Here is a 54,903-nt window from a genome sequence, read left to right as displayed (position 1 = left end):
CTACAAGGTCAGCCGCGACCTGATCGAATTGCGCAACCTGGCCCAGGTCGCCGAACTGATGATCCGCTCGGCGATGGAGCGCAAGGAGAGCCGCGGCCTGCATTACACCCTCGACTACCCCCAGATGTTGCCCGAGGCCCGCGACACTATCCTGGTGCCAACCACCTACGGCGGCTGAACTTCAGGCGAACCCGCAGGCGCCGGTGTACATCGGCCGCCTGCGCATCCCTGGGCACACACATCGAACGCGCCCACCACCCACCCTGTACCCTGTAGCGCAGCACTACGACCAGCGGCAACGCCAGGCTGTCGGGAAGGAGCTGCACGCTGTGCCAGCCCCGCTCTTCACTGAACAGGCACCAGCCATCGTCATCGCGACGCAGGCCACGAATCGACGAACGGTGAGTCAGCAGGATATGGCGCGGCAGCACCCAGGCGGCATGAGCCAGGCATAACAGCATGGCGAGGCTTGAATACGTCAGATCGAGCGACGAAAGCGCACCCAACGCAAACAGCTGGGCGAGTAGATATGCCGCCAGCAACAGCCGTGAGGCCTGCCAGCGGCATTCGAAGCGATTACTTGGGCTGGACACGGTCCAGGATCATCCGGACCATGCGCTGCAGCTCCGGATCTTCAGATTCGGCGCGCTCCATGAACCAGCCGAACATGTCCTGATCCTCGCAAGTCAGCAGCCTGACGTAGAGGTCGCGGTCCACCTGGTTGAGCGTCGCGTACACTTCCTTGGTGAAAGGCACCAACAACACATCCAACTCCAGCATGCCACGACGGCTGTGCCAGTAGAGGCGATTGATTTCAACTTCTTCGACCATGGAGCGCTCCTCAAATAGGCGGCAAGTATACAGCCCCGACGGCACCGGAACAGTCGGCTTTGGTCGCCCCCTACGGAAACTATCCATTTGCCGGGCGCCCCTCTATGATGCACCCATGACTTTTTGACCTGCGATGACCCATGGCTGACTCTGCTTTCTTCTGCCCCCTGTCCCACGAAGGCGTTCTCGCCGTCCGCGGCGCTGACGCTGCCAAATTCCTTCAGGGCCAACTGACCTGCAACCTCAATTACCTGAGCGACACCCAGGCGAGCCTCGGTGCGCGGTGCACGCAAAAAGGGCGCATGCAGTCGAGCTTCCGCATCCTGCTGCAAGGTGACGGCGTGTTGCTGGCCATGGCCACCGAGCTGCTGGAACCGCAACTGGCAGACCTGAAGAAATACGCCGTATTCTCCAAATCCAAACTCACCGACGAAAGTGCCGACTGGGTGCGTTTTGGCCTGGCGAATGCCGACCAGGCCTTGTCCGGCCTTGGTCTGGAACTGCCGGCCGAGACCGACAGCGTTGCCCGCACCGATGCCTTGATCGCTGTTCGTGTGTCCCCCGGCCGCGCCGAACTGTGGGCGCCCGCCGAGCACGCCGATACGCTGCGCAGCCAGCTGACAGAACAACTGCAACAAGCGGACTTGAATGAATGGCTGCTGGGGCAAATCCGCGCCGGCATCGGCCAGGTCATGCCGCAAACACGCGAACTGTTCATCCCACAGATGCTCAACCTGCAAGCCGTGGGCGGCGTCAGCTTCAAGAAAGGCTGCTACACCGGCCAGGAAATCGTCGCGCGCATGCAGTACCTGGGCAAACTCAAACGTCGCCTGTACCGCTTGAGCCTCAATGCGACTGAAATGCCCGCGCCAGGCACACCGCTGTTTTCACCCAGCCATAACAGCGCGATCGGCGAAGTGGTCATCGCCGCAAAAGCTGACCAGAGCGTTGAACTTCTGGCCGTATTGCAAGCCGAAGCTGCCGATAGTGGCGATGTGCATTTAGGCAATCTGGAAGGTCCCGGCTTGCAACTGCTTGACCTGCCTTACACGCTCGACCGTGATCGAGAGATCCAGCGTTAGTCGCCGCACCCTTTTGCAACACCCTAGAGATCATGAATGAACAAGCTGGCGGAAAAAGTCCAACAGGCTTTAGTGACGGCCATCGATAACGATGACCTGGTTCTGCCGACATTGCCGGAAGTGGCCCTGAACATTCGTCAGGCCGCCGAAGACCCGGAAATCAGCATCAGCCACTTGAGCAAAGTGATCGGTCGCGATACCGCGCTGTCGGCGCGCCTGATCAAAGTGGTCAACAGCCCGTTGTTGCGCGCGACCCAGGAAGTCACCGACCTGCACACCGCCATCACCCGACTGGGCACCAACTACAGCAGTAACCTGGCGATCGGCCTGGTGATGGAGCAGATCTTCCACGCCCGCTCCGACGTGGTCGAACAAAAGATGCGTGATGTGTGGCGCCGCAGCCTCGAAGTCGCGGGCGTGAGCTACGCCTTGTGCCGCAGCCATAGCCAGCTCAAGCCGGACCAGGCCGCCCTCGGCGGCCTGGTGCACCAGATCGGCGTGCTGCCGATCCTGACGTATGCCGAAGACCACTACGAGCTGCTCGCGGACCCGGTCAGCCTCAACCACGTCATCGAGAGCATCCACCCGTTACTGGGTGACAAACTGCTGGGTGGCTGGGACTTCCCGGAAATGCTGGCGAAACTGCCCGGCCAATACCTCGACCTGGAGCGCGATTCGCCCAGCCTCGACTACATCGACCTGGTGCAGGTCGCCGTGCTGTATTGCCATCGCGGCACCGATCACCCGCTGGCCAACATAGCGGTTTCCACGCTGCCGGCGATCAAAAAGCTGCGGTTCGACCCCTACAGCGACGCCTTGCGGGCCGAGTTGGATGAAGCCCGCTCGATGTTCTACTGATCAACCCGCGATAAAACTCACCCGCACCTTCAACCCGGCCTGCTCCCCATCGTGCAGGCTGATCTGCGCCAGGTGCGCCCGGCAGATTTCGCCGACAATCGCCAACCCCAGCCCCGAGCCCATGCCCTGCTGACTGCGTCGGTAAAAACGCTCGAACACCCGGTCCCGCTCGTCCAGCGGAATGCCTGGACCATCATCTTCCACTTCCAGCACCGCCGGCGCCGTCACCCGCAGGATCACATTGCCACCCGGTGGTGTGTGGGCCAGGGCGTTGTCCACCAGGTTGCTCAACAGCTCATTCAACAGGGTGGGCTCACCGCGCAGCCACACCGGCTCATCGGCCTCCAGCGCCAATGCCACGCCACGTGCGTGAGCCAACGGTGCCATGGCCATGCCCAGTTCACGGGCCAATTGGCTGAGGTCGAGTAACTGTGCGCCACCCTCGGCAATCGCGCGGGCACCATTTTCGATGCGGGCCAGGGACAACAATTGATTGGCCAGATGAGTCAGGCGGTCAGTGCCCTGGGCGGCGGTTTCCAGGGTGCTGCGCCACGTGGCGGGCTCTTCGGCACGCAACCCCAGTTCGAGCCGGGCCTTGAGCGCGGCCAGTGGTGTACGCAACTCATGGGCAGCGTCGGCAATAAACTGCGCCTGGCGCTCGAACTGGCCGCGCAAGCGCTCGGTGAAGTGGTTGAGGGACCGCACCAGCGGGCCAAACTCGTGCTGCACTTCCACCAAGGGCAACGGCCGCAGATCGTCGGGTTGGCGCTCTTCCACTGCCGTGCGCAATCGCTCCAGCGGGCGCAATGCCGCGCTCACCGCAAACCACACCAACAACAAGGCGCCAATCGCAAGCATGCCCAGGCGCAGCAACGTGTCTGCTGCCAGGCTGCGGGCCATGCTGACGCGTGCTTCGTCGGTTTCAGCCACGCGTATCTCCGCCATGCCGTTCATGTTCGGCTCGGAAACGGCCTTGAGCAGGCTGACCACCCGCACTTCCTGGCCTTGGTAGATGGCGTTGTAGAACCGTGCCAAGGCCGGGTAATCATCGGTTCGTGGGGTACCCGGCGGCGGGCCTGGAAGGTTTTCGTAGCCAGAGATCAACTGCTGGTTGATGTCATTGACCTGATAGTAAATACGCCCGGCGCTGTCGTACGCGAACGTGTCGAGCGCGACGTACGGCACATTGGCGCTGAGCGTACCGTCCACCTGGGTCAACCCGGCGGCAATGGTGCGCGCCGAGGCCAGCAGCGTACGGTCGTAGGCCGTATCGGCGGCCTCGCGACCATTCCAATAGGCACTCAGGCCACTGGCGATCATCAACAACACCAGCAACAGCGCCAGGTTCCACAACAGGCGCCAGCGCAGGCTGCTGGGCTTATGCATCGCGGGCTTCCAACAGGTAGCCAAGGCCGCGGAAGGTCACGATGGCGATGGGCTGGCCGTCGAGCTTCTTACGCAGGCGATGCACATAGATTTCGATGGCGTCGGGGCTGGCCTCTTCGTCCAGGCCGAACACCTGGGAAGCCAACTGCTCCTTGCTCATCACCCGGCCCGGACGGGCGATCAGCGCCTCAAGCACCGCTTGCTCACGGGAAGTGAGCGTCATCAACTCGCCGCCCACGGAAAAACGCCGGGTATCGAGGTCATACACCAGCACACCACAGGCCTGCTGACGCTCGCCGCCCAACACGCTGCGCCGTAACAATGCCTTGACCCGCGCCTCCAACTCCGTCAGCTCGAAAGGTTTGGCAAGGTAGTCGTCCGCCCCCAGGTTCAGGCCGTGCACGCGGTCTTTCACGTCACTGCGCGCCGTCAGCATCAGCACCGGCAGATTTTTCCCACGGGCCCGCAGGCGCGCGAGCACCTCGAAACCGTCCATGCGCGGCAGCCCCACATCGAGGATCGCCGCGGCGTATTCCTCACTGCTCAGGGCCAGGTCCGCGGCCACGCCATCGTGCAGCACGTCAACGGTCAACCCCGTGCTCTTGAGCGCTTGCGCGACACTTTCAGCGAGTTGCAGATGGTCTTCAACCAGCAAGACACGCATGGATCTCTACCTCAGTCAGGGGTGGTTGGCACCACGCTTTGCCGGGCAGTTTACAGGCGCCGACTGCCCTGTGAAGCCCGAAAACATTGAAAGGCAGCTGAAAGGTTAGTGAAAGGTTCGCCCTTTAGCATCCAGTCACGGTGGTCTATGCCCACCGAGTTGCCTGAACCGCAGCGCCCGAAAAACGCCTCGAAGCGTTTTCGCCAAAATAAGAACAATAACGGAGTACACAACGATGCTGTCGACACAGCCCCAGGCCCCCTCGCCTGTTCGTTCTTCTCGCCTGACCCAGACCGCCCTTGCCAGTGCTGCTACCCTTGCCGGCTTTTCGCCGCTTAGCCAGGCTGCCTTCTTCGAAGACAGTAGCGCGACCCTGGAAACCCGCAACATGTACTTCAACCGCGACTTCCGCGACGGCACTAGCGCGCAGCAATCCAAGCGCGATGAATGGGCCCAGGGCTTCATGCTCAACCTGCAATCGGGCTACACCGACGGCACCGTCGGTTTCGGCGTGGATGCGCTGGGCATGCTCGGCGTCAAGCTCGACTCAAGCCCCGACCGCACCGGCACCGGTCTGCTGCCCACGCATGACGACGGTCGCGCCGCCGATGAGTACTCCAAGCTGGGCCTGACCGGCAAAGTGAAGATCTCGGCCACCGAGCTGAAAATCGGCTCGCTGATCCCCGAACTGCCGATCCTCAAGCCCAACGACGGTCGCATCCTGCCGCAGACCTTCAATGGCGGCCTGATCACGTCCAAGGAATTCAAGAACCTGGTGTTCACCGGTGGTCGCCTGGACAAAGCCAAGGACCGCGACGACAGCAACTACGAAGACATTGCCCTCAACAACAAGAACAGCCGCTTCCTCAGCGGGGCCACCGGCAAGCACTTCAATTTCGGCGGGGCCGACTATAAGTTCGCCGACAAAATCACCGGCAGCTACCACTTCGCCCAACTCGACGACGTGTACCGCCAGCACTTCCTCGGCCTGGTGGCCGCGCGCCCGATGGGCCCCGGTACGTTCGGCACCGACCTGCGCCTGGCGATCAGCGATGACACCGGCAGTGCGCGTGGCGGCAAGATCGACAACACCTCCCTCAACGGCCTGTTCAGCTATGCCCTCAATGGTCATAAGCTCAGCGCCGGTTACCAGCACATGTCCGGTGACAGTGCGTTCCCGTATGTGGATGGCAGCGACCCATACCTGGTCAACTTCGTGCAGATCAACGACTTTGCCGGCGCCGAAGAGCGCTCCTGGCAAGCGCGCTACGACTACGACTTCGCCAAGCTGGGGATCCCCGGCCTGAGTTTCATGAGCCGTTACCTCTCAGGTGACAACATCAAGCTCAAGAACGGCGAGACGGGCAAAGAGTGGGAACGCAACAGCGAGATCAAGTACGTGGTACAGACCGGCACGTTCAAAGACGTGGCCGTGCGCCTGCGCAACGCCACCTACCGTTCCAACTACTCAGCCCGTGATGCGGATGAAATGCGCTTGCTGGTGAGCTATAGCGTTGCGCTTTGGTAGTAACAACTCATAACAACAAAGACGGAGATAACCATGACCCCTTCACTGCGTAAATTGGCCCTCGCCGCCGGCTGCATGCTGTTCGCCGGCCAACTGCTGGCCGCCGACGAACCCAAGCGCCCGGAATGCATCGCCCCAGCCTCGCCTGGCGGTGGTTTTGACCTGACCTGCAAACTGGCGCAAAGCGCGCTGGTCAACGAGAAACTGCTGAGCAAGCCGATGCGCGTGACCTACATGCCTGGCGGCGTAGGCGCGGTGGCCTACAACGCCGTAGTAGCCCAGCGTCCGGCAGACGCCGGCACCTTGGTGGCCTGGTCCAGCGGTTCGCTGTTGAACCTGGCCCAGGGCAAGTTCGGTCGTTTCGATGAAAGCGCCGTGCGTTGGTTGGCCGCCGTCGGCACCAGCTACGGGGCTATCGCGGTGAAAGCCGATTCGCCCTACAAGAGCCTCGACGATCTCGTCAAAGCACTGAAGAAAGATCCGGGCAGCGTGGTGATCGGTTCCGGCGGCACCGTCGGCAGCCAGGACTGGATGCAAACCGCGCTGATCGCCAAGGCCGCCGGGATCAACCCGCGCGAACTGCGTTACGTGGCACTCGAAGGCGGCGGTGAAATTGCCACCGCCCTGCTCGGTGGCCATATCCAGGTGGGCAGTACCGACATCTCCGACTCCATGCCGCACATCTTGAGCGGCGACATGCGCCTGCTGGCGGTGTTCTCCGAGCAACGCTTGGACGAGCCGGAAATGAAGAATATTCCGACCGCCAAGGAGCAAGGCTACGACATCGTCTGGCCAGTGGTACGTGGCTTCTACCTAGGGCCAAAAGTCAGCGATGCGGACTACGCCTGGTGGAAAGACGCCTTCGACAAACTGCTGGCCTCCGAGGAGTTCGCCAAGCTGCGTGACCAGCGCGAGCTGTTCCCGTTCGCCATGACCGGCCCGGAGCTGGACACCTACGTGAAGAAACAGGTGGCTGACTACAAAGTGCTGGCCAAAGAGTTCGGCCTGATCCAGTAATCGCCCCTCTGTGGGAGCGGGCTTGCTCGCGAAAAACGTCAACGATGACACGTGTGGCCTGATACACGCGACGTCCTTGCGTCCTTCGTGAACAAGCGCGCGCCTACAAGAGTCTCCAAGGAGTTTCCTATGCTCTTACAACGCATTTTCGCCGCCGTGCTGTTGCTCGTCTGCGCCGGCCTGGCGCTGATGGCCTGGCCGTATCAAGCGTCGTTTTCCTACGAGCCGGTAGGGCCACGTGCCTACCCGCTGCTGATGCTCGGGCTGATGAGCCTGGCACTGATCTACATGCTGTTTCGTCCACAGCCGACCCAGCACACCGAAGAAGAGCCCGCGCTGGACCGCGACACCCTGATCAAGATCGGCGTGTGCGTCGCGCTGTTGATCGTGTTCGCCGCCACCTTCGAACCCCTGGGTTTCATCCTCAGCAGCATGCTGATCGGCATCCCGATGGCGCGCCTGTATGGCGGCCGCTGGGTGCCCAGCGTGGTGATCGTCAGCCTGATGGCGATTGGTCTTTATCTGCTATTCGATAAAGCCATGGATGTGCCGTTGCCCCTCGGCCTGCTCGACGTTCTGGAGAACTGATATGGATACTTTCGGCTACTTGGGCCAGGGCTTCGGCGTTGCACTGTCCCCTTACAACCTGGTCACCGCACTGTGCGGCACCCTGATCGGTACTGTCGTCGGCCTGTTGCCGGGCCTGGGCCCGATCAACGGCGTGGCGCTGCTGATCCCCATCGCCTTCGCCCTGGGCCTGCCGCCGGAATCGGCGTTGATCCTGCTGGCAGCCGTGTACCTGGGCTGCGAATACGGCGGCCGTATCAGCTCTATTCTGCTGAACATCCCAGGCGAAGCCTCCACCGTAATGACCACCCTCGACGGCTACCCGATGGCCCGTAAAGGCCTGGCCGGCGTGGCACTGTCGTTGTCGGCGTGGAGTTCGTTCATCGGTGCGTTTATCGCCACCTGCGGCATGGTGCTGTTTGCGCCGCTGCTGGCTAAATGGGCGATTGCCTTCGGCCCGGCGGAATATTTCGTACTGATGGTGTTCGCGATTGTCTGCCTGGGAGGCATGGCCGGTGACAAACCGTTGAAGACCTTTGTGGCGGCGCTGATCGGCTTGTTCCTCTCTGCGGTGGGCATCGACGCCAATAGCGGCGTGTACCGCTTTACCGGCGATAACATCCACCTGACTGACGGCATACAGTTTGTGGTGCTGGTGCTGGGTTTGTTCTCCATCAGCGAAATCCTGTTGCTGCTGGAAAAAACCCACCGTGGCCAGGAAGCGGTAAAAGCCACCGGGCGCATGATGTTTAACCTGAAGGAAGCCGGCGCCGTCTTCGTCGTCAACATCCGCTGCGGTCTGCTTGGATTCATCATGGGCGTGTTGCCGGGTGCCGGTGCTACCTTGGCCTCGGCCGTTGCCTACATGACCGAGAAACGCCTGGCCGGTGCCAGCGGTAAATTCGGCCAGGGCGACATGCGCGGCCTGGCGGCTCCGGAAACGGCTATCGGCGCCTCTGCCTGCGGCGCCCTGGTGCCGATGCTGACCCTCGGCGTACCCGGTTCGGGCACTACGGCGGTGATGATCGGCGCACTGTCGCTGTACAACATCACCCCGGGCCCGCTGCTGTTCCAACAGCAGCCGGACATCGTCTGGGGCTTGATCGCCTCATTGTTCATCGCCAACATCATGCTGGTGATCCTCAACATCCCGATGATCCGCATCTTCACCCGTATCCTCGCCGTGCCGAACTGGGCGCTGGTGCCGGTGATCGCCATCATCACCGCGATTGGTGTGTACGCGGTGCACGCCACCACCTTCGACCTGTTCCTGATGGTCGGTATCGGCATCTTCGGTTACATCCTGCGCAAGCTGGACTTCCCGCTGTCGCCGGTGCTGCTGGGCTTTATCCTCGGCGGCTTGATGGAGCAGAACCTGCGCCGTGCGCTGTCGATCTCCAACGGTGACCTGCAGATCCTCTGGTCGAGCCCGATCACCTTTGGTGTGTGGGTGCTGACCGCGCTGATGCTGGCCTTCCCGCTGATCCGCATCTACCGCAAACGTGCCCTGCAGCGTCGTGCCGTGGCCGATGTCTGAGGTCACCTTTAAACAATGGTGGGGAACACCGCTGGTCGGCCTGGCCGGCGGTTACCTGGCCAGCCTGGTGGGCTGGCCTTTGCCGTACATGGTCGGCTCGTTGCTGGCGATCATTCTGGTGCGCTGCCTAACCCCCTGGCAGTTGGCGGAGATCCCCGGCGGGCGCAAATGCGGCCAATGGGTAGTGGGCATTGGCATCGGCCTGCACTTCACGCCGGTGGTGATCGAGCAGGTGATGAGCCACTTCGGGCTGATCTTTTTCGGCGCGCTGGTCACCAGCCTGTCGAGCGTGGTCGGCGTATGGTTAATGCGCCGCAGCGGTGAAGACCGCGCTACCGCGTTCTTCTCCAGCATGCCGGGCGGTTCCGGCGAGATGGTCAACCTCGGCGCCCGCAATGGCGCCGTGCTCAGCCGTGTCGCGGCAGGGCAGAGTCTGCGCGTGCTGGTGGTGGTGCTGTGTGTGCCGGCGATCTTCAAGTACCTGCTGGAAGGCGGTACACCGCAGTTTCATCCGGCGCCCGTGAGCTGGCCTTGGCTGTTAGCGCTGTTTCCGATGGGCGCACTGGTCGCCTGGGGCTGGCAGCGTTTGCGTCAGCCGAACCCTTGGTTGTTCGGGCCGTTGTTGGTGAGTGCGACGGCCAGCGTCGTCTGGGACCTGCATATCGGCCTGCCCGACGGCGGCAGCCAGATCGGCCAGTGGTTGATCGGCAGCGGTTTGGGGTGTCACTTCAATCGGCAGTTCTTCCGACGTGCGCCTTCTTTCATGGGCCGTACCTTGATTGGCACGGCCTTGACCATGGCGCTGGCGACATTGGCGGCGGTAGGGTTGAGCGCCCTGACCCATCTGGACCTGCGCTCGCTGACCCTGGGCATGATGCCCGGCGGTATCGCCGAAATGAGCCTCACGGCCGAGACCCTGCAACTGTCGGTGCCATTGGTGACGGCGATGCAGGTGATGCGTTTACTGTTTGTGTTGTTTCTGGCGGAGCCGCTGTTCAGGCACTGGAACCGCCAACCCGAGAAGATCTAAAGGCTGTCACCGTTCAACAGGTGGGTGGGAGCAAGCCCCCTCCCTCCCAGACTTGATCAGCGACAGCCGTTAGAGCGGCGGCAAGCGCCACTCAATCGGCGTCTCGCCATTCTGCTCGAGAAACTTGTTGGTGCGGCTGAAATGCCCGCAACCCAGAAACCCGCGATACGCCGACAACGGCGACGGGTGCACCGACGTCAGTACCAGATGTTTGGTCGCATCGATCAGCTTCTGCTTGCCCTGGGCATGTGCGCCCCACAGCAAAAACACCAGATGCGGCTGATGCTCGCTGACCACTTCGATAATCCGATCGGTAAAAAACTGCCAGCCCTTGCCCGCATGGGCATTGGCATTGGCGCGCTCGACGGTCATGGTGGTATTGAGCATCAGCACGCCCTGGTCGGCCCAGCTTTGCAGGTAGCCGTGATTGGGGATGTCGATGTTCAGGTCGCGCTTGAGCTCTTTATAGATATTGACCAGTGACGGCGGCGCCGGCACGCCCGGTTGCACTGAGAAGCATAGGCCGTGGGCCTGGCCAGGGCCGTGGTACGGGTCCTGGCCGAGGATCACCACTTTCACTTTGTCCAGCGGCGTGGAATTGAGCGCGTTGAAAATCAACGGGCCGGGCGGGTAGATCTCTTTGCCGGCGGCATGTTCCTGGCGCAGGAACTCGCGCAACTGCGCCATGTACGGCTGCTCGAACTGATCCCGCAGGGCGTGTTTCCAGCTGGGTTCGAGTTTGATACGGTCGTCTTCGGTCATGGTTGAATAGTCTTGTCAAAAAGAATGAGGCGAACCCTAGGAAAGCCGACCCCGCTTGTCAATTGATCTGACACACCACCGACACTTTCCTACGAAGCGATCATACTCATCCTTCAACGTATCGATTGAGGTCACGATGAACCTGCACTTCGAAGAACTGACCGGCAGTGACGGTGCCCGTATCGGCATCGCCAGCCTCGACGCTGAAAAATCCCTCAATGCCCTTTCCTTGCCGATGATCCTCGCCCTGGGCGAACGCCTGGATACCTGGGCCAAGGACCCGAACATCGTCTGTGTACTGCTGCGCGGCAACGGCCCCAAAGCGTTTTGCGCCGGTGGCGAAGTGCGCAGCCTGGCGCAGGCGTGCCGGGAACAGCCAGGGGTTGTGCCGGACCTGGCCGCGCAGTTTTTTGCCGCGGAATATCGCCTTGATTACCGCCTGCACACCTACCCCAAACCGCTGATCTGCTGGGGCCACGGCTACGTGCTGGGTGGCGGCATGGGCCTGCTGCAAAGTGCGGCGGTGCGCATCGTCACCCCCAGCAGCCGGCTGGCCATGCCGGAGATCAGCATCGGCCTGTACCCGGACGTGGGCGCCAGTTGGTTCCTGTCACGCCTGCCAGGCAAGCTCGGCCTCTTCCTGGGCCTCACGGGTGCCCATATCAACGGCCGCGACGCTTTGGACCTGGGCCTGGCCGACCGCTTCCTGCGCGACGACCAGCAAGACGAACTGCTCGATGGCCTGCTGCAGCTGAACTGGCAGGAACAGACCTCGATGCAACTCAACAGCCTGCTCAAGGCGTTGGCCCAGGAAGCCGTCGAGCAACAACCGGAGGCTCAATGGCTGCCACGCCGGGCACAGATCGACGAATGGCTGGACGTGGGTGATGTGCGGTGTGCCTGGCGCGCCTTGAGTCAATTGCGCGAACACGCCGACCCACTGTTCAGCCGGGCCGGCAAGACGCTCAGCGAAGGCTGCCCGTTGACCGCGCACCTGGTGTGGGAACAGATCCAACGCGGCCGGCATCTGTCCCTGGCGCAGGTGTTCCAGATGGAATACACCCTGAGCCTCAATTGTTGCCGTCACCCCGAATTCAGCGAAGGCGTGCGTGCGCGGCTGATCGACAAGGACCAGGCGCCGCATTGGCATTGGCCGGATATCAACGCGATTCCGGAGGCGGTGGTGCAGGCGCATTTCACTAAGGCGTGGGAAGGCCGCCATCCGCTGGCAGACCTGTCCGATTATTGATTAATTGTGGCCAATAAAAAGCGGCGCTTCCTGCGCCGCTTGCACTACAGACCCGTCAGCGATGACCGCCGCGACCGCCTCCATAGTCACCGCGGCCGTGCCCGCCATTACCCCAACGATCGCCGCCCCAGCCTTGGTTCGGATAAGGCCGGTAACCGGCACGCGGTCCGTAGTAACGCGGGGCCGGCTGGTAGTAACGCGGGGCCGAGTAATAACGCGGTTGGGGCGCGTAATAGCGCGGCGCAGGGTAGTAATCACGGCGGTACGGGTACGCCGTGCCACCCCCGTAGTAATACACCGGCGCCGGTGAGGTGTAGACCTCGGATCGATAGTAGCTCTGGCCTCCATCGTAATAAGGCACACAAGCAGAAAGGGTCAGACCGAGTAAAGCGCTGAGCAGCAGTCGTCGATACATGGCGGCCTCCTGGACCGCGGAAGAGCACCTCCAGCGACGCGGGAGGGCGGCATTCAGCTTTCACTGAATGACGAAATATCTGACATCAAAAACGGAATCTGGTGCGTTCTTGCAACAGCTTGATACATCTGCGCGAGCTTTATCGATTCAGTTAATTTGTCTGGATCGAAACTTTGTCGATTGCGATGATGTCACTATGACACTGCACCAGGCCAGGGAGGCTCTACCGTGCGTCCTCCGTTACTACCGTCGGATTCAAGCCATGAAAATCTCAACCAAGCTGCTGCTTTCATTTCTACTGTGTGCGCTGGTCACCCTCGGGGTTGGCTTGCTGGGCATCAAAGGGGTGGTGCGCCTCGCCACGGCATTGGAGCTGACGTTCTCCAACAACCTGGTTTCTGTAAGCAACACAAACGCCACTCTCAATGGCCTGGTGGCCCATAACCGAGGCCTGTACCGCTTGATGGACGCCAGTAAAGGCGACGTTTCCGCCCAGGACCGCGACCGCGTACGCCAGGATATCGCCCAGGAACTCAAGCGCAGCCAAGCTGCGTACGCCACCTACCGCGCAACGCCGCTGGAAGATGATGAACGCGCAGCGGGAGACAAACTCGACCAGATCCTGCCCACCTACATCAGCAGCTCCGAGCGCATCATGTCGCTGCTCGACGGCAACCAGGTCGATGAGGCCCGCACCCAGCTCAATACCACCAACAATGAAGTCTTCCGTCAGGCGCGCGAGCTGATCCGCGTGATGATCGAATCCAATAACCGCCAGATCAAAGAGGGGGCGGTCGCCGCCGACGAGCTGCGCAACAGCGCGTTGACGTGGATGATCAGCGGCATTGTGCTGGCCTTCATCATCGCCCTGACTATCGGCGTGTTGATCACCCGCCTGATCACGCGCCCCATCGCTCAGGCCGTGCAGAGTGCACAACGCATTGCCAAGGGCGACCTGACCCAAGCCATCACCACCGAGCGTACCGACGAAGCCGGGCAACTGTTGGTGGCGCTGTCGGATATGCAGGGCGGCTTGAAAAGCACCCTGATGGAAATCGCCAACGCGTCCGACCAGCTTGCATCGGCCGCCGAAGAACTGAGTGCGGTCACCGATGAAAGCAGCCGTGGCCTGACCCGCCAGAATGATGAGATCCAGCAAGCGGCCACCGCCGTCAACCAGATGACCGCAGCCGTGGACGAAGTGGCCAGCAACGCCGTCTCGACCTCTGAAGCCTCGCGCCAGGCCACCACCGAAGCCGAAGATGGCCGTCAGCAAGTGGAACAGGCCGTGTCCGGCATGAGTTCGATGGTGGTCGAGATTAACGACTCCACGCAGTCGGTCGCAGACCTCGCCGGCCAGGTGCGGGAAATCGGCAAGGTGATCGATGTGATCCGCGGCATCGCCGACCAGACCAACCTGCTGGCCCTCAACGCCGCCATTGAAGCGGCGCGGGCGGGTGAGCAAGGTCGTGGCTTTGCGGTGGTCGCCGATGAAGTGCGAGCGCTGGCCCATCGCACCCAGACGTCCACGGTCGATATTGAAAAGATGATTGGTGAAGTGCAGACCGGCGCCGACGGTGCAGTTGCGGCAATGAATAAGAGCCTGACCTGGGCCAACAACACCCAGACCCTGGCGCAGAACGCCGGCGAAGCGCTGCAACGGATCACCGCCAGTGTGGCGAAGATCAATGAACGCAACCTGGTGATCGCCTCCGCCTCGGAAGAACAGGCCCAGGTGGCCCGCGAAGTCGACCGTAACCTGCTGAACATTCAGGACCTGTCCACCCAGACGGCGGCCGGTGCCCATCAGACCAGCGCTTCCAGCCAGGACCTGTCGCGCCTGGCCACCTCGTTTAACGTACTGGTCAGCAAGTTCCAGCTCTAAGTAGCCCGGGCAGGGTCGGCCCTGTATCGTACAAGGCACAGCGCGATTCTCCGCAACCTTGCCCGATCCAGCCCGAACCTGCCCATGACCACGCCAACCCTTTGCCCCGCCTGCGGGGCCCGCAACGACTGCAGCCTGGCTGACCCACGTACGGTCGACCAGGCCTGCTGGTGTTACAGCGTCACCATCGACCCCGCCGTGCTCCAAGCCCTGCCCGATGAGTTGCGCAACAAAGCCTGCCTGTGCCCGCGTTGCGCCCAGGTCGATGCGCAGTTGCGTGGCGCTGAGCCGACGTAATGCGGGTTGATCGTTTCCTCAGCAACCTGCCGCGGTTCAATCGCAAGCAAGTGCGCCTGTTGCTGGTTGAGCGGCGCGTGTCGATCGACGGCGTGGCCGTCAGCGATCCTCATCATGAGGTGCGGACATTCAGCCGCGTATGCGTGGACGATGAAGTGCTGCAAGCGGGCAAACCGGCGCGCTACTTCATGCTGCACAAGCCCCAGGGTTGCGTGAGCGCTACGGCGGATCCGCAGCACCCGACCGTCCTGGATTTACTCGACGAGCCGGACAAAGATGAACTGCACATCGCCGGTCGCCTGGATTTCAACACCACTGGCCTGATGCTGATCACCAACGACGGCCAATGGTCGCGGCGCCTGACGCAGCCGCAGACCAAACTGCCCAAGGTCTACCACGTGGAGACCGAACAGGACATCGGCCCTGAGTATGCGACGACCTTTGCCGGCGGCCTGTACTTCGCCTTCGAGGACCTCACGACTCAACCCGCCGAGCTGGAATTGCTTGGGCCAACAACGGCGCGGCTGAGCATCATCGAAGGTCGTTACCATCAAGTGAAGCGCATGTTCGGCCACTTTGATAACAAGGTGATCGGCCTGCATCGCGAGCGCATGGGCCCCTTGGTGCTGGATGCGACCCTCGCGCCGGGCCACTATCGTGCGCTGACTGACGACGAAATCCGCCAGGTCTGACGACCGTTCAGCCGGTGATGGGCAAAAAACGGCTCCATCGCCTTGCGAGGCACCCGCTCTGCTGCTTGAATCAGAATCACCAGTTTAAATATGACTGGCGAGTCGCCTATAACCTCCAAGAAACACCTTGCCCCGCCCGCGCTTGATCTACGGGCCTTCTCGGCAAACAGCCCGCCATAACAACACCCGTCGGCCAGCCGTCATCGGATCGACATGGGCCCTCACTTTCCAGGCGTATGCCTACCTGTCACATAGCTCGTGCAGAGTGATCTGCGCGCCCTACCCGCTTGCCAGGAGTCTTACGACATGAGGCCAGAAATCGCTGTGTTGGATATACAGGGTCAATACCGGGTTTACACGGAGTTCTATCGCGCGGACGCTGCTGCAAAGACCATCATCCTGGTCAACGGCTCAATGGCCACCACGGCATCCTTCGCCCAAACCGTGAAAAGCCTGTACCCGCAGTTCAATGTGGTTTTGTACGATCAGCCCTACGCGGGTCGTTCCAAAATCCATAACCGCCATGAGCAAATGCTGACGAAGGAAGTCGAAGGCCAGCTCCTGCTGGAACTGATCGACCACTTTGCCGCCGAACACGTGCTGTCATTTTCCTGGGGCGGCGCCGCCACCCTGGTCGCCCTCGCGCACCGCCCTCGTCGCGTGGAAAAAGCCGTGATCAGCTCGTTCTCCCCGGTGATCAACGCACCGATGCGCGACTACCTGGAACGAGGCGTCGACTACCTCGGCAACCTCGACCGCGACCGCGTCGGCCACCTGGTCAACAGCACCATCGGCAAACACCTGCCGTCACTGTTCAAGCGGTTCAACTACAAACACGTGAGCAGCCTGGCCGAGCATGAGTACGGGCAGATGCACTTTCACATCAGCCATGTGCTGAACAGCGATCGCCTGTGCTACCTCAAGGCGGCCAAGCAGATCGATATTCCGGTGTTGTTCCTGAACGGCGAATGGGACGAGTACACCAGCGCCCAGGATGCCAAGTTGTTTGGGCAGCATGTTTCTAACAGCAGCTTCAGTACCATCCAGGCCACCGGGCATTTTCTGGACATGGAGCACAAAGCAGCATGCCGCGACAGTCGGGATGCGGTGGTGGGCTTCTTGAAACCGGAGCGGCAGGTCAGCCGATTGCGTTATCAACATGGCCAGACGCAGCATGCATTTGCAATCTGAGGTGCAAGCTTGTGTCGGAGCTGGCTTGTCTGCGACAGCCTTACTGAAGTGTGACTGACACACCGAGGTGTCGATATTGCAGGCAAGCCATCTCCCTCACACATTTTTGAAGAAAAACTTCAAATCCCGGTGAACATCTGGTACAAAGTCAGCCGCTCTGAGCGGGTATAGTTTAATGGTAGAACAGTAGCTTCCCAAGCTTCCGACGAGGGTTCGATTCCCTCTACCCGCTCCACTCAAATTCATGTTCCACGTCTGGTTGTTTTTGACGGTGGATGCATAAAGAACCGGTCCTTTGAGACCGGTTTTTTTATGGCCACGATTTGACGTATCAGCGACTTGCGTCGAGCATACCTGTACAAATCAATATTTTTGTACAACTATCACTCCGAGCACTGACACACCATCACGGAGCCGAGCAATGACACGTCTATTGGTTTCATTGTTGCTGGCCTTGAGCTTGGGCAGTTGCGCCAACGTAGGCGTCGAGCACTACGCTGGCCAACAGCCGCAACTGGACCTGGAGCGATTCTTCAGCAAGCCCGTCAAGGCTTGGGGGATTTTCCAGAAACGCTCGGGCGAAGTGGCCAAGCGCTTTGAAGTGAATATCGCCAGCCGACGCGAGGGGAACGCCCTGATTCTCGACGAGCGCTTCCTGTACAGCGACGGCACGCGTCAACAGCGGGTGTGGACACTGACACCGGACGGCCCGGGGCGCTGGCGCGGTCGAGCGGGTGATGTGGTCGGCGAGGCGATCGGCGAAGTGGCGGGTAACGCACTGCGTTGGCGCTACCGACTCAACCTGCCGGTGGACGGCTCAGTCTACGAGGTGAGCTTTGATGACTGGATGTACCTGATGGACGAAGACACCCTGATCAACCGCTCCAGCATGACCAAGTTCGGCGTCGAATGGGGCCAGGTCACGTTGTTCTTTCGTCGTCAGTGAATGACCCACCACGGGAGAGAATCATGAATCTGCACAAGCTGACTGAATTGGCAGTAAAAGGCGAAATTCGCGAGCTGCAGCTGCTGTCGCTGGAGGGTGGTTTCTACCTCGCGCGCGTTACGTTGGATCATGCCGAAATGACGTTGCTGGGTGATGATGCCAAGCCGCTGCGCATCCGCTCCACCACGCATTTGCGCGATTTGTTGCAACGGGTTCCGCCGTTTCCCTGTGTGCTGGTGCAGCACTGCGTGCACGATGAAATGTGCGGTGTTCGGGAAGGGCCTATTGGTGCGTTGCGGATTCCGTTTACGCTGGATTCGTCCGTTTAAGGCTGTGCATGTGTGTAGGACAGAACTGAGTTGCCGGTACGAAAATAGGCAATCAATCCTCCCTCTCCATCCCCCGCTGCACCACCCACGCCAACGGCAACGTCACCCACAACACCCCCGCCAGCACCATCACCGCGACCGGCACGCCCAATGCGTCCCCCACCCCGCCAAACACCACCGGCGCCAGCGCCCCGCCACCAATCGTGCCGGTGTAGAACACCGCGAACGCCTGCTCCCGCTTACCTGCACCCGCCAGGTCTGGCACCGCGCCGTACAGCACTGACGACGTGCCATTGAGCACCAGGCCCAGCAACGGCAACATCACCATCAGCCCGCTCAGCGGCAAATACACGGCGGCGACGATCAGCAACGCCGTGCTGCTTTCCGTCAACCACACCGTCCTCATCATGCCGATGCGCGCGCCCAGGTAGCCGCAGAATAATTTGCCGAACGCGCCACCAATAAACAGCAGGGTCAGGGCCAGGCCGATACCGGCGGTGCCCGCGCCTTTGGCTTGCAGCAGAAACGGCAGGAACGTGAGAAAACCCATGCGCACGGCGCTGTCGAGGGTGCCGGTGAGGATCAGTGCACGCAGGCCGGTGACAGAGCCGGCTCCGATAGGCGACTTGTTTTTTTGGGTCGCCGCCGAGGCGTCCGGCTGGCGGGGAATCAGCCACCACAACAAGCCCGCCGCAGCCAACCCCAGCAATCCCAGGAACGTGGCACTGGCGCGCCAACTGATGACCGTGAGCAACAAGCCGACCAGACCGGGAACCAGGGTTTTGCCAATGTCACCGGAGAAGTTGTACTGGGCCAAGGCCTGCTTGATTCCGCCACCGTCCTCATAGGCATCGCTGATCATCGAGGACGCCAGTGGGTGTTGGGTACTGGCGCCCAATCCGCCCAACAGCAACGCCAGCAGTAGCATCACCAGTCCAGTGGCTTGCCCCACCATTAGATAAGCCGCCCCCGCGAGGGCGGTTCCGCCCACTAGCATCGGCACACGGCCCCAGCGTTTCGCGGCGCGGCTGGCCATAAGCTGGAACACCGCCATCATTCCTGAATAGGCCCCGCGTAAAAGTCCGACCTGAGCGTAGGACAGCGCGAACTGCGTTTGCCAGATCGGCAGCAACACGTAGATGACGTCGGTAAGGCCATCATGCACGGCATGGGCGCTGCAGCCGGCGATCAGCGTGCGTCGACGGGTTGATGAGGCGGGAGCGGGCACAGCGACAGTGTCGTTCATGGCGTCGGGATCAGTTCAGGTTCAGAGGGCTTCCAGCCGTTCAGGGCGATCAGCAAGGTCAGTATCTGGAAGGTGATAATCAGCGCCACACACCCGGTCCAGCCCCAGCGCTCCCAGATCAACGCCGGGACAATTGCACCGCAACTGCCCCCCAGGTAATAGCACGTGAGGTACACGCCCACGGCACTTGCTTTGTTATCGCGGGCGGTAGCGGCAGTAAAGGCGTTGGCCGCCGCCTGAGCGAGAAACACGCCGGTGGAACTGAGGGCCAGGCCCACCACGATGCACCACAACGAAGGCACCAGCGTCAGCGCTGAGCCGCTGATGCCGAGCAGCGCAGCAACGCTTAGAAGTTCGGCGTGAGGCCGCGACTTGCTGAGGCGACCGGCGATGGGGATCACGATTAGCGCCAGCAGGAACACCATGTAAAGCGTGCCCAACGCCGCAGGTCCGAGATTGAATGGCGATAATCCCAGGTACAAACCTGCGTAGGTAAACGCTGCAACTTGGGAGAACAGCACACAAAATCCTACTGCGTAGGCCGCCAGCAAAGGCTTGCGAAAAACAGCCGAAAATGGGGACTGAACCTTCGCCGAGCGCGCACGACTCACAGGCAACAAGAACTGAATAAACCCGCCCACCATCAGGCTCAACACCGCCAAGCATTCAAAGGCTTCGCGCCAGCCCACGTATTCGGTCATCACCCCCGTGACAAAGCGCCCGGCAAAGCCACCCAACACAGTGCCCGCCACATACAGGCTAGTGACTTCCGTCACCGTGCCGCCACTCCAGCGGTCGCCGATGTACGCCACGCTGGTGGCAAACACCACAGGGATCAACATACCTTCGACAAACCGCCACACCAGCACTTCGGCAAAGCTGTCGGCATAGGCAGTCATCAGCGCCGGCACCGCCAGCAGCAAGGCCGCCATGCTGATCACCGTGCGTTGCTCAAAGCGCCCGGTCAGCCGGCTGACAAACGGCGCAGTCATTGCCACGGCCAACGTTGTCACGGTGATACTCCACCCTGCTGCCTTGGCGCTGATCTGAAACTGCGTGGCAAAGGTCTGGAGAATGCTCTGGGTGGCGTACAGGTTGAGGAACGCCGCGCAGCCACACAGGAACAGGGCAAGGCGGGCACAATGCAGGCGCGGTTTCATGAAACCTCTCGTTTTATTTTGTGAGGTCTTTATAGAATGGCCGGTGGGTCCTGAACCAATACCGATTTCGGACCGATCAATACCCAAGGACCAGGATGCTCGACCTACGCAAGCTGCGTTACTTTCTGACCGTCGCCGAAGAACTGCACTTCGGTCGCGCGGCCATTCGGCTGCACCTGGCGCAGCCGCCGCTGACGCGGCAGATTTCGGCGCTGGAGACCGAGCTGGGCTTCAAGCTGTTTGATCGCACCAGCCGCACCGTCACCCTCACCGCTCAAGGTCGTTCATTCCTGCCCTACGCACGCGGCGTGCTGGAGCAGGTGGAATTGGCGCAAGTGATCGCCGGCAAGCTGGCGGCGGGCACTGCCGGGCAGTTGGCGCTGGGGTATGTCAGCTCGATCGCCCTGTCGGATCTGTTCAGCCAGGCGATCCAGGCGTTTGCCCTGCGGTTTCCCGATGTGCAGTTGACCCTGGTGGAGTGTGCCTCGGGCAACCTGGGCGCGCAGGTCGCGGACGGTCGGCTGGATATCGGGCTGAGTCGCCTGTTACCACAGAGCGAAGAGGTGCAAGCGCTGTCCTTGGGCGAAGAACGCTTGGTGGCCGCCGTGTCCAGTGGCAGTCCGCTGGCCAGTCAGCCGAGCGTCAACCTGGCGCAGCTCAGTGCCTACCCGTTGATTCTGTTTCCAGCGGATTATGGATCGGGGCTCAACCGGTCCATCGAAGAGCTTTACCGACACCACGGCCAACCCATGCGCCCTGGCCCGACCGGGCGGCAGATCACATCGATCATTGCACTGGTGGCGGCCGGTCAAGGTGTGGCATTGGTACCGGCGTGCACGCAGAGTCTGATGAATAAAGGCGTGACGTACAGGCCGCTGGTGGAGGGGGATGCGTGTGCAAAGTTGCTGGCACTGACCCGAACTGAAACAAAAAGTGTGCTGGTGGATGCGTTTCTCGCCGTCATTGCACAGACGCTACATACTCGGTAACGCCTTAGCAAAACCCCGCAATACCTATCTCCGGCGCCATTCTGAGGCGCTCATACACTCCCTTTACCGCCTACCAGAATGCCGGTCATCGACCGCTGGTAGGTAGAGTATTGATAATTCCAAATCAGTGGTTATAGTCACCACCAACACACACCACAAGGAGGTGTTGTGGATAGCCGATATTTGATAGGCCACATCGTTGCGGACGGTTGGTACCTGGCGCGCATAAGAGGCAGTCACCACCACTTCAAGCACCCGACAAAGCCGGGGCTGGTGACGATTCCCCATCCGAAGAAGGACCTGTTGGACAAAACAGCCAAGAGCATTTTGAAACAGGCGCTGCTGAGTTAATCGTCCGTGGAGGACAACAAACATGCTTTACCCGATTGCGATTTCAACCGGCGACAACGATCACGCCTGGGGCGTAGAGGTACCGGATATTCCCGGCTGTTACTCCGCCGGCGACGACCTGGACGACGCCATGGCCATGGCCCGCGAAGCCATTGAAGGCCACTTCGAGATCCTCGCCGAAGACGGTGCACCGATTCCCAGTGCGCAAAAGGTCACTTTACATGCCGCCAACCCTCAATACGCAGGCTGCACCTGGGCCGTAGTGGACATTGATGTCACCAAATACCTGGGCAAGGCGCAGAAGCTCAACATCACGTTACCCTGCTATCTGCTGAACCGCATCGACGACTATGTGCTGCACCACCCGGAAGAAAAAAGCCGTTCGGGGTTTCTGGCGTCAGCGGCGCTGAAAGTGCTTCAGCAGGAACATTGATTAAGCCAATCCCTACAGAGGCTTCATCGCTCGCCTATCAGCATCGCAAGCACCTTACCCAGCCACAGGACACAGCAGAATGCTCCCGTGTGGACAAAAAACGTCGAGGCAGGTTCTTAAAAAAGTCGTGGGGTTAGTGCTGATAATCCCGCTACTGCTTCCACTGACGCCGATCCCTTTTGGCCTGGGACGCGTTGCATCGATAGCGGCCGTTGCCGGGTCCTTCTACGGTGCATGGTACGCAAGGCAACATGCCAGCCGAGGCCTGACAATCGGCGCGGCCATCATTGCTCTACTCAACCTAGGCTCAGCGGTCGCACTGTCAACGCCCTCAGTAATCTGGTTTGTCTTCCTGGTTTCCTGGGTCTATGGGTCAGGCAACTGGATTCACTGGCGTTTTTAGCCCGCGTAGAATTACATCGCAAGAAACGAGTTTTCCCCAAGGCACGCAAGACGGATACTGGCGCCATACAGAGTCACGGATTACGCCCATGCCATACGAATACACGCTCATGCCCTCCCCCGTTGGCCAACTCACCCTGGTGGCGCGCAACGGCAGACTCGGCGCCATCCTGTGGGAAAACGAGCGCGCCAACCGTGTGCGCCTGGGTGAATTGCGCGAGGCCAATGACAGCCCGGTGCTGCTGGAAACCGAGCGCCAGCTGAAGGAATATTTCGCCGGTACCCGCCACCAATTCGAGCTGGAGTTGGATTTCTCGGGCACCGACTTTCAGAAGCAGGTCTGGCAGGCGCTGCTAACGATTCCGTTCGGCGAAACCCGCAGCTACAGCCAGATCGCGCAGCAGATCGGCAAGCCGAAAGCCGTACGTGCGGTAGGTGCCGCCAATGGACGTAACCCGATTTCGATCATCGCGCCGTGCCATCGGGTGATCGGTGCATCAGGCGGGCTGACCGGGTTCGCCGGAGGGTTACAAGCCAAGCAGTATTTGCTGGCACTGGAAGGCACCGGCCAGGCGCAATTGGCTTTTTAAGGTCGCCGACGACAAAAACATTCCACGTTGCTCATCACGCAAAATGTAAAAAGAAATTTCAAAGACGCGCTGCGGTCCACTCTTTCATCACCCCCCTTCCAAAGGAAAAGCGGTCATGAAATTCTCTGCAGTCTCCCAGTCCCTGTCCCGTTGGGCAGGCAGCCCGCGTACGTTCTACGCGGCGATGGCGTTGATACTGGCGTGGAGCCTGAGCGGGCCATATTTCCACTACAACGACACCTGGCAGCTGATCATCAACACCTCAACCACCATCATCACTTTCCTGATGGTGTTCCTGATCCAGAACACGCAGAACCGCGACAACGACATTCTGCATATCAAGATCGATGAACTGCTGCGCGTTTCCAAGGATGCGCAGAATGCGGTGTTGAGCCTGGATGGGCTGGACCGTAAAGAACTGGAGAAACTGCGCAAGGAATACCGCAGCATCGGCGCGACGGGCAACGTCAGTCTCAACAGCAGTTGCGGCGAGCACGTCGACGATGCGGCGCCGATCAAAACCGATTTGAACCAGGCATGAAAAAACGGCGGTTGGAGAAGCTCCAACCGCCGTTTTTCAGTTCAGGTGACAGACTCAACCGTCGCCTTGATGACCCTTGCCGTAAGTCGAGGCCAATGCGCGGGCTTTCTGCAGACGCTCCTCCAACTTAGGCAACGTCTCATCCACCAGGGCCTTTATTTCCGGCACATCCGACGCTGCACCTTCCTTTTTGAACAGGGCGATAGCGTCTTCGTTTTCCTTCACCTGTTGCGCTGTGTAGGCGGCGTCAAAGGAGTCGCCGTCCTTGAGTTCGGGCATCAGGGTTTCGGCTTTATCGACGATCTTCTCGCGCGGCGCCACCGGCAGGTCGAGCTTCTTGGCAATGGCTGCCAAATGCTGGTTGGCCAGGGTGCGCTCGTTGATCACCTCGATGGTGTAGTCCTTGATTTCCTGGGACGAGGTTTTGGCGTGGGCCATGCGACTGGTTTCGATATCAGCCATCCCTTTGGCCGAAGCCTGCTCGATGAATTCAGCAGGTGACTGGGCGAAAGCATTGCTGGCGCCGAGGCCCAGCAGCATCGCGAAACTGGCGGTGCGTAACCGGATAGCCATGCGGCTCATGATGGGTTCCTCCAGGGTAAAAATAAGTGCGGGGGAACACACCCCGCCCTGGATTCGAATTTTATGCGCGGCAAAGGTTTAGAAAAAACTCGCCAGTGCGACGAACGGTCGTCCTCAGTTCAGGTGGGTTTGCTGCCGAACAGGCCTGGCAACGCGTGCGCCAAGGCATTGACGGCGAAACCGATGAACATCACACCGCAGAGCCGGGTGATGAGGATTTCGTGCCGCTGATACACCGTGCGCACCCGCTGGGCGCCGACCACGCCGATCAGGATCGCGTAGGCCAGCACGCCGCCGATGAAGCTCAGGAAGATCAGCGAAGGCAGCATCGACCAGGTCAGCAACTCGGCACGGCTGGACAGCAACGCCGTAAACGTCGCCACAGCCACCGGGTATGCCTTGGGGTTGGTCAGGCCGAACAAAATGCCATGCCAGAACGGATGCCGTGCCGCGCCCTGAGGTGTATCGCCGCTGCGACGCTGAGTGCGAATCGCACGCCAGCCGAGCCAGAACAGGTACAAGCCGCTGAGCACGCCGAGCACATCAAACGCACTGCTGCCCACTTCCCGCGCGCCAACGATGGCGATCAATGCCGTCGAGCACCACACCACATCCCCCAGCAAATGCCCGCACAGGAACCCTGCACCCGCACGCCGGCCACGGGCGGCGCCGATGCCGAACACAGCCAACAAGCCGGGGCCAGGCGTAATACCGTAGATAAAACCTGAAGCAAGGACGGCGAGCAGCAAGGATGGGGTCATGGGCGCGACTCAGACAGAGCGTTATAGAGGTGCTGGGATTCTGCACGTTCCAAGGCTTCGGGTAAAACTTCATTCCGGCATAGGGCTTGGTGCGACACGCTTGCAGCCGCGAGGCCAGGTCACCGACATGAGCTTCGAGTTTGTGGCCATCAGGATCGAGAAAATAGAACGACGCCCCTTCGCTGCGGTTGTCACGCCACTCCTGCACATCACCTGCTCGCAGGCGTGCGACCAACGCGGTGAAATCAGCCGCCGCGACGGTAAACGCATAATGGGTGTAATCGGCCGCTGGCTTGGCGTCGCGCAGTGGATCGAGTGACAGACACAGCCATAGACCCGGCAGCGAGAGGTACGCGCCGGTGTCCCATGTGGCATCCAGCTGAAGTTGCAGCAACTCATGATAGAAGCGGACGCTGCGGTCCAAGTCGGTGACAGCCAGGGTCAGGTGGTTGAAGCCGCAAAGCATGGAAATATCCTTTTCACGTTCAGAACGCGCGCGCCCTCACGAACGGGGCAAATCATGGTGGCGGTGACGATGTAGTATGTTGCACTTGGAACACGCAAGAGGGTTATGCCTCGATGGCCCTACATCGTTCCGTAACGTATCCGAGAGAGACGATTACAAGTCATGCGGATTTTCCATACGCGGCGCCAGCCACCCGCATCCTCGTAGCGGATGTTCAATCACATAAGCCCCCCTGCACCCGCCCAATCAACCACTGCAAACCCGCATCCCCGCCCCGCCTTGCGTGCCATGCCAGCTCAAACGCAAAAGACGGAATATGAAACGGCGGCGGTACGGCCAGCAAGTGCGCGTGATCAATATTCAGCAAGCCACGCGACGACACGGTAAGAATCAGGTCGGTGCCTTGAATCAGCTGCGGCGCCACACCCCAGTGCGGCAGGCTGATCGCCACGTGCCGACGCTGACGAATCGCCGTCAGCGCCCGTTCGATTTCCGGCGTGCCACTGCCGCGCATTTCCAGCAATACATGGGGACGTGACAGGTAGGTGGGTAGATCCAGTGTGCCGCTCGCCGGAAGGCTGTTGCGGTCTACCAGGCAGGTGTAGTGCTCTTCGAACAACGGCGTAGTACGCAATTCGGCAGGCATGTCGGGGAAAACACCGGCAGCCAGGTCGAGGTCGCCATTGAGCACGCCCTCCACCATGCCTTCACGGCTGGCCTGGATAATCTGCAGGTCGATACCCGGCGCTTCACGGCGCAACGTACGCACCAGGTCAGGTAGGAAAATCGCCGCACTGTAGTCAGACATCGCCAGACGAAACCGGCGTTTGGCCGACGCCGGGTCGAAGCGATTGGGCGCCAGCAAGGCCTGTACCTGGGCCAGGGCTTCAGCCAGTGGCGTGGCCAGCTCCAGCGCGCGAGCGGTTGGCACCAGCCTGCCGCCCTGACGCACCAGCAGCGGATCACCGAGCAGATCACGCAAGCGCGCCAGCGCATGACTGACCGCCGGTTGACTGAGGTGCAAACGCTCGGCGGCGCGGGTGACCTGTTGCTCGCTGAGCAAGGCGTCAAGAATCACCAGCAAGTTGAGGTCGATGCGGCGCAGATCATTCATCAGCTGCATGCTCGGCATAAGAACTTGGAATTTAAATTTGCGTGACGAATAGCCTAGAGTCCAGCAAAACCTTTGGGAGATTCAAAAATGACCACGTTGCATTGGTTGGGATTATTGGCACTGGCGGTCGTCGCCGGAGCGGTGGTGCCGTTCCAGAGTGCGATCAACGCCAACCTCGGGCGCGGGCTGGGTCACCCGCTGTGGGCCACGCTGGCGTCATTGCTGGTGAGCATCCTCGTGTTGCTGCCGGTGATGATGGCGCTGCGCTTGCCGTTGCCAAGCCTGGCGTTTATCAGCAAGGCGCCGCTGTGGATGTGGGCGGGCGGCGCGTTTGGCGTGTGCTTTATTTCCCTGGCGTTGATACTGCTGCCCAAACTCGGCGCGTCGGGCTTTATCGCCTTGGCCATGGCCGGGCAGATTCTGGCCTCGCTGGCACTTGATCATTTTGGCCTGTTCGGCCTGGTGGAGCGTCAACTGACAACGCCCCGGATTCTTGGCGCGTTGTTGTTGATCGGGGGCGTAGCGTTGATTCAGTTCAGCGCCACGCCCGCCCGCGCCTTGGCGACCGCTGGCTGATCAGCCCTTATCGAGGGTGCGCAGCTTTTGTGGCAGGCCCCACAACAACAGCGCCGCGGCCAACAGCGCACATACGCCGATCACATAGAGCGCCGGGGTGGTGCTGCCGGTCAGGTCCTTGATCCGCCCTACCATCACCGGGCTGACGATGCCACCGAACTGCCCGAGGGTGTTGATCACCGCAATACCGCCCGCCGCGCCTGCCCCGGCACCGGCCAGCAACTTGGGAGGCAGGGTCCAGAAGGTCGGGATCGAGGCGATGATGCCCGCGCCCAACATGCCCAGGGCAATGATCAGGAAGGTGGTGTGGTCAGCAAAAATGCCCGCACAGAAGAAGCCCACCGCCCCCAGCACGACCAGGCCGCAGACGAACTTGCGCCGCTCGCCGGTGGCATCCGACAGTCGCCCGATCACCACCATACTGATGGCACCGCACACATAAGGAATCGCCGTGAGCAGTCCGATCATCACCGGGCTCTGGGTGCCGGCGCTGCGGATCAGTTGCGGGGCCCAGAAGTTGAGGCCGTAGGACGCCACCTGAATCAGGAAGTAGATAAACCCAAGCATCAGGAACCCAGGGATGCGGATCGCCGACAGCAGCGAGCCTCCATGCGGGTTCGGCTCATGCTTGGCGATACGGCTGGCCAGCAAGGCCTTCTCCGCCGGCGTCAGCCAATGGGCGTCTTCGATACGGTCCTTCAGCAATGTCAGCACCAGAAACCCGAGGCCGATGCACGGCAAGCCACCGAGCAGGAACAGCCAATGCCAGCCGCGCATCTGGAAGACGCCGTCGAGGTGCTCCAGCACCAGGCCGGAGAACGGCGCGCCCACCAGGCCCGCAAATGCCGACGCCAGGAACAGCATCGAGGTGATACGCCCCCGGAAGTGCTGCGGGAACCACAACGTCAGGTAGTACAGCACGCCGGGCGCAAAACCCGCCTCCATCGCACCGATGATGAAGCGCAGGCCATAGAACTGCCATTCGGCGGTGACAAACACCATCGCCGCCGTCGCCAGGCCCCACGACATCATGATGCGCGCAATCCAGCGCCGGGCACCGACCTTGTACAGCATCATGTTGCTCGGCACTTCGAAGATCACATAACCCACCACGAACAACCCCGCGCCCAAGCCATAGGCGGTGTCGCTCAGGCTCAGGTCCGCCTGCAGCTGGAACTTGGCGAAGCTGATATTGATACGGTCAAAAAACGCGAACAGGTAGCACACCATGATCAGCGGCATCAGGCGCCAGGCGACCTTGCTGACCAGGGCTTTTTCGGCATCGATTTCAGCGGCCGGGCGCACGCCGGCCTCCAACGTATTAGTGCTCATGCTTTCTCTCCAGCGGGCTGCTCATTGGCGCCCGATTGTTTTTGTTGTCTGGTGCTGTGTTACAGCGCGGCGATGTAGGCCGGGGGGGCATGCAGGTCGCAATTACGTCCGGCCTTGGCCACCTGGCCGGGCAGTTCGTGGCCCAACAGGGCCGGCAAGCGACGGGACATGTGCAGCAGGTGCGGCAGGTCGATACCGGTGTAAATCCCGACCTCCTCGCACAGGTTGACCAAATCTTCAGTGCAGATGTTGCCCGACGCCCCCGGCGCAAACGGGCAACCGCCCAACCCACCGAGCGCTGCGTCAAAACGACGGGCGCCGGCCTCATAAGCCGCCAGCACGTTGCACAGACCCAGGCCACGAGTGTTGTGGAAATGCAGGGTCAGATCGCGGGCGGACACGCGCTGCAACACGCGCTTGACCAGGCGCTCGACCTGTCGCGGGTTGGCCATGCCGGTGGTGTCGGCCAGGCTGATGCCGGTGATTCCAAGCGCTTGGTACGCCTCGACAATCTGCAGCACGCGGTCTTCATCGATCTTGCCCTCGAACGGGCAACCGAAGGTGGTGGCGATACTGCCGTTGAGCCTTACCGGGTGGTCGGCGGCAAAGCGTGTGATATCGCCAAACGCCGCCAACGACGCCTCGCAGCGCATGCGCATATTGGCCAGGTTGTGGGTCTGGCTGGCGGACATCACCAGGTTCAACTCATCGGCGCGGGACTCGATGGCACGCTGGGCGCCCTTGAGGTTGGGGATCAGCGCCACATAGATCACACCCGGCTTGCGCTCGATGCCCTGGAACACTTGCTCGCCATCGCGCAATGCCGGGATGGCCTTGGGCGAGACGAACGAGCCTGCTTCGATCCGCGAGAAACCGGCCAGGGAAAGCTGGTCGATCAACGCGATCTTGTCCTGCGTTTCGACCCAGGTCGGCTCGATTTGCAGGCCATCGCGCGGGGACACTTCCTGCACGATCAACGGGTCTGAATAGTCTGTGATCATTGCACCACTCCCGAGGTTTTCAGGCGTTGGATATCCGCGCCGGCCAGGCCCAGGCTGCCGAGAATTTCGTCGGTGTGTTGCCCCAGGGACGGACCCTGCCAGTTCACGCCGCCGGGGGTTTCCGAGAGTTTGGGCACGATGCCGGGCATCTTCACCGACACACCGCCCGGCAGCTCGGCATTGAGCAACATGTCACGCGCCTGGTAGTGCGGGTCGCTGACGATATCGGCCACGGAGTAGATACGCCCGGCGGGCACTTCAGCCGCTTCCAGGGCGCTAAGCACCTGCTCGATGGGCAGGCTGCTGGTCCAGTGCGTAATCGCAGCGTCGAGCAACCCGCTCTTGGCGGCGCGGCCATCGTTATGGGCAAACTCGGGGGCTTCGGCCAGGTCGGCGCGACCAATGGTGGTCATCAGGCGCTTGTAGATCGGGTCGCTGTTGCCGGCGATCACCACATAGGCGCCGTCGGCCGTCAGGTAGGTATTGGAGGGCGCAATGCCAGGCAAGGCGCCGCCGCTGCGTTCACGCACATGGCCGAGCATGTCGTATTCCGGCACCAGGCTTTCCATCAGGTTGAACACGCTTTCGGCCAACGACACATCGACAATCTGCCCGTCGCCCTGCCCCGTCTTGACCCGCAGCAGCGACATCAGTGCGCCGATCACGCCGTGCAGCGACGCCAGGGAATCCCCCAGGCTCACGCCGACCCGCGCCGGCGGCGAGTCCGGGTTGCCGGTGGTGTAGCGGATGCCGCCCATCGCCTCGCCGATGGCACCGAAGCCGGGGCGGTCGCGATACGGGCCGGTCTGACCGTAGCCCGAGATGCGCACCAGCGTCAGCTTGGGGTTGAGGGCGTGCAACACGTCCCAGCCGAGGCCGAGTTTTTCCAGGCCGCCGGGGCGCAGGTTTTCGATCAGTACGTCGGCGTCACCGAGCAATTGCTTGATCAGGTCCAGGCCTTCCGGCGACTTGAGGTCCAGCGCCAAGGACTTCTTGTTACGCGATTGCAGGTACCACCACAGTGACGTGCCTTCGTGCAGCTTTCGCCATTTGCGAAGTGGGTCGCCCTGCCCCATGGCTTCGATCTTGATCACCTCGGCGCCAAACTCGGCCATCAGCCGGGCGGCGAACGGCGCGGCAATCAGGGTGCCGATCTCGATCACCTTGATACCGCTCAGGGGAGCCGTCATGGGGTGTACCTCTTGTTTTTGGAATGTGCTGCCAAGACTAGAGGGGCGGCGCAGGAGAAATCCAACCGTCAGTTGGCAAGGAGCGTTCGCTAAACGCGAACACTCAAATAATCGAACAGTAACCGGCTCACGGGTGACAACTGCGCCTCGTCGCGCACCACCAGAATCAGGCTGCGATCCGACCAGTCATCCGTCAGCGGCACGGCATGCAAACCCAGTGCGCGGCCGAACAACTCATAGGCCTTCTGCGGCAGGACACCGATGCCCATATTCGCCTGGACCATCCGGCACATCGCATCAAACCCGGGCACATGAATGCGCAGGCGCAGCATCTTGCCCGCTTCGCGCGCAGCGGCGTGGGTGCGCATATTGATGGAACTGGCGGCGTGCAGGCCGACGTAATCGCTGTCGAGGGTTTCGGCGAAGGCCAGGCTTTCGCGGGCGGCCAACGAATGATCCTTCGGCATCAACACCACCAGTTTGTCGTGGCGATAAGTCACGCTGGGCAGGCCTTTGGTGTCGGTGTCGCTGGAGCAGATCCCCAGGTCCGCCACGCCATCCAGCACGCCTTGCACAACACCATTGCTGGGACGCTCTTCGAGGTCGGTTTTCACTTCGGGGTGCGATTCAGAAAAGCCCCGTAGGTCTTCCGGAAGGAACTGAATGATCGCCGACAGATTGGCCAGCATCCGCACATAACCGCGCACGCCGTGACTATGCTCGCCCAGTTCCAGGCCCATCTTCTCGACGTTGAACAGCATCTGTCGCGCATGGTGCAACAGGGTTTCGCCAGCCGCCGTCAAGTCCATGCCATTGGCACGCCGCACGAACAGACTGACGCCCAGCACCTGCTCCAACTCCATTAAGCGCTTGCTGGCAGCCGACACGGCAATGGCTTCACGGTTGGCGGCACGGGTCAGCGTGCCTTCCTCAAACACCGCAACGAACAGCTGCAATGTGATCAGGTCCAGCCGACGTACCAGGCTCTTGTGCAGCATCAGCGACGCTCGCTGGCCAGCCGATTGATCTCGGCCTGTTCCACCACCGGCTGCGGCGCGCCATGACTGGCCGCCTGCAACATGGCCCGCCCCACCGTCTCGGTACTCACCACCCAACCCGGTTTCAGCCGACGCGCCAACGACAGCAACGGCCCGAGCACGGAATAGAACGACTGGTACAACGGCGTCTTCGACCGCACGCCATGCAACGGCTGGATCACCCCCGGCCGAAACAGATACACCGCCTTGAACGGCAGGCGCAGCAAGGCGTTCTCGGTCTTGCCCTTGACCCGCGCCCACATCGACTTGCCCGCCTCGGAACTGTCGGTCCCGGCGCCGGACACGTAGATAAAGGTCATCTGCGGATTGAGCCGCGCCAGCGTGCTGGCGGCGACCAGTGTCAGGTCATAGGTGAGGTGGATGTATTTGGTTTCATTCATCCCCGCCGATGAGACACCGAGGCAGAAGAAGCACGCATCAAACCCTTGCAACAGGTTCTCCAGGGGCTGGAAATCCAGCATGTCACCGTGCAACACCTGGTGCAGCTTGCCGTGCTCCTGGGTCAAGGCCGTGCGGCCGACGGCGACGACTTCCTGAACGTCAGCGGCCAACAGGCACTCGCGCAGGACACCCTGGCCGACCATGCCGGTGGCGCCGAATAACAGAACTCTCATGGGTTGGTTCCTTGGTTACAAACGATTAGCCGCACGTTAGAGACAAACACACTATCAGCTTGTAGTTTACCGCTGAAAAAGGAAAAGCCTGCCCTTGAACAATACCACCACCCTCGCCCTGGCCTGCTGCGCCGCCTTCCTCGCCCAAGTCGGCATCAGCAGCTACCTGCCCGCCGTCCCCGCCATCGCCCGCGCCCTCTCGGCGGCTGAAGACCACGTCGCGCTAGCCCTGGCGATCTACCTGGTCGGCATGGCGTTGCCGATGTTGCTGTGGGGCAGCCTGGGCGAGCGTTTTGGGCGTAAGCCTGTGCTGTTGGCGGCGCTTGCCGTGTACGCGTTGGCGAGTGCGGCGATCCCCTCGGCATTCAACGTTGAAGCCTTCCTGTCATTGCGGCTGATTCAAGGGTTGGGCGCGGGCGGTGTTTCGGTGATGGCGCGGGTGTTGGTGCGTGACAGCTTCAGCGGTGCATTGCTGGCAAAAGGGTTGTCGTGGCTGGGCATGACGTTCGTGATCGCTTTGGGCATCGGTCAATTCGTTGGGTCGTTGTTGCAGGTGATCTTCGGCTGGGAGGCGATCTTCTACGGGTTGGCGATTGGCGCGGTCATGTTGATGCTGGTGTTGCAGCGAGTGATGTTCCCGGCACGGGTGAAAGCCGACGCTTGTGCATCCGCCTGGCGCATTTACGCCACGATCGTGCGGCATCCGCCGTTTCTGCATGCAGCCTTGGCCGGTGGCCTGGGTTATGGGGTGATCATCGCCTTCAACACCTGCGCACCGTTGATTCTGCAAGGGCGTTTCGAGTGGAGCGCGGCGCAATATGGCTGGCTGGGTTGGCCAATCAGCGCGGCGTATCTGGCGGGGGCATTGATGGTCAACCGCTTCGTGGCTCGCACGGGGCGGCTGAAGATGATGGGCTGGGGCGTGGCCCTGGTGCTGACGGGGACGGCCGTGATGCTGCTGGGCAGTGTGTTTGCTGGCGGGCTCGCCATCCTGCTGTGGCTACCGTATTGCGTGGCCGTGCTGGGGCAGTCGATGAGTTACCCGATCAGTTTATCCGTGGCCAACGATGAATCGCCGGTGAACGGCTCCTATGCCATGGCCTTGAGCGGCTTTATGCATCAGTTGATGGCCGCATTGATCGGCGGCATGGCGAGCCTGCTGGTGAGTCCGCAGGCGTGGCCGTTAGCAGCTTTATGTGTGGCGTTGGCAGGCGCCGCATCAATGTGCGTCGCCCGCTGCCGGTCGGATCAAAACGCGCTGCGAAAGATCTCCTCGATCTGACGCTGATCCGCCCGCCGTGGGTTGGTCAGGCCACACGCATCTTTGAGCGCATTGGTCGCCAGCAAGGGAATGTCCTGCAACTTGGCGCCCAGCTCCCGCAATCCGGCGGGAATTTCAACGTCATGGGCCAGGCTGCGAATGGCGGCGATGGCGGCTTGGGCGCCCTCTTCGTCGGTGACGCCCTTGATGTCGGCACCCAACGCAAGGCCCACGTCGCTCAGGCGTTTGGCGCTGACGCTGGCGTTGAAGCTTTGCACATGGGGCAGCAACACCGCGTTGCACACGCCGTGCGGCAGGTCGTAGAAACCGCCCAACTGGTGGGCCATGGCGTGCACGAAACCCAGCGACGCATTGTTGAAGGCCATGCCGGCAAGGAACTGCGCATACGCCATGTTTTCCCGCGCGACCTTGTCGCTGCCGTCGCGTACCGCGAGGCGCAGGTTGGCGCTGATCAGTTCAATGGCCTTGATGGCGCAGGCGTCGGTGATCGGTGTGGCGGCGGTGGACACGTAGGCTTCGATGGCATGGGTCAGTGCATCCATGCCGGTGGCGGCGGTGAGGCCCTTGGGCATGCCGACCATCAAGCTTGGGTCGTTGACCGACAGCAACGGCGTGACGTTGCGGTCGACGATGGCCATTTTCACGTGGCGGGTTTCGTCGGTGATGATGCAGAAGCGGGTCATCTCACTGGCGGTGCCGGCGGTGGTGTTGATGGCCACCAGTGGCAGCTGTGGCTTGCTGGACAGGTCGACGCCTTCGTAGTCGCCGATATGCCCGCCGTTGGTAGCGCACAGGGCGATGCCCTTGGCGCAGTCATGGGGCGAGCCGCCGCCCAGGGAGACCACAAAATCGCACTCGCTCTGTTGCAACAACGCCAGGCCTTTTTCGACGTTGTCCACATTGGGGTTGGGCTTGGCGCCGTCATAGATCACCGAGTCGATGTCCTGCATCGCCAGTTTCTCGGCGATCATGCTGGCCACACCGGCCTTGGCCAGGCCCGCGTCGGTGACGATCAACGCTTTGCGAAAGCCATAGTTGCGGATGGCGATCATGGCTTCGTCGAGGCAGTCGGTGCCCATGATGTTAACGGCGGGGATGAAGAAGGTGCTGCTCATGGCGAATCCTCGGATGACGTTTATGCCTACAGCATCCACCTCACTTGCCTGCGGCATCTTGATCAGGATCAACGCCAACCCGTGATAAAGTCACCGTCCAGCCGATTTCGAGTAGACCCGCCGCAATGAAGGATTTCCAGGATATTGACGCCCACCTTGAAGACTGGAGCGCACTGCGCGCGACCCTCGACTTCAGCGGGATTCTGATCGGCAACGGCGCAAGCCGCACGATTTGGGAAGACTTCGCCTACGACTCGCTGTTCGAAAACGCCCGCACCGTCGAAGAGAAACCCCTGAGCCAATCCGAACTCAGCGTGTTCGACGCCCTGCAGACCCGCAGTTTCGAGCAGGCCCTGGGCGCGTTGAAGACCACCAGCCGGGTCAACAAGGCTTTAGCAGTCAGCTCGGCAGCACCGCGCAATCGCTACTACGCGATCAAGGAAGCGTTGATCAACACTATCCACACCGTGCATATCCCATGGCGCCTGGTGCAACCGTCGACGCTGGCGACGATCAACAGCGAGCTGGCGAACTACCCCACGGTGTTTACCACCAATTACGACCTGCTGAACTACTGGGCGATCCTGCATGCCCCCGGCATCGACGACTTATTCCGCAGCGCCGACGCCAGCTTCGATCTGCGCAATACCCGTACCGACACCACGCGCATTTTGTACTTGCACGGGGGCCTGCACCTGGTGCGCAACCTGGATGGCACCGCGCGCAAATTGCCGACCACCGACAGTACCTTGCTCAGTAGTTTTGCGATCAATAACACCCTCAAGACCCTGGATGACGTGCCGCTGTTTGTCAGCGAGGGCAAGGTGGAAGAGAAGCTCAAGACCATCCGCAGTTCGGATTACCTGTCGTTCTGTTATGAGCAGTTGCTGAGTCATGAAGGTGCGCTGTGCGTCTTCGGCCATGATTTGGGGGCGCAGGACAAGCATCTGGTGGACGCGATTCGCCAGGCCAACGTGACGACGCTGGCGATCTCGGTGTCGGGGCGCAGTGACGGGTTTATTCGACAGCAGAAGCGGCGGTATTCGGAGTTGTTTGATGGCTCTGGGGTGGAGCTGAAATTTTTTGCGGGGCGGACGCATCCATTGGGCAATCCAGCACTGTCAGTCCCCGTCGAACGCTGATCAACAGTGTGGGAGCGGGCTTGCTCGCTCCCACATTGGACTGCATTTCAACCCGGCATCGTGGTCAGTCTTCGGTACTGTGCACCACGACCAGCAACTGCGCCTGCACCGGCCCCACCGAGCGCAACCGATGAGGCTTCTGCGCATTGAAGTGCAGCGCGTCGCCACGCTCGAGGATCACCCGTTCGCTCATGAAATCCACCTCCACCTGGCCTTCATGCACGAACAGAAACTCTTCCCCCACGTGCTCCTTGAAGGTCTTGTCGGTGAACTCCGCCGGCGGGTAGATGATAAACGGCAGCAGGCTGCGCTCGCTGACCTGATGGGCCAGCACGGCGTAACCCGGTGAGGTGTCCGGACGCTCATGGCTGCGCACCAGGCTGTAGCTGTCGAGGCTCACGCTGTCTTCGCTGAACAGCTCTTCGACCTTCACGTTCAACGCCTTGGCCAGTTTCAACGCGGCGGCAATCGACGGCGTGTTGAGCCCGCGCTCTACCTTGGACAGGTAGCTCTTGGTCATGCCGGACTTTTCAGCCAGCGTTTCCAAGGTCACGCCAAGTTTTTTTCTCAATAATTTCAAACGGATAGACATGCGCTGCGATTAATCCATGCAGTAAGCGATGAGCTGTGCTTGCCAATGACACAATGTGTCATATAGCATCTTTAGTGTCATCTGCGTTCACCCAACGACCTTGCGAGCAGCGGGAGACAGCAAACCAAGACGTCCATTGAACCCCCCAAAGGACACCGATATGGCCAAGACATTAGCACTCCCGAAAGACCAGCTGGTCAAGCAAGCGCTGATCCAGATGCAAAACACCCTCGCGGATAATACGTGGACCGACCGGCAAAAGCTGGCGCTGACGTGTCGCATCCTGTTCGAGAACGGCCACGACTCCGGCTTGGCCGGGCAGATCACCGCGCGCGGGCCGCAACCGGGCACCTATTACACTCAGCCACTGGGTTTGGGGTTTGATGAGATCACCGCCAGCAACCTGCTGTTGGTGAATGAAGACCTTGAAGTCCTGGAGGGCCATGGCATCCCCAACCCGGCCAACCGTTTCCACAGTTGGGTGTACCGTGGCCGGCCGGATGTGAAGTGCATCATCCACACGCACCCCACACACATCGCCGCGCTGTCGATGCTGGAAGTACCGCTGCAGGTGTCGCACATGGACCTCTGCCCGCTCTATGAAGACTGCGCATTTCTGGAGGCCTGGCCGGGTGTACCGGTGGGCAATGAAGAAGGCGAAATCATCACCACGGCACTGGGTGACAAGCGCGCGATCCTGCTCTCGCACCACGGCCAGTTGTCCACCGGGACGAGCATCGAGGAAGCCTGCGTGATCGCGCAATTGATCGAGCGCGCAGCCAAGTTGCAGTTGCTGGCGATGGCGGCCGGCACCATCAAGCCGATCCTGCCGGAGCTGGGGCGCGAGGCCCATGACTGGATCTCCCGGCCCAAGCGCCATGGCGCCGCATTCAATTACTACGCCCGGCAGAACCTGCGCCAACACGCCGATTGCCTGAACTGATTGCCTTTTTTTACCCGGAGACCGTCCATGTCCAGCCCCACCCTTCACGGCATCATCGGCTACACCATCACGCCGTTCAGCGCCGACGGCCAGCACATTGACCTCAACGCCCTGGGCCGTTCCATCGATCGCCTGATCGCCAGCGGCGTACACGCTATCGCCCCCTTGGGCAGCACCGGCGAGGGTGCCTATTTGAGCGACGCCGAGTGGGATGAAGTCAGCGCCTACAGCCTGGCGAAAATCGCTCGGCGCGTACCGACCATCGTCAGCGTCTCGGACCTGACCACCGCCAAAGCCGTGCGTCGCGCCCGCTACGCCGAAGCCAATGGCGCCGATGTGGTGATGGTGCTGCCGGCGTCGTACTGGAAACTCAGCGAAGCGGAAATCCTCGCCCACTACGCCGCGATTGGCGACAGCATTGGCGTGCCGATCATGCTCTACAACAACCCGGCCACCAGTGGCACCGACATGTCGGTGGACTTGATCCTGCGCATCGTCAAGCAGGTCGCCAACGTGAGCATGGTCAAGGAAAGCACCGGGGATATTCAGCGCATGCACCAATTGCATCGCCAGAGCGATGTACCGTTCTACAACGGTTGCAACCCGCTGGCGCTGGAGGCCTTCGCAGCAGGTGCCAAGGGCTGGTGCACGGCCGCGCCGAACCTGATCCCGCAGATGAATCTGGATTTGTATGCGGCAGTGTTGGCCAATGACCTGGGCAAGGCGCGCGAACTGTTTTATGCGCAGTTGCCCTTGCTGGAGTTCATCCTCAAGGGCGGGTTGCCAGCGACGATCAAGGCCGGGCTGCGCTTGACCGGGTTGGAGGTGGGTGACCCACGTTTGCCGGTGTTCCCATTGGGCGAGGCCGGAGTCGAACAGCTGAAAACCTTGCTGCGCTAAAGCCGCGAGCCAATGTGGGAGGGAGCAAGCCCCCCCTTCCACATTTTAAATCGAGCACATCCTATAAATAGAGACAAATGATAATGATTCTCGATAGAATCCGCGACTTTTCCACGTCGTGCTTCGTCAAGAAGGATATCCATGTCTCGTCCCAAGCCCGACCCGTTGTCGGCCGATGCCTTTCGAGGGTTTTATACAGACATCCTGTATTTCCTGCGCAAACGCACGGACAACGCCAGCGACGCGGCGGACATGACCCAGGATGTCTTTACTCAGTGGCTGGACTACCGCGACCGGGCCAAGGTCGAGCAGCCACGGGCGTTCCTGTTCCAGATGGCGCGCAACCTGCTGCGTGATCACTGGCGCAAACAGAAGGTACGGCAGACCGCCCATCACGATCAGGCCGACAGGGACGTGGAGCCTGCCACCGACGAGCAAAACGAGCCCATGGTCGCCGCGCAACGCTTGCAACGCCTGGAACAGTTGAAAGAAGTCCTCGCCGAACTCTCGCCCCGCAGGCGAGAAGCCCTTATGCTGCACCGCTTCGAAGGCCTGAGCCAAACGCAGATCGCCGAGCGCATGGGCATTTCGACCAGCATGGTGGAAAAGCACATCGCGTTTGCCCTGCTGCACTGCAAGCGACGCCTTCAACCCGAACCCGGCACGGAGCAGCCAGAATGAACCGCCTGAGCGACACCGACGCCCTGGACATCGAAGCGAGCGACTCCATCGATGCCCAAGCCGCCAGCTGGTTTGCCCGCAACCGCAATGACACGGGGCGTGCCGACCGCAAAGCCTTCGCCGCCTGGCAAGCCGAGCCCGCCCATGCCCGCGCCTATGCCGAATTCGAGCAGCTGTGGGCAGACCTGGCCCAGTTGCAGCAACTGAACAAACCGGTGGCGCTGGGCAAGCGCAAACCGTCGGTCTGGCGCCCCGCCGTGGCCGTGGCCGCCGCCTTGCTGTGCGCGGTGTTGGCCACCCCTATCGGCGCGCCCCGCGAGCTGTATCACACTCACGTCGCGGGCCACGCCAAAGGCATGCGCACGCTGGAACTGCCCGATGGCAGCACCTTGTATGTGAATGCCAATACCCGCGTGCGGGTGGATTTCACGGCGTACCAGCGCATCGTGCACCTGGAAAAGGGCCAGGTGTACATCGACGTGGCCGCCGATAAGGAACGGCCACTCTTCGTGCAGGCGGGCGAAGCCAATGTGCGCGTGGTGGGCACCGGCTTCGATGTGCGGCGCAGCCAGCAGCAACTGGTGGTCAGCGTCGCCCATGGCCAGGTCGCCTTCGCGCCTGACGCGAAAAGCCCCGTCAGCCTGCTGGGTGCACAGCAACGCGCCCTCTACAGCTACGCCAAAGGCACGTTGCAACAGCAAACCCTCCCCGCAGAGGAAGTCGCTGACTGGCGCAGCGGGCACTTGTCGTTTCGCAACCGCGAACTGGCTAGCCTGATCGATGAGTTGAGCCTGTATCGCCCCCAGGCACCGCTGCAGGTGAGTAACGCCGTGGCGCACCTGAAGGTGTCGGGCAATCTGGATGTAAACGACCCCGACGCCCTGCTCAATGCCCTGCCCGCGCTGCTACCGGTAAAAACCGTGGCGTCGGCCGATGGCATCGTACGCATCGAACCGAGCAAATAATCCCTAAAGACACGTACTTGAGAATATTTTGCATTCGCAGGTGTGGATTTTTTCACCTGCCCCGTCTTCCTCCGGTCTGCACCTGATACGCACATCTTTTTGGCCATTTGGCCGCACCGGGGGATTTCATGTTTCGCGCGCCTTGCCACGCTTCGCTTCTGCTTCTTCGACCGACCCTCATCGCCACCTGCCTGGCGTTCAGCCTCAGTGCCCAGGCCGAGACATTCCAACTACCCGCCCAGGCGCTGGCCACGTCCCTGAGCCAAGTGGCGCAGCAGGCACAGATCCAGCTGCTGTTCGATGAAGCGCTGCTCAAGAACGTGCAAGCGCCGGCGCTCAACGGTGATTTCACGCCGGAAGTGGCGATTCGTACCCTGCTGAAAAACGGCGAGTTCACCCTGATCAAGATCGGCAGCACCTACGTGGTACGGCCCGAAGAGGCGAAAACCACCCAGAGCGGCGCGATCCAGCTGGATGCCCTGAGCGTGATCGGCACCGGTAACGAGGTCGACTCCAGCACCGTCGGCCGCTCCACCCTGAGCCAGGCGGATATCGACCGCTACCAGCCCGATAACATTCCTTCGCTGTTGCAGACCCTGCCCGGCGTGTTCATGGGCGGCTCGCCCAAGCCCGGCGGACAGACCATCAACATTCGCGGCATGGCCGAGGCCGAAGACGTGCCGATGACCGTGGACGGTGCGGCCAAGAGCGGCTTCGAGCGCTACCAGCAAGGCACGGTGTTCATCGAGCCCGAATTGATCAAAAGCATTGAGGTGGAGAAAGGCCCCTACTCACCGTTCACCGGTAATGGCGGTTTCGGCGGCACGGTGAACATGACCACCAAAGATGCCGCAGACCTGCTCAAGGATGGGCGTAATGTCGGTGCGATGACCAAATACACCTACTCCAGCAACACCCACGAGCAGGTCTACAGCGGCGCCGTCTATGGCCGCACCGAGGACGGGCGCATGGATGGCCTGGTGTACCTGACCAAGCGCGATGGCGACGACCTCAAACTCGCCGCCACACCGCCCGACCCTCGCAATAGTTACCCGATCAACCCCAAGCGCCTGCCCAACAGCTCGCAGGATGTGGAGGGTAAATTGTTCAAATTCAACGCGCACTTCACCGATGAGCACAGCATGGGGTTGTCTTACTCGCGCGCCCTGAGCGAACGGATGACACCGTTTTCGGCCAAATCCTACCCCTCACCGCCGACGCAAGCGGCCATCAATCTGTATGGCTATGAAAACGCCGTGAAACGCTTTCTGGCGAACCGCGAGACCGTGGACACCACCTGGTCAGGCAAATACCAATACCAGCCGCTGGATAACCCGCTCGTCGACTTGAAGCTAAGCTACTCGGAATCCAATACGGACCAGACCGACGAGCGCGCCGCGAACGCGGTCATCAGCCTGACCAGCGGTGGACGCAAGATGGATACGTCCTACACCGACCGCATCCTTGAGCTGCGCAACATCAGCCTGTTCACCACCGGCCCGCTGGAACACGCGGTGACGACCGGCGTGCAATTGCACAAGCACAAGCGCGAAACCGACAGCTGGATGCCCGTCGCGCCGTACAACACCGCCCAGTACAACTACGGGCATTTCCAGCCGTACTTCATGCCACGCGGCAAAGTCGACACCAACGCGTTTTATCTCCAGGACGCCGTGACAATCGGCGACGTGACCATCACGCCCTCGCTGCGCTATGACCATGTGCGCAACCGGGGTGAAGCCAACGACGCGCCGTACTACAGCAACCCGAACCCGATTTACGGGCACGACTACAGCGACCGCACCTACACCGGCTGGTCGCCGCGCCTGGCGGCGTTCTGGAATGTCACCCCGGATGTGGCGCTGTTCGCCAGTTGGAACCGCACATGGCGCGCGCCGGTGATCGACGAACTGTATGAGCTCCAGGGCGCCAACAGCACACGCACCGCTACCAGCCAGAACCTCGACCCGGAGCGCATCACCGCGATGACTGCCGGTAACGTCACTCACTTTTCCGACGTATTCACTCGCGGCGACAACTTGCAGTTGCGCACCACGCTGTTCCACAACCGCATCGAGGACGAGATTTTCAAGAACACCGGTATCGGCTGTGAGCGGCAAATGACCGTGGTCGGCTCAGTCGGCGCCGTGTGCACCGACATGGCGTCCAAGACCAACTATCGCAACATTGGCGGCATGACCATCAAAGGGGTGGAGCTGGAAAGCTACTACGACTCGACATATGTATTCGGCTCCCTGACTTACTCCTGGGCTACAGGCAAACGCGACAATCCCTACACCAATCCGTGGGCCACCAACCTTCACGTGTGGGCCCGGGATATTCCGCCGGCCAAATGGGTCGTGGTGCTGGGCACCAAGATTCCGAGCTGGGACGCACAGGTTGGCTGGCAGGGTCAGTTCGTGCGCAAGACCGATCGCGTGCCCAGCGATATCTACGCGCGCGGCATCAACTCGACAGTGGGCGACGACGTTTACGACCATTACGAGAACGCCAGCTATGACACCCAAGGCCTGTTCGCCAACTGGAAACCGCAGCAGGCAGGACTTAAAGGTACCGAGATCAACTTCACCGTCGACAACCTGTTCAACCGCAACTACCGGCCGGCACTCAGCGGCGCCGGTGTGTACAGCCAAGGCCGCAACGCCAAGATCAGCATCACCCGCTTCTTCTGAAGACCGGCACGGTCAATGTGGGAGTCGGGCTTGCCCGCGATGCAGGCGACGCGGTGTTCAACTGTACGGATAAATCCGTACCCAGCTGTAGGCCCGCACTCTGCGGGGGATGTGGCTAGATGGGCTTCCCTTGAAGCCCTCTGGATTTCGGATCCCTCCCATGAGCTCGCGCGAAAACACCGGCATGGCCCTCGGCCTGCTGGGCGTCATCATCTTCAGCCTGACCCTGCCCTTCACCCGCATCGTGGTGCAGGAAATCCACCCGTTGCTCAACGGCCTGGGCCGTGCGTTGTTCGCGGCGATTCCGGCGGCGGCGCTGTTGCTGTGGCGCCGCGAGCGCTGGCCCACCTGGCGCCAGGTGCGCGGGCTGTGCCTGGTGATCGCCGGCGTCATTCTCGGCTTTCCGGTGCTGTCGGCCTGGGCCATGCAAACCTTGCCGGCGTCCCACGGCGCGCTGGTCAACGGCCTGCAACCGCTGTGCGTGGCACTGTACGCGGCGTGGCTGTCCCACGAGCGGCCATCAAAAGCCTTCTGGGCCTGTGCCGCGCTGGGCAGTGCGTTGGTGTTGAGTTATGCGCTGATCACCGGGGCCGGCAGTATCCAAGCCAGTGACCTGCTGATGCTGGGTGCGATCGCTGTCGGTGGCCTGGGGTATGCCGAAGGTGGCCGGTTGGCCAAGGAGATGGGCGGCTGGCAGGTGATCTGTTGGGCGCTGGTGCTGTCGACACCGGTGTTGATCGGCCCGGTGTGGTACCTGGCGGCGCAGCATCAAGGCGCGGTGTCGATGCGCGCGTGGTGGGCGTTTGGCTATGTCTCGTTGTTCTCGCAGTTCCTTGGGTTCTTTGCCTGGTACGCCGGGTTGGCCATGGGCGGCATCGCGCGGGTCAGCCAGATCCAGCTGTTGCAGATCTTCTTCACCATCGCGTTTTCGGCGTTGTTCTTTGGTGAACATATCGAGCCGATCACCTGGGTGTTTGCGTGCGGGGTGATCGTGACGGTGATGCTGGGGCGCAAGACGGCGGTGCAGCCTGCACCAGCCACCAAGCCCAGCACAGTCTAATTGTGGGAGGGACCTGCTCCCTTCCACAGGGGTTCGGTGTTCAGTTCAGGTAACCCTCCGCACGCAGCAAGGTTTCCAGGCAGTGTTCGGTGATGTGGTAGAACGCCTTCAACTCCTGGATTTTCTCCAGCAGTTGAGCATTGTCCACCGGCTCGGCGCGCTTCACGGCAAGGATCATCTTGTTCTTGTTGGTGTGCTCCAACGAGATGAACTCGAACACCTTGGTCTCATAGCCACAGGCTTCAAGGAACAACGCACGCAGACTGTCGGTGACCATTTCCGCCTGCTGGCCCAGGTGCAGGCCGTATTGCAGCATGGGCTTGAGCAGCACTGGGCTCTGGATCTGCAGGCGGATCTGCTTGTGGCAGCACGGCGAGCACATGATGATCGACGCGCCGGAGCGAATGCCGGTGTGGATCGCATAGTCAGTGGCAATGTCGCAGGCATGCAGGGCGATCATCACGTCCAGCTCGCTGGGGGCCACGCTTCGCACATCGCCACATTTGAACACCAGCCCCGGGTGTTCCAGGCGGGCGGCGGCGGTGTTGCACAGGGTGACCATGTCTTCACGCAGCTCGACGCCCGTCACCTCGCCCTCGGCCTTGAGGGTGTTGCGCAGGTAGTCGTGAATCGCAAACGTCAGGTAGCCCTTGCCCGAACCGAAGTCGGCGACGCGCACCGGCTGGTCCAGCTTCAACGGTGACGAGGTCAGCGCATGGCTGAACACTTCGATGAACTTGTTGATCTGCTTCCACTTGCGCGACATCGACGGGATCAGCGCCTGCTTGGCGTCGGTCACACCCAGGTCGGCGAGGAACGGCCGGCTCAGGTCAAGGAAGCGATTCTTCTCGCGGTTATGCTCAGCCGAGGGCGCTTCGCGCAGTTGCTGCGATTTGCTTTTGAACAGCGAGCTTTTGTTCTTCTTGCTGTATTCCAACTGGGCTTCGTCGGTCAGCGACAGCAGGTGGGCGTTCTTGAACTGGGCGGGCAGCAGCTCGGCAATCGCCGTCACGCCGTCTGCCAAAGGAAAGTTCTTGGTGATATCGCGGGTCTTGTAACGGTAGACGAAGGACAGGCACCGCTGCTCCTTGACCGTTACCGGCTTGATGACCAACCGCTGCAACTCAGCCTCGTCACCGACGTATTTGGCCAGCACCAGCTTGATAAAGGCATTCTGCGCGAGGCTTGCGCTCAGCAGTTCGATGAACTGGGCATGATGATCCGGTTGAGCAGTGACAGACATAAACAAAAACGCCTCGGGCAGGGAATGCCGGGCATTTTAGGGGGGATCGTGATTCAGGGCACGGGGTTATTTGATCAGCGGTGCTCTGAATGGATGACACAAAACCCAATGTGGTAGGGGGCTTGCCCCCGATGGCGGTGTGTCAGTACTCGATTTATTGGCTGATCCACCGCTATCGGGGGCAAATCGAATCGTCGCACCGCCCCTCCCACATTTTTAGCCCCGTGTTGAGTTTTTTATTCGAGTACAACCAAGCGATTAGGCAGTTCGTTACGGGTTTGGGTCACCGGCACATGCACCTTGAGCAACTCGCCACAGGCTTCAATGCAACTGATAAACCCCGCCAACGTCTGCCCCTGTTTCACCTGCTGAGTGAACGCCTTGACGATCGCATCCCAACTGCTGTCATCCAGGCACTTGGAAATGCCGTCATCCACCAGGATCTCCACATACCGCTCGGCCTCGCTGACGAAAATCAGCACCCCGGTACTGCCCACCGTGTGGTGCAGGTTCTGCTCCAGAAACTGCCGACGCGCCAGGTTCGAAGCACGCCAGTGACGGACCGAACGGGGGATGAGGCGTGTGGTGACCTTAGGCAGGCGAAACACCAGGCACAACACGATGAACGTCGCCCATTGCGCCAGCAGCAAGGTGTACATGGTCAGGTAGCCCGACAAGTAATGCACCACACCGGGCACCACCAAGGCGATCAGGCTGGCCCACAGCAGCGGGATATAGGCGTAGTCGTCCGCGCGAGCGGCCAGTACGGTCACCAGTTCCGCGTCAGTGGTTTTTTCCACCCGGGCGATCGCCTCGGCGACTTGGCGCTGCTCGTGTTCAGTCAGTAATGCCATGGTTGTCGTTGCTCTCTCATTATTATCATCACCAGCCGCCTGAAGCCCCGCCGCCGCCGAAGCCGCCACCGCCGCCCCGGAAACCACCGCCGCCGCCCCCACCACCACCGCCGCGTCCGCTGCTGCTGAGAATCGCCAGCAGGATAGCGCCCACCGGCAGCCCCATACGATTGCACAGCCACAACACGCCGATCAGCAGGATAAACAAGCCGATGGAAAAAACCGGATTATCTTTGGCGAAGTTGGCGTCCGCCACATGGGCCGGCACGGCCAACGGTTCACCGCCGACCACCTGCACCATCGCGGCCACGCCGTCGCTGATGCCTTTGCTGTATTGACCGGCTTTGAAAGACGGTGTGATCACCTGGTTGATGATCACCCACGACTGCGCGTCAGTGAGCACACCTTCGAGGCCATAGCCGACTTCGATGCGCAATTTGCGCTCATCGCGGGCGACGATCAACAGCGCGCCGTTGTCCTTGCCCTTCTGGCCGATGCCCCATTGGCGGCCGAGTTGATAACCGTAGTCCTCAATGGGCACGCCCTGCAGGTCTGGCACCGTGACCACCACGATCTGGCCGCCACGGGTTTGCTCCAGTGCCTGCAATTGCTGGGTAATCTGCTCGCGCACCGCCGGGTCGATCATCTGGGCGGTGTCCACCACCCGCCCGCTCAGCGCCGGGAAGCTCAGTGCGGCCTGGGCCACGCCGACGCAGGCCAACAGCCACAGCGCCAGGCCTATCCGTAATAAACGCATCGACACCTCAGTGCAGCCTTATTTGAACTTCACTTGCGGCGCTTTATCGGCATCGGCACTGGTGGCTTCAAACGTGGCGCGGATCGGCAAGTCGCTGTACATCACGCTGTGCCACAGGCGGCCAGGGAAAGTGCGGATCTCGGTGTTGTAGGCCTGAACGGCCTGGATAAAGTCGCGGCGGGCCACGGCGATACGGTTTTCGGTGCCTTCCAGCTGGGACTGCAGGGCCAGGAAGTTCTGGTTGGCCTTCAGGTCCGGGTAGCGCTCGGACACCACCATCAAACGGCTGAGTGCGCCGCTCAAACCATCCTGGGCTTGCTGGAACTGCTTGAGTTTTTCCGGGTTATCGAGGGTGCTGGCATCCACCTGGATCGAGGTGGCCTTGGCCCGCGCCTCAATCACGGCGGTGAGGGTGTCTTGCTCATGGGCGGCGTAGCCCTTGACCACTTCCACCAGGTTGGGGATCAGGTCGGCGCGGCGCTGGTACTGGTTCTGCACCTGGCCCCAGGCAGCCTTGGCCTGTTCGTCCAGGGTCGGGATGTTGTTGATGCCACAACCGCTCAGCACTGTGCTGATCAATAGCAAAACCGCGGCTTTCAAGCCCCAGCGGTAACCTTGTGCTGCTTGCATGGTGTTTCTCCTGCCCAATCTTGATGGAATGTTACGAGTGACCCTATACACCGCGCGCTTGGGGCATAATCCGCCACCACTGGAATGCATTGAGCCAATCAGCTACAAAGATGCCCAGCGCGAAAAAGAGTTCAGAGTGTGCTGCATTTATCTGAACAACACCCGAACAACAATAGACGCTCCCCACATTTTGGCCGCCAGCGTTCCCTTGATGCTGCGCAGTGAGCCGAAAAAGGATATTCATGAAAAAGCTGTGTTTGCTCGGCCTTGTTGCCACTCTGGCCACCCACCCCGTCTGGGCAGAAACAAAGCCTGCTGCGCTTAAAGACAAGGACGCCTTCGTCAGCGACCTGCTCAAGCAGATGACCCTGGACGAAAAGATCGGCCAATTGCGCCTGATCAGCATCGGCCCCGAGATGCCTCGCGAGCTGATCCGCAAGGAAATCGCCGCCGGCCGCATCGGTGGCACGTTCAACTCCATCACCCGCCCGGAAAACCGTCCGATGCAGGACGCGGCCATGCGCAGCCGCTTGAAGATCCCGATGTTCTTCGCCTACGACGTGATCCACGGCCACCGCACGATCTTCCCGATCAGCCTGGCCCTGGCGTCCAGCTGGGACATGGAGGCCATCGGCCGCTCAGGGCGCATTGCCGCCCAGGAAGCCGCCGCCGACAGCCTCGACATCACCTTCGCGCCGATGGTCGACATCTCCCGCGACCCGCGCTGGGGCCGCACCTCCGAAGGTTTCGGTGAGGACACCTACCTGGTCTCGCGCATCGCCGAAGTGATGGTCAAGGCCTTCCAGGGCGTCAGCCCGGCGAATGCCGACAGCATCATGGCCAGCGTCAAGCACTTCGCCCTGTACGGCGCGGTGGAAGGGGGTCGCGACTACAACGTGGTCGACATGAGCCCGGTCAAGATGTACCAGGACTACCTGCCGCCCTACCACGCCGCGATCAAGGCCGGTTCCGGCGGCGTGATGGTGGCGCTGAATTCCATCAACGGCGTGCCCGCCACCGCCAACACCTGGCTGATGAACGACCTGTTGCGCAAGGACTGGGGCTTCAAGGGCCTGGCCGTGAGCGACCATGGCGCGATATTCGAGCTGATCAAGCACGGCGTGGCCAAGGACGGGCGTGAAGCCGCGAAGCTGGCGATCAAGGCCGGCATCGACATGAGCATGAACGACTCGCTGTACGGCAAGGAACTGCCGGGGCTGCTCAAGTCCGGAGAGATCGAGCAGAGCGACATCGACAATGCGGTGCGCGAAGTGCTCGGCGCCAAGTACGACATGGGCCTGTTCAAGGACCCGTACCTGCGCATCGGCAAGGCCGAGGATGACCCGGCCGACACCTACGCGGAAAGCCGCCTGCACCGCGCCGACGCGCGCGACATCGCGCGCCGCAGCCTGGTACTGCTGAAAAACCAGGACAACACCCTGCCGCTGAAAAAATCCGCGACCATTGCCCTGGTCGGCCCGCTGGCCAAGGCGCCGATCGACATGATGGGCAGTTGGGCAGCCGCCGGTAAGCCGGAACAATCGGTCACCCTGCTCGACGGCCTCAACGCGGTGATCGGCGAAAAAGGCAAGATCCTCTATGCCCGTGGCGCCAACATTACCAACGACAAGGCCGTGGTCGACTACCTCAACTTCCTCAACTTCGATGCACCGGAAGTGGTGGATGACACCCGTCCTGCCCAAGTGATGATTGACGAAGCGGTCAAAGCCGCCAAGGAGGCTGACGTGGTGGTGGCCGCCGTGGGTGAATCCCGTGGCATGTCCCACGAATCCTCCAGCCGCACCGACCTGAACCTCCCACAAAGCCAGCGTGACCTGATCAAGGCCCTCAAAGCCACGGGCAAACCGCTGGTGCTGGTGCTGATGAACGGCCGCCCGCTGTCGATTCTGGAAGAAAACCAACAGGCCGACGCGATCCTGGAAACCTGGTTCGCCGGTACCGAAGGCGGCAACGCCATCGCCGACGTACTGTTTGGTGACTACAACCCGTCGGGCAAACTGCCGATCACTTTCCCACGCTCGGTGGGGCAGATTCCGACCTACTACAACCACCTGACCATTGGCCGGCCGTTCACGCCAGGCAAGCCGGGCAACTACACCTCGCAGTACTTCGATGACACCACCGGGCCGCTGTTCCCGTTCGGGTATGGCTTGAGCTACACCACGTTCGGCCTGTCCGACATGGCGCTGTCCTCCACCACCCTGAACAAGACCGGCAAGCTCGACGCCAGCGTCACCGTGACCAACACCGGCAAGGTGGACGGCGAAACCGTGGTGCAGCTGTATATCCAGGACGTGGCCGGTTCGATGATCCGCCCGATCAAAGAGCTGAAGAACTTCCAGAAGGTCATGCTCAAGGCTGGCGAAGAGCGCACCCTGCATTTCACCATCACCGAAGAAGACCTGAAGTTCTACAACACCCAGCTCAAATTCGCCGCAGAACCGGGCGAGTTCAATGTGCAGATCGGGCTGGACTCCCAGGATGTGCAGCAACAGACTTTTGAATTGCTCTGAGTCCAAACGCGGTTAGAAATGTGGGAGGGGGCTTGCTCCCGATGACGGTGGGTCAGTCAGCATATTGGTTACTGACCCACTGCCATCGGGAGCAAGCCCCCTCCCACATTTTTTAGCCTCGTCGATCGAGCAAATTCACCACCAACCGATCAATCCACCCCCACACGCGCTGCTTCACCCGCCGCCACAACGGCCGCGCCTTCCACGCCTCCAGGCTCACCGCCTGGCTCTGGGCAAAATCCCGCTCGAAACTGCCCGCCACTGCCAACGTCAACTCCGGGTCCAACGCCTCCAGATTGGCCTCCAGGTTGAAGCGCAGGTTCCAGTGATCAAAGTTGCACGAACCAATGCTCACCCAATCGTCCACCAGCACCATCTTCAAGTGCAGGAAACACGGCTGATACTCGAAAATCTGCACACCCGCACGCAGCAAACGCGGGTAATAGCGATGCCCGGCATAACGCACCGACGGATGATCGGTGCGCGGGCCGGTGAGCAGCAAACGCACGTCGACGCCGCGCCCGGCGGCACGGCGCAAGGCACGGCGCACGCCCCAGGTCGGCAGAAAATACGGGGTAGCCAGCCAGATACGCTGCTGGCTGTTGTTCAAGGCGCGGATCAGCGATTGCAGGATATCGCGGTGCTGACGGGCGTCGGCGTAGGCCACCCGACCAAGCCCCGGCCCGGTCGCCGGTACCTTTGGCAAACGCGGCAAACCAAAATGGGTCGCCGGCTTCCACTCCCGGCGGGCGGCGTTGGCATGCCATTGGCGGTCGAACAGCGCCTGCCAGTCCAGCACCAGCGGGCCGCTGATCTGCACCATCACTTCATGCCAATCGGCGGTGTCTTGCCCTGGCGTCCAGAACTCATCGGTGACACCCGTGCCGCCGACCACGGCGATTTCCTGGTCGATCAACAACAGCTTGCGGTGGTCGCGGTACAGGTTGCGCATCCAGCGGCGCCAGCTCAGGCGATTGTAGAACCGCAACTCCACACCCACGTCGGTCAGGCGTTTGCGCAACCCAAGGGTAAACGCCAGGCTGCCGTAATCATCAAACAGGCAACGCACCCGCACGCCGCGTTCGGCGGCCTGCACCAGGGCTTTCACCATTTCTTCGGCGCAGGCTCCGGCTTCGACCAGATACAACTCCAGATCAACCTGGCGCTCCGCCCGCGCAATGCCCACCAGCATCTGCGGAAAAAAACGCGGCCCGTCGATCAACAACTCGAACCGGTTGGCGCTGCGCCATGGGAACACCGCACCGCTCACGTCAGCGCGCCGTAAAAATCAGCACCGCACCCACCGGCACCGATAAACTGATCGACTTAAGCCCCGCCGCCTTACGCAACATGGCCACGCCCGGTGCCAGGTCGAAGTCCTCCGCGTGCAACACCACCGGCTCCAGGGTCACCACCTGGAAACGCCGGTCATCGAGGCGCGTGGCCAACAGCTCGGCGCTGTAGGTCTGGGTCTTTCCGTGCAGGGTGACGCTCAGCGGCAAACGCAATTCCAATTGCGCGCCGGGCGCCAGGTCGTTGATGGGTTGCAGGTTGATCTGCGCGTTGATCAGCGCATCGGGGAACGTCTTGATCTCGAACAACTGATTGCGCATGCGCTCATCGCGCAGTGGAATGCCGCTGTTGACCGACTCCAGCTCCACCTCCAATTGCGCGGCGCCCTTGCTGTCGACTTTGCCGTGCAGCACCAGGAAGCGCTGCACCTCAGCGATCTCGGTGTTTTTGGTGGTGACGAAGGAAAGGCGCGAGGACTCGTTGTCCAGGTACCAGTCGGCATGGGCGGGCACGGCGGCGCAGGTCAACAGTGTGAAGGCCAGTGGTTTGACATTGAACATAAAGACTCATGAGGCAAAAAACCTGCACGAACCTTAACTGTGCCGTGTGCCGGGCGCAATGGAACTGACAACGCCGATCAACTGTGGAAGCAGGTGGGTCAGGGATTAAGCCGACACCCCTGCCGCTCCCCCAACCACCGTGCACTGTGCGTACGCCCCAACCCGCTCGCCGTCACTTCACTGCGCTCCGGGTTATCGAGGAACGCGCTGGTCGGCACGTATTGCTTCACATACCCACGGCAATACTCCGCCGGATTATTCATCACATACCGACACGAGCAATATTCCTTGGCCGTATACGCCGCGATGATGTCGGGGAAGGCTTGCAGGTTGACGCGCTCGTGCCAGATCCACCCCAGCAGGGCGAGCAACAGCAGCAGAAACAGGCTGGTAAACGGACGACGACGGATCATGGCTGCACCGCCGCAAGCACGCGTTTGAGCAGTTCGTTGTGGCGATAGCTGCCGTCGCGGTCATCGCCGTAGCGCACGATCACCAGGTGTTCGTCAGGCATCACAAACAGCGCCTGGCCCCAATGGCCGAGGGCCGCAAAAGTGTCGGCGGGCGCGTCTGGCCAGGGCCGCGGCGCACCTTGGTTAAGCCACCAGTGGCCGCCGGGAACGGCTTCGTCCTGGCCGGTTTTGTATTTATCGAACGGCTGACGGTTGAAGGCGACCCAGTCTTTGGGCAGCAACTGTTGATCCCCCCAGCGACCCTCCCGTGCCATCAGCAGGCCGACACGCGCCAGGTCGCGAGCGGTGAGGTAGGCGTAGGACGAGGCGACGAAGGTCTCGTCGGCGTCGGTTTCCCAGGTGGCGTTGCGAATGCCCAGCGGCTTGAACAGCGCATCCCACGGGTAACTCACGTAGGCCTTGTGACCGAGCATGCCTTTAAGGGCGGCGGACAAAATAGTGCTGTCGCCGCTGGAATATCGAAAAGCCTGGCCCGGAGGGCTGGCCGCTGCGGTGTCTGCGGCAAAGTCGGCCATGTCACCGCGACCGCGGGTGTAGAGCATCGCCACCACCGAAGATTTCAGCGGCGCATATTCGTAGTCTTCCTGCCAGTCCAGGCCCGAGGCCCAGTGCAGCAGGTCGGCCATGGTCACGCTCGGGTGCTGTTTCATGGGCGGGTAAAAACGCGCCACCGGGTCGGACAATTTGAAACGGTTATCGCCGTAGGCCACACCCAATACGGTGGCCATCAGGCTTTTGCTGATGGACCAGGTCAGGTGTGGCGTGCTGGCCGTGGTGGGCGCTGCGTAACGTTCATAGATGACCTCGCCGTCGCGGATCACCAGCAACGCGTCGGTGCGAATGCCTTGGCGGGTAGCGTCATCCCGCGCAGGGAACGCGTAGGTGTCCAAGGCATCGACAGCAGGACCTGAGAGTGGCGTGCCCTTGGCCCATTCTTTATCGGGCCAGGTTTCGGCGTGGGCGACAACGGTGACGAACAGCAAGGCAACGCACAGCAGGCCTCTGACCATGGACGCAAACTCAAGGGGGCATTCAAGTGCGCGAGCCTAGCCGAGGCTGATGACAGATTTGCGACAGGATGGGCTGTCATCCAAGCGTCACCATAACTTCATGGAGATGACACCGAGCCTACATAGCCTGACTTTGGACAACAAAGTCGACCGGCCGAAATCATGGCCGGCACTCGGAGACTCGCCATGACTCAGATCGCCCGCATCAGCGACACCGGCAATGAACGCCGTCTGCAAGCCGAACGCCTGGTTGGCGCGCAGGCGTTGCAGGAAGCCCAGGCCCTGCGGTTCAACGTGTTCAGCGGCGAGTTCAACGCCAAGCTGAAAGGCGCTGAGCTGGGCCTGGACATGGATGACTATGATGTTCACTGCAGCCACATCGGCGTGCGGGACTTGAACAGCGGTCGACTCGTCGCCACCACCCGTTTGCTCGACCACCAGGCCGCCAGCACCCTGGGCCGGTTCTACAGTGAAGAAGAATTCAGCCTGCATGGCCTGCTGCATTTGCAGGGCCCGATCCTGGAAATCGGCCGTACCTGCGTCGACCCGGCCTACCGCAATGGCGGCACCATCGCCGTGTTATGGGGCGAGTTGGCCGAAGTGCTCAACCAAGGCGGCTACAGCTACCTGATGGGCTGCGCGAGCATCCCGATGCACGACGGCGGCATCCAGGCCCACGCGATCATGCAACGCCTGCGCGAACGCTACTTGTGCAATGAACACCTGCGCGCCGAACCGAAAAAACCGTTGCCGGCGCTGGACCTGCCATCCAACGTGATCGCCGAGATGCCGCCACTGCTCAAGGCTTATATGCGCCTGGGTGCGAAGATCTGCGGCGAGCCGTGCTGGGATGAAGATTTCCAGGTGGCCGACGTGTTCATCCTGCTCAAGCGCGATGAGTTGTGCCCGCGTTACGCCCGTCACTTCAAGGCGGCGATGTGATGAGTCGCCTGCGGATTTACGGGCGCATCGCCCGCGTGTTGTTGGTGGTGGCGCTGGGCTTGAGCATGGCCAGCGTGTTCGGGCTGTTTGAGCGTCTGGGCGTGGCCAACTCGATGGTGCGGCGCCAGCGTTGGTCGCGGTTTTTCATGGCGCGGCTGACCAATGCCCTACCCTTTCGTGTGACGGTGCACGGTGAGCTGCCGACGCAGCCGATGCTGTGGGTGAGCAATCACGTGTCATGGACCGACATTCCGTTGCTGGGCGCCGTGGCGCCGATGTCATTTTTGTCCAAGGCCGAAGTGCGTACCTGGCCGGTGGCGGGCTGGTTGGCAGCCAAGGCCGGTAGCTTGTTTATCCGCCGAGGGTCGGGAGACAGCCAGTTGATCCGCAAGCAGATGACCCGCCATCTGGAACAACAGCACCCGCTGTTGATGTTTCCCGAAGGCACCACCACCGACGGGCGCAGCCTGCGTACGTTCCACGGGCGCTTGCTGGCCAGTGCGATCGATGCCGATGTGTCGCTGCAACCGGTGGCGATCCGTTATTTGCGTGATGGCCAGGT

General features: G+C 61.3%; 58 protein-coding genes, 1 tRNA gene and 2 pseudogenes (2 of these 61 only partly in view). 34 read left to right on the top strand and 27 right to left on the bottom strand.

The annotated features are described in order from the left end of the window. On the top strand, positions 1–178 hold the end of the coding sequence (nadB, locus tag AO064_RS25935) for an L-aspartate oxidase (protein WP_046034526.1). 1,439 nt of this gene lie to the left of the window's left edge; the window shows 178 of its 1,617 coding nt (coding positions 1,440–1,617); its start codon lies beyond the left edge, outside the window; the stop codon is at positions 176–178. Here nadB and AO064_RS25930 read toward each other — a convergent pair. Together AO064_RS25930 and AO064_RS25925 are read right to left on the bottom strand one after the other, a co-directional pair. Further along, entirely contained in the window at positions 147–593 is a 447-nt protein-coding gene (locus tag AO064_RS25930) for a hypothetical protein (protein WP_064055054.1), read from the bottom strand. The genes nadB and AO064_RS25930 overlap by 32 nt on opposite strands. Continuing rightward, positions 577–831: an FAD assembly factor SdhE gene (locus tag AO064_RS25925; RefSeq protein ID WP_012722757.1), complete on the bottom strand. Its 255-nt coding sequence runs from the start codon at positions 829–831 to the stop codon at positions 577–579. The genes AO064_RS25930 and AO064_RS25925 overlap by 17 nt, the downstream gene beginning before the upstream one ends. A gap of 140 nt (positions 832–971) precedes the next feature. Between AO064_RS25925 and ygfZ the strand changes: the two genes are divergently transcribed. Together ygfZ and AO064_RS25915 are read left to right on the top strand one after the other, a co-directional pair. Continuing rightward, positions 972–1,913 carry a CAF17-like 4Fe-4S cluster assembly/insertion protein YgfZ gene (ygfZ, locus tag AO064_RS25920; RefSeq protein WP_064055053.1) on the top strand — a complete coding sequence of 314 codons (942 nt, stop codon included), beginning with the start codon at positions 972–974 and terminating at the stop codon, positions 1,911–1,913. Positions 1,914–1,949: 36 nt separating this feature from the next. Continuing rightward, a complete protein-coding gene (locus tag AO064_RS25915) occupies positions 1,950–2,771 on the top strand; it encodes an HDOD domain-containing protein (protein ID WP_012722755.1) in 822 nt (273 codons plus the stop codon). Here the strand turns inward: AO064_RS25915 and AO064_RS25910 are convergent, their stop codons facing one another. Both AO064_RS25910 and AO064_RS25905 read right to left on the bottom strand, forming a co-directional pair. Then, the gene (locus tag AO064_RS25910) at positions 2,772–4,157 is read right to left on the bottom strand and encodes a sensor histidine kinase (protein ID WP_064055052.1); all 1,386 of its coding nucleotides are present in this window, start codon (positions 4,155–4,157) and stop codon (positions 2,772–2,774) included. It lies immediately after the preceding gene. Further along, entirely contained in the window at positions 4,150–4,821 is a 672-nt protein-coding gene (locus AO064_RS25905) for a response regulator (RefSeq protein WP_064055051.1), read from the bottom strand. Before AO064_RS25905 ends, AO064_RS25910 begins: the two co-directional genes overlap by 8 nt. A 235-nt stretch (positions 4,822–5,056) precedes the next feature. On the opposite strand from AO064_RS25905, the gene AO064_RS25900 reads away from it, so the two are divergent. The 5 genes from AO064_RS25900 to AO064_RS25880 all read left to right on the top strand — a co-directional run bounded on the left by AO064_RS25900 (position 5,057) and on the right by AO064_RS25880 (position 10,500). Further along, positions 5,057–6,349, top strand: a complete 1,293-nt coding sequence (locus AO064_RS25900) for an OprD family porin (protein ID WP_064055050.1) — start codon at positions 5,057–5,059, stop codon at positions 6,347–6,349. A 33-nt stretch (positions 6,350–6,382) separates the two neighbouring features. Continuing rightward, complete coding sequence (locus AO064_RS25895; RefSeq protein ID WP_064055049.1) at positions 6,383–7,366, top strand: Bug family tripartite tricarboxylate transporter substrate binding protein; 984 nt, start codon at positions 6,383–6,385, stop codon at positions 7,364–7,366. A 129-nt stretch (positions 7,367–7,495) separates the two neighbouring features. Next, positions 7,496–7,954 carry a tripartite tricarboxylate transporter TctB family protein gene (locus AO064_RS25890; protein WP_064055048.1) on the top strand — a complete coding sequence of 153 codons (459 nt, stop codon included), beginning with the start codon at positions 7,496–7,498 and terminating at the stop codon, positions 7,952–7,954. A gap of 1 nt (position 7,955) precedes the next feature. Further along, the gene (locus tag AO064_RS25885; RefSeq protein WP_012722750.1) at positions 7,956–9,470 is read left to right on the top strand and encodes a tripartite tricarboxylate transporter permease; all 1,515 of its coding nucleotides are present in this window, start codon (positions 7,956–7,958) and stop codon (positions 9,468–9,470) included. Further along, entirely contained in the window at positions 9,463–10,500 is a 1,038-nt protein-coding gene (locus AO064_RS25880) for an AbrB family transcriptional regulator (protein WP_064055047.1), read from the top strand. The genes AO064_RS25885 and AO064_RS25880 overlap by 8 nt, the downstream gene beginning before the upstream one ends. Before the next feature lie 69 nt (positions 10,501–10,569). Here the strand turns inward: AO064_RS25880 and ung are convergent, their stop codons facing one another. Continuing rightward, the gene (gene ung / locus AO064_RS25875) at positions 10,570–11,262 is read right to left on the bottom strand and encodes a uracil-DNA glycosylase (RefSeq protein WP_064055046.1); all 693 of its coding nucleotides are present in this window, start codon (positions 11,260–11,262) and stop codon (positions 10,570–10,572) included. A 136-nt stretch (positions 11,263–11,398) separates the two neighbouring features. On the opposite strand from ung, the gene AO064_RS25870 reads away from it, so the two are divergent. Beyond that, complete coding sequence (locus tag AO064_RS25870; RefSeq protein ID WP_064055045.1) at positions 11,399–12,511, top strand: enoyl-CoA hydratase/isomerase family protein; 1,113 nt, start codon at positions 11,399–11,401, stop codon at positions 12,509–12,511. A 55-nt stretch (positions 12,512–12,566) separates the two neighbouring features. On the opposite strand, the gene AO064_RS25865 is transcribed toward AO064_RS25870, so the two are convergent. Further along, on the bottom strand, positions 12,567–12,926 hold the full coding sequence (locus AO064_RS25865; RefSeq protein ID WP_064055044.1) for a hypothetical protein: 360 nt from the start codon (positions 12,924–12,926) through the stop codon (positions 12,567–12,569). Positions 12,927–13,188: 262 nt separating this feature from the next. On the opposite strand from AO064_RS25865, the gene AO064_RS25860 reads away from it, so the two are divergent. The 7 genes from AO064_RS25860 to AO064_RS25830 all read left to right on the top strand — a co-directional run bounded on the left by AO064_RS25860 (position 13,189) and on the right by AO064_RS25830 (position 18,266). Then, positions 13,189–14,811 carry a methyl-accepting chemotaxis protein gene (locus AO064_RS25860; RefSeq protein ID WP_064055043.1) on the top strand — a complete coding sequence of 541 codons (1,623 nt, stop codon included), beginning with the start codon at positions 13,189–13,191 and terminating at the stop codon, positions 14,809–14,811. A gap of 84 nt (positions 14,812–14,895) precedes the next feature. Then, the gene (locus AO064_RS25855) at positions 14,896–15,108 is read left to right on the top strand and encodes a cysteine-rich CWC family protein (protein ID WP_012722740.1); all 213 of its coding nucleotides are present in this window, start codon (positions 14,896–14,898) and stop codon (positions 15,106–15,108) included. Then, positions 15,108–15,800, top strand: a complete 693-nt coding sequence (locus tag AO064_RS25850) for a pseudouridine synthase (protein ID WP_064055042.1) — start codon at positions 15,108–15,110, stop codon at positions 15,798–15,800. The genes AO064_RS25855 and AO064_RS25850 overlap by 1 nt, the downstream gene beginning before the upstream one ends. A 306-nt stretch (positions 15,801–16,106) precedes the next feature. Then, complete coding sequence (locus tag AO064_RS25845) at positions 16,107–16,991, top strand: alpha/beta fold hydrolase (protein WP_012722737.1); 885 nt, start codon at positions 16,107–16,109, stop codon at positions 16,989–16,991. Positions 16,992–17,152: 161 nt separating this feature from the next. After that, positions 17,153–17,226: transfer RNA gene (locus AO064_RS25840), tRNA-Gly, on the top strand. A 186-nt stretch (positions 17,227–17,412) separates the two neighbouring features. After that, the gene (locus AO064_RS25835) at positions 17,413–17,937 is read left to right on the top strand and encodes a DUF3833 domain-containing protein (protein ID WP_046034517.1); all 525 of its coding nucleotides are present in this window, start codon (positions 17,413–17,415) and stop codon (positions 17,935–17,937) included. Positions 17,938–17,960: 23 nt separating this feature from the next. Beyond that, positions 17,961–18,266: a DUF6482 family protein gene (locus AO064_RS25830; protein WP_064055041.1), complete on the top strand. Its 306-nt coding sequence runs from the start codon at positions 17,961–17,963 to the stop codon at positions 18,264–18,266. 52 nt (positions 18,267–18,318) lie between these two features. Here AO064_RS25830 and AO064_RS25825 read toward each other — a convergent pair whose 3' ends face one another. Next, a complete protein-coding gene (locus AO064_RS25825; protein ID WP_064055040.1) occupies positions 18,319–19,512 on the bottom strand; it encodes an MFS transporter in 1,194 nt (397 codons plus the stop codon). Next, positions 19,509–20,672, bottom strand: coding sequence for an MFS transporter (locus AO064_RS25820; RefSeq protein WP_064055039.1), 1,164 nt, complete (start codon positions 20,670–20,672; stop codon positions 19,509–19,511). The genes AO064_RS25825 and AO064_RS25820 overlap by 4 nt, the downstream gene beginning before the upstream one ends. A gap of 95 nt (positions 20,673–20,767) precedes the next feature. Here AO064_RS25820 and AO064_RS25815 point away from each other — a divergent pair, with 95 nt between their 5' ends. The 5 genes from AO064_RS25815 to AO064_RS25790 all read left to right on the top strand — a co-directional run bounded on the left by AO064_RS25815 (position 20,768) and on the right by AO064_RS25790 (position 23,978). Continuing rightward, complete coding sequence (locus AO064_RS25815) at positions 20,768–21,661, top strand: LysR family transcriptional regulator (RefSeq protein ID WP_064055038.1); 894 nt, start codon at positions 20,768–20,770, stop codon at positions 21,659–21,661. A gap of 168 nt (positions 21,662–21,829) precedes the next feature. After that, positions 21,830–22,012: a type II toxin-antitoxin system HicA family toxin gene (locus AO064_RS25810; RefSeq protein ID WP_012722731.1), complete on the top strand. Its 183-nt coding sequence runs from the start codon at positions 21,830–21,832 to the stop codon at positions 22,010–22,012. Between the two features lie 22 nt (positions 22,013–22,034). Continuing rightward, on the top strand, positions 22,035–22,445 hold the full coding sequence (locus AO064_RS25805) for a type II toxin-antitoxin system HicB family antitoxin (RefSeq protein WP_064055037.1): 411 nt from the start codon (positions 22,035–22,037) through the stop codon (positions 22,443–22,445). A gap of 491 nt (positions 22,446–22,936) precedes the next feature. Next, entirely contained in the window at positions 22,937–23,437 is a 501-nt protein-coding gene (locus AO064_RS25795; RefSeq protein ID WP_046034510.1) for a methylated-DNA--[protein]-cysteine S-methyltransferase, read from the top strand. 115 nt (positions 23,438–23,552) lie between these two features. Continuing rightward, a complete protein-coding gene (locus tag AO064_RS25790; RefSeq protein ID WP_046034509.1) occupies positions 23,553–23,978 on the top strand; it encodes a low affinity iron permease family protein in 426 nt (141 codons plus the stop codon). Positions 23,979–24,032: 54 nt separating this feature from the next. Here the strand turns inward: AO064_RS25790 and AO064_RS25785 are convergent, their stop codons facing one another. From AO064_RS25785 to fos, 3 genes and pseudogenes are all read right to left on the bottom strand, one after another. Beyond that, the gene (locus tag AO064_RS25785) at positions 24,033–24,560 is read right to left on the bottom strand and encodes a DUF4142 domain-containing protein (RefSeq protein WP_005785958.1); all 528 of its coding nucleotides are present in this window, start codon (positions 24,558–24,560) and stop codon (positions 24,033–24,035) included. A gap of 119 nt (positions 24,561–24,679) precedes the next feature. Then, complete coding sequence (locus AO064_RS25780) at positions 24,680–25,321, bottom strand: LysE family translocator (protein WP_064055035.1); 642 nt, start codon at positions 25,319–25,321, stop codon at positions 24,680–24,682. Positions 25,322–25,385: 64 nt separating this feature from the next. Continuing rightward, a pseudogene (gene fos / locus AO064_RS25775) lies at positions 25,386–25,787 on the bottom strand (fosfomycin resistance glutathione transferase); the annotation flags it as partial. Positions 25,788–25,874: 87 nt separating this feature from the next. Between fos and AO064_RS31595 the strand changes: the two are divergent. Beyond that, positions 25,875–25,994, top strand: a pseudogene (locus tag AO064_RS31595) (type II toxin-antitoxin system RelE/ParE family toxin); the annotation flags it as partial. Between the two features lie 7 nt (positions 25,995–26,001). Here AO064_RS31595 and AO064_RS25770 read toward each other — a convergent pair. Then, positions 26,002–26,910: a LysR family transcriptional regulator gene (locus tag AO064_RS25770; protein WP_425262150.1), complete on the bottom strand. Its 909-nt coding sequence runs from the start codon at positions 26,908–26,910 to the stop codon at positions 26,002–26,004. A 78-nt stretch (positions 26,911–26,988) separates the two neighbouring features. Between AO064_RS25770 and AO064_RS25765 the strand changes: the two genes are divergently transcribed. Then, the gene (locus tag AO064_RS25765; protein ID WP_064055033.1) at positions 26,989–27,477 is read left to right on the top strand and encodes a DMT family transporter; all 489 of its coding nucleotides are present in this window, start codon (positions 26,989–26,991) and stop codon (positions 27,475–27,477) included. Here AO064_RS25765 and AO064_RS25760 read toward each other — a convergent pair whose 3' ends face one another. From AO064_RS25760 to AO064_RS25740, 5 genes are all read right to left on the bottom strand, one after another. After that, positions 27,478–28,809, bottom strand: a complete 1,332-nt coding sequence (locus tag AO064_RS25760; protein WP_012722721.1) for an MFS transporter — start codon at positions 28,807–28,809, stop codon at positions 27,478–27,480. Between the two features lie 59 nt (positions 28,810–28,868). After that, complete coding sequence (locus AO064_RS25755; RefSeq protein ID WP_012722720.1) at positions 28,869–29,810, bottom strand: hydroxymethylglutaryl-CoA lyase; 942 nt, start codon at positions 29,808–29,810, stop codon at positions 28,869–28,871. Further along, positions 29,807–31,000: a CaiB/BaiF CoA transferase family protein gene (locus tag AO064_RS25750; RefSeq protein ID WP_012722719.1), complete on the bottom strand. Its 1,194-nt coding sequence runs from the start codon at positions 30,998–31,000 to the stop codon at positions 29,807–29,809. Before AO064_RS25750 ends, AO064_RS25755 begins: the two co-directional genes overlap by 4 nt. An 89-nt stretch (positions 31,001–31,089) precedes the next feature. Beyond that, entirely contained in the window at positions 31,090–31,998 is a 909-nt protein-coding gene (locus tag AO064_RS25745; protein WP_064055032.1) for a LysR family transcriptional regulator, read from the bottom strand. Further along, entirely contained in the window at positions 31,998–32,672 is a 675-nt protein-coding gene (locus AO064_RS25740) for an NAD(P)H-binding protein (RefSeq protein ID WP_064055031.1), read from the bottom strand. Before AO064_RS25740 ends, AO064_RS25745 begins: the two co-directional genes overlap by 1 nt. Before the next feature lie 94 nt (positions 32,673–32,766). On the opposite strand from AO064_RS25740, the gene AO064_RS25735 reads away from it, so the two are divergent. Beyond that, positions 32,767–33,954 carry an MFS transporter gene (locus AO064_RS25735; protein WP_064055030.1) on the top strand — a complete coding sequence of 396 codons (1,188 nt, stop codon included), beginning with the start codon at positions 32,767–32,769 and terminating at the stop codon, positions 33,952–33,954. On the opposite strand, the gene yiaY is transcribed toward AO064_RS25735, so the two are convergent. Beyond that, positions 33,921–35,069 (bottom strand): L-threonine dehydrogenase, encoded by a 1,149-nt coding sequence (gene yiaY, locus AO064_RS25730; protein ID WP_064055029.1) that lies wholly within the window; start codon positions 35,067–35,069, stop codon positions 33,921–33,923. The genes AO064_RS25735 and yiaY overlap by 34 nt on opposite strands. A gap of 125 nt (positions 35,070–35,194) precedes the next feature. Between yiaY and AO064_RS25725 the strand changes: the two genes are divergently transcribed. Next, positions 35,195–36,211: a DUF4917 family protein gene (locus tag AO064_RS25725; protein ID WP_064055028.1), complete on the top strand. Its 1,017-nt coding sequence runs from the start codon at positions 35,195–35,197 to the stop codon at positions 36,209–36,211. A gap of 64 nt (positions 36,212–36,275) precedes the next feature. On the opposite strand, the gene AO064_RS25720 is transcribed toward AO064_RS25725, so the two are convergent. Further along, positions 36,276–36,803, bottom strand: coding sequence for a helix-turn-helix domain-containing protein (locus tag AO064_RS25720; protein ID WP_064055027.1), 528 nt, complete (start codon positions 36,801–36,803; stop codon positions 36,276–36,278). 160 nt (positions 36,804–36,963) lie between these two features. Between AO064_RS25720 and AO064_RS25715 the strand changes: the two genes are divergently transcribed. From AO064_RS25715 to AO064_RS25690, 6 genes are all read left to right on the top strand, one after another. Next, entirely contained in the window at positions 36,964–37,746 is a 783-nt protein-coding gene (locus AO064_RS25715) for an aldolase (protein WP_046034501.1), read from the top strand. A 27-nt stretch (positions 37,747–37,773) separates the two neighbouring features. Then, complete coding sequence (locus AO064_RS25710) at positions 37,774–38,646, top strand: dihydrodipicolinate synthase family protein (RefSeq protein WP_064055026.1); 873 nt, start codon at positions 37,774–37,776, stop codon at positions 38,644–38,646. Positions 38,647–38,787: 141 nt separating this feature from the next. Beyond that, entirely contained in the window at positions 38,788–39,327 is a 540-nt protein-coding gene (locus tag AO064_RS25705; protein ID WP_012722710.1) for an RNA polymerase sigma factor, read from the top strand. Continuing rightward, positions 39,324–40,292 carry a FecR family protein gene (locus AO064_RS25700; protein WP_064055025.1) on the top strand — a complete coding sequence of 323 codons (969 nt, stop codon included), beginning with the start codon at positions 39,324–39,326 and terminating at the stop codon, positions 40,290–40,292. The genes AO064_RS25705 and AO064_RS25700 overlap by 4 nt, the downstream gene beginning before the upstream one ends. A gap of 128 nt (positions 40,293–40,420) precedes the next feature. Beyond that, a complete protein-coding gene (locus AO064_RS25695) occupies positions 40,421–42,985 on the top strand; it encodes a TonB-dependent receptor (protein WP_064055024.1) in 2,565 nt (854 codons plus the stop codon). A gap of 160 nt (positions 42,986–43,145) precedes the next feature. After that, complete coding sequence (locus AO064_RS25690; RefSeq protein WP_064055023.1) at positions 43,146–44,045, top strand: DMT family transporter; 900 nt, start codon at positions 43,146–43,148, stop codon at positions 44,043–44,045. A gap of 40 nt (positions 44,046–44,085) precedes the next feature. Here the strand turns inward: AO064_RS25690 and AO064_RS25685 are convergent, their stop codons facing one another. From AO064_RS25685 to AO064_RS25670, 4 genes are all read right to left on the bottom strand, one after another. Continuing rightward, the gene (locus AO064_RS25685) at positions 44,086–45,288 is read right to left on the bottom strand and encodes a class I SAM-dependent methyltransferase (protein WP_064055022.1); all 1,203 of its coding nucleotides are present in this window, start codon (positions 45,286–45,288) and stop codon (positions 44,086–44,088) included. Positions 45,289–45,524: 236 nt separating this feature from the next. Further along, positions 45,525–46,142 (bottom strand): TPM domain-containing protein, encoded by a 618-nt coding sequence (locus tag AO064_RS25680; RefSeq protein WP_064055021.1) that lies wholly within the window; start codon positions 46,140–46,142, stop codon positions 45,525–45,527. 28 nt (positions 46,143–46,170) lie between these two features. Next, on the bottom strand, positions 46,171–46,899 hold the full coding sequence (locus tag AO064_RS31545; RefSeq protein ID WP_064055020.1) for a TPM domain-containing protein: 729 nt from the start codon (positions 46,897–46,899) through the stop codon (positions 46,171–46,173). Between the two features lie 18 nt (positions 46,900–46,917). Continuing rightward, positions 46,918–47,529 (bottom strand): LemA family protein, encoded by a 612-nt coding sequence (locus tag AO064_RS25670; RefSeq protein ID WP_046034499.1) that lies wholly within the window; start codon positions 47,527–47,529, stop codon positions 46,918–46,920. A 242-nt stretch (positions 47,530–47,771) separates the two neighbouring features. On the opposite strand from AO064_RS25670, the gene bglX reads away from it, so the two are divergent. Beyond that, on the top strand, positions 47,772–50,063 hold the full coding sequence (gene bglX / locus AO064_RS25665) for a beta-glucosidase BglX (RefSeq protein ID WP_064055019.1): 2,292 nt from the start codon (positions 47,772–47,774) through the stop codon (positions 50,061–50,063). A 112-nt stretch (positions 50,064–50,175) separates the two neighbouring features. On the opposite strand, the gene AO064_RS25660 is transcribed toward bglX, so the two are convergent. The 4 genes from AO064_RS25660 to AO064_RS25645 all read right to left on the bottom strand — a co-directional run bounded on the left by AO064_RS25660 (position 50,176) and on the right by AO064_RS25645 (position 53,399). Beyond that, on the bottom strand, positions 50,176–51,333 hold the full coding sequence (locus tag AO064_RS25660) for a phospholipase D-like domain-containing protein (protein WP_064055018.1): 1,158 nt from the start codon (positions 51,331–51,333) through the stop codon (positions 50,176–50,178). A 1-nt stretch (position 51,334) separates the two neighbouring features. Next, positions 51,335–51,916, bottom strand: a complete 582-nt coding sequence (locus tag AO064_RS25655) for a YceI family protein (protein ID WP_064055017.1) — start codon at positions 51,914–51,916, stop codon at positions 51,335–51,337. Positions 51,917–52,014: 98 nt separating this feature from the next. Beyond that, entirely contained in the window at positions 52,015–52,329 is a 315-nt protein-coding gene (locus AO064_RS25650; RefSeq protein WP_064055016.1) for a hypothetical protein, read from the bottom strand. After that, a complete protein-coding gene (locus tag AO064_RS25645) occupies positions 52,326–53,399 on the bottom strand; it encodes a serine hydrolase domain-containing protein (RefSeq protein WP_064055015.1) in 1,074 nt (357 codons plus the stop codon). Before AO064_RS25645 ends, AO064_RS25650 begins: the two co-directional genes overlap by 4 nt. 186 nt (positions 53,400–53,585) lie before the next feature. Here AO064_RS25645 and olsB point away from each other — a divergent pair, with 186 nt between their 5' ends. Together olsB and AO064_RS25635 are read left to right on the top strand one after the other, a co-directional pair. Further along, positions 53,586–54,341, top strand: coding sequence for an L-ornithine N(alpha)-acyltransferase (gene olsB, locus AO064_RS25640; protein ID WP_003172415.1), 756 nt, complete (start codon positions 53,586–53,588; stop codon positions 54,339–54,341). Next, positions 54,341–54,903, top strand: partial view of a lysophospholipid acyltransferase family protein gene (locus AO064_RS25635; protein ID WP_064055014.1) — the 5' portion only. 229 nt of this gene lie beyond the right edge of the window; only the first 563 of its 792 coding nucleotides appear in the window; its start codon is at positions 54,341–54,343; its stop codon lies off the right edge, out of view. Before olsB ends, AO064_RS25635 begins: the two co-directional genes overlap by 1 nt.

The sequence above is a fragment of the Pseudomonas marginalis genome (assembly GCF_001645105.1).
Lineage (GTDB): Bacteria > Pseudomonadota > Gammaproteobacteria > Pseudomonadales > Pseudomonadaceae > Aquipseudomonas > Aquipseudomonas petroselini.
This window is presented reverse-complemented; position numbering and strand designations above follow the sequence as displayed.

Excerpts from the sequence above, each read along its gene's own strand:
- AO064_RS25645 (WP_064055015.1), bottom strand. The coding sequence starts at position 53,399 with ATGGTCAGAGGCCTGCTGTGCGTTGCCTTGCTGTTCGTCACCGTTGTC.
- AO064_RS25880 (WP_064055047.1), top strand. The coding sequence starts at position 9,463 with ATGTCTGAGGTCACCTTTAAACAATGGTGGGGAACACCGCTGGTCGGC.
- AO064_RS25815 (WP_064055038.1), top strand. The coding sequence starts at position 20,768 with ATGCTCGACCTACGCAAGCTGCGTTACTTTCTGACCGTCGCCGAAGAA.
- AO064_RS25895 (WP_064055049.1), top strand. The coding sequence starts at position 6,383 with ATGACCCCTTCACTGCGTAAATTGGCCCTCGCCGCCGGCTGCATGCTG.
- AO064_RS25885 (WP_012722750.1), top strand. The coding sequence starts at position 7,956 with ATGGATACTTTCGGCTACTTGGGCCAGGGCTTCGGCGTTGCACTGTCC.
- AO064_RS25850 (WP_064055042.1), top strand. The coding sequence starts at position 15,108 with ATGCGGGTTGATCGTTTCCTCAGCAACCTGCCGCGGTTCAATCGCAAG.
- AO064_RS25750 (WP_012722719.1), bottom strand. The coding sequence starts at position 31,000 with ATGACGGCTCCCCTGAGCGGTATCAAGGTGATCGAGATCGGCACCCTG.
- AO064_RS25715 (WP_046034501.1), top strand. The coding sequence starts at position 36,964 with ATGGCCAAGACATTAGCACTCCCGAAAGACCAGCTGGTCAAGCAAGCG.
- bglX (WP_064055019.1), top strand. The coding sequence starts at position 47,772 with ATGAAAAAGCTGTGTTTGCTCGGCCTTGTTGCCACTCTGGCCACCCAC.
- AO064_RS25925 (WP_012722757.1), bottom strand. The coding sequence starts at position 831 with ATGGTCGAAGAAGTTGAAATCAATCGCCTCTACTGGCACAGCCGTCGT.
- AO064_RS25860 (WP_064055043.1), top strand. The coding sequence starts at position 13,189 with ATGAAAATCTCAACCAAGCTGCTGCTTTCATTTCTACTGTGTGCGCTG.
- ung (WP_064055046.1), bottom strand. The coding sequence starts at position 11,262 with ATGACCGAAGACGACCGTATCAAACTCGAACCCAGCTGGAAACACGCC.
- AO064_RS25700 (WP_064055025.1), top strand. The coding sequence starts at position 39,324 with ATGAACCGCCTGAGCGACACCGACGCCCTGGACATCGAAGCGAGCGAC.
- AO064_RS25740 (WP_064055031.1), bottom strand. The coding sequence starts at position 32,672 with ATGAGAGTTCTGTTATTCGGCGCCACCGGCATGGTCGGCCAGGGTGTC.
- AO064_RS25845 (WP_012722737.1), top strand. The coding sequence starts at position 16,107 with ATGAGGCCAGAAATCGCTGTGTTGGATATACAGGGTCAATACCGGGTT.
- AO064_RS25795 (WP_046034510.1), top strand. The coding sequence starts at position 22,937 with ATGCCATACGAATACACGCTCATGCCCTCCCCCGTTGGCCAACTCACC.
- AO064_RS25915 (WP_012722755.1), top strand. The coding sequence starts at position 1,950 with ATGAACAAGCTGGCGGAAAAAGTCCAACAGGCTTTAGTGACGGCCATC.
- AO064_RS31545 (WP_064055020.1), bottom strand. The coding sequence starts at position 46,899 with ATGCGTTTATTACGGATAGGCCTGGCGCTGTGGCTGTTGGCCTGCGTC.
- AO064_RS25805 (WP_064055037.1), top strand. The coding sequence starts at position 22,035 with ATGCTTTACCCGATTGCGATTTCAACCGGCGACAACGATCACGCCTGG.
- AO064_RS25790 (WP_046034509.1), top strand. The coding sequence starts at position 23,553 with ATGAAATTCTCTGCAGTCTCCCAGTCCCTGTCCCGTTGGGCAGGCAGC.
- AO064_RS25650 (WP_064055016.1), bottom strand. The coding sequence starts at position 52,329 with ATGATCCGTCGTCGTCCGTTTACCAGCCTGTTTCTGCTGCTGTTGCTC.
- AO064_RS25690 (WP_064055023.1), top strand. The coding sequence starts at position 43,146 with ATGAGCTCGCGCGAAAACACCGGCATGGCCCTCGGCCTGCTGGGCGTC.
- AO064_RS25710 (WP_064055026.1), top strand. The coding sequence starts at position 37,774 with ATGTCCAGCCCCACCCTTCACGGCATCATCGGCTACACCATCACGCCG.
- AO064_RS25670 (WP_046034499.1), bottom strand. The coding sequence starts at position 47,529 with ATGCAAGCAGCACAAGGTTACCGCTGGGGCTTGAAAGCCGCGGTTTTG.
- AO064_RS25765 (WP_064055033.1), top strand. The coding sequence starts at position 26,989 with ATGACCACGTTGCATTGGTTGGGATTATTGGCACTGGCGGTCGTCGCC.
- AO064_RS25705 (WP_012722710.1), top strand. The coding sequence starts at position 38,788 with ATGTCTCGTCCCAAGCCCGACCCGTTGTCGGCCGATGCCTTTCGAGGG.
- yiaY (WP_064055029.1), bottom strand. The coding sequence starts at position 35,069 with ATGAGCAGCACCTTCTTCATCCCCGCCGTTAACATCATGGGCACCGAC.
- AO064_RS25905 (WP_064055051.1), bottom strand. The coding sequence starts at position 4,821 with ATGCGTGTCTTGCTGGTTGAAGACCATCTGCAACTCGCTGAAAGTGTC.
- AO064_RS25745 (WP_064055032.1), bottom strand. The coding sequence starts at position 31,998 with ATGCTGCACAAGAGCCTGGTACGTCGGCTGGACCTGATCACATTGCAG.
- ygfZ (WP_064055053.1), top strand. The coding sequence starts at position 972 with ATGGCTGACTCTGCTTTCTTCTGCCCCCTGTCCCACGAAGGCGTTCTC.
- AO064_RS25720 (WP_064055027.1), bottom strand. The coding sequence starts at position 36,803 with ATGTCTATCCGTTTGAAATTATTGAGAAAAAAACTTGGCGTGACCTTG.
- AO064_RS25900 (WP_064055050.1), top strand. The coding sequence starts at position 5,057 with ATGCTGTCGACACAGCCCCAGGCCCCCTCGCCTGTTCGTTCTTCTCGC.
- AO064_RS25835 (WP_046034517.1), top strand. The coding sequence starts at position 17,413 with ATGACACGTCTATTGGTTTCATTGTTGCTGGCCTTGAGCTTGGGCAGT.
- AO064_RS25755 (WP_012722720.1), bottom strand. The coding sequence starts at position 29,810 with ATGATCACAGACTATTCAGACCCGTTGATCGTGCAGGAAGTGTCCCCG.
- AO064_RS25785 (WP_005785958.1), bottom strand. The coding sequence starts at position 24,560 with ATGAGCCGCATGGCTATCCGGTTACGCACCGCCAGTTTCGCGATGCTG.
- AO064_RS25855 (WP_012722740.1), top strand. The coding sequence starts at position 14,896 with ATGACCACGCCAACCCTTTGCCCCGCCTGCGGGGCCCGCAACGACTGC.
- AO064_RS25695 (WP_064055024.1), top strand. The coding sequence starts at position 40,421 with ATGTTTCGCGCGCCTTGCCACGCTTCGCTTCTGCTTCTTCGACCGACC.
- AO064_RS25655 (WP_064055017.1), bottom strand. The coding sequence starts at position 51,916 with ATGTTCAATGTCAAACCACTGGCCTTCACACTGTTGACCTGCGCCGCC.
- AO064_RS25770 (WP_425262150.1), bottom strand. The coding sequence starts at position 26,910 with ATGCAGCTGATGAATGATCTGCGCCGCATCGACCTCAACTTGCTGGTG.
- AO064_RS25910 (WP_064055052.1), bottom strand. The coding sequence starts at position 4,157 with ATGCATAAGCCCAGCAGCCTGCGCTGGCGCCTGTTGTGGAACCTGGCG.
- AO064_RS25865 (WP_064055044.1), bottom strand. The coding sequence starts at position 12,926 with ATGTATCGACGACTGCTGCTCAGCGCTTTACTCGGTCTGACCCTTTCT.
- AO064_RS25780 (WP_064055035.1), bottom strand. The coding sequence starts at position 25,321 with ATGACCCCATCCTTGCTGCTCGCCGTCCTTGCTTCAGGTTTTATCTAC.
- AO064_RS25725 (WP_064055028.1), top strand. The coding sequence starts at position 35,195 with ATGAAGGATTTCCAGGATATTGACGCCCACCTTGAAGACTGGAGCGCA.
- AO064_RS25760 (WP_012722721.1), bottom strand. The coding sequence starts at position 28,809 with ATGAGCACTAATACGTTGGAGGCCGGCGTGCGCCCGGCCGCTGAAATC.
- AO064_RS25680 (WP_064055021.1), bottom strand. The coding sequence starts at position 46,142 with ATGGCATTACTGACTGAACACGAGCAGCGCCAAGTCGCCGAGGCGATC.
- olsB (WP_003172415.1), top strand. The coding sequence starts at position 53,586 with ATGACTCAGATCGCCCGCATCAGCGACACCGGCAATGAACGCCGTCTG.
- AO064_RS25890 (WP_064055048.1), top strand. The coding sequence starts at position 7,496 with ATGCTCTTACAACGCATTTTCGCCGCCGTGCTGTTGCTCGTCTGCGCC.
- AO064_RS25825 (WP_064055040.1), bottom strand. The coding sequence starts at position 19,512 with ATGAACGACACTGTCGCTGTGCCCGCTCCCGCCTCATCAACCCGTCGA.
- AO064_RS25830 (WP_064055041.1), top strand. The coding sequence starts at position 17,961 with ATGAATCTGCACAAGCTGACTGAATTGGCAGTAAAAGGCGAAATTCGC.
- AO064_RS25685 (WP_064055022.1), bottom strand. The coding sequence starts at position 45,288 with ATGTCTGTCACTGCTCAACCGGATCATCATGCCCAGTTCATCGAACTG.
- AO064_RS25870 (WP_064055045.1), top strand. The coding sequence starts at position 11,399 with ATGAACCTGCACTTCGAAGAACTGACCGGCAGTGACGGTGCCCGTATC.
- AO064_RS25820 (WP_064055039.1), bottom strand. The coding sequence starts at position 20,672 with ATGAAACCGCGCCTGCATTGTGCCCGCCTTGCCCTGTTCCTGTGTGGC.